General features: G+C 53.3%; 57 protein-coding genes, 1 tRNA gene and 1 pseudogene (1 of these 59 only partly in view). 20 read left to right on the forward strand and 39 right to left on the reverse strand.

The genetic code is table 11. The features are described 5' to 3' along the window. On the forward strand, window positions 1-1,329 hold a 1,329-nt coding region (gene pta, locus VH187_RS22385; RefSeq protein WP_329703639.1), incomplete at its 5' end, for a phosphate acetyltransferase. Between the two features lie 126 nt (window positions 1,330-1,455). Here pta and VH187_RS22390 read toward each other — a convergent pair. From VH187_RS22390 to VH187_RS22410, 5 genes are all read right to left on the reverse strand, one after another. Then, window positions 1,456-2,409 carry a transketolase family protein gene (locus VH187_RS22390; RefSeq protein ID WP_329703640.1) on the reverse strand — a complete coding sequence of 318 codons (954 nt, stop codon included), beginning with the start codon at window positions 2,407-2,409 and terminating at the stop codon, window positions 1,456-1,458. Further along, window positions 2,402-3,235, reverse strand: coding sequence for a transketolase (locus VH187_RS22395; protein WP_329703720.1), 834 nt, complete (start codon window positions 3,233-3,235; stop codon window positions 2,402-2,404). The genes VH187_RS22390 and VH187_RS22395 overlap by 8 nt, the downstream gene beginning before the upstream one ends. Beyond that, entirely contained in the window at window positions 3,235-4,623 is a 1,389-nt protein-coding gene (locus tag VH187_RS22400) for a PTS ascorbate transporter subunit IIC (protein WP_329703641.1), read from the reverse strand. Before VH187_RS22400 ends, VH187_RS22395 begins: the two co-directional genes overlap by 1 nt. Window positions 4,624-4,653: 30 nt before the next feature. Beyond that, a complete protein-coding gene (locus VH187_RS22405) occupies window positions 4,654-4,926 on the reverse strand; it encodes a PTS sugar transporter subunit IIB (RefSeq protein ID WP_329703642.1) in 273 nt (90 codons plus the stop codon). A gap of 83 nt (window positions 4,927-5,009) precedes the next feature. After that, entirely contained in the window at window positions 5,010-5,453 is a 444-nt protein-coding gene (locus VH187_RS22410) for a PTS sugar transporter subunit IIA (protein WP_329703643.1), read from the reverse strand. A gap of 216 nt (window positions 5,454-5,669) precedes the next feature. On the opposite strand from VH187_RS22410, the gene VH187_RS22415 reads away from it, so the two are divergent. Further along, on the forward strand, window positions 5,670-6,689 hold the full coding sequence (locus VH187_RS22415) for a LacI family DNA-binding transcriptional regulator (protein ID WP_329703644.1): 1,020 nt from the start codon (window positions 5,670-5,672) through the stop codon (window positions 6,687-6,689). Window positions 6,690-6,692: 3 nt separating this feature from the next. On the opposite strand, the gene yfcD is transcribed toward VH187_RS22415, so the two are convergent. From yfcD to yfcF, 3 genes are read right to left on the reverse strand one after another with little or no spacing between them, the layout of a single operon-like run. Further along, complete coding sequence (gene yfcD, locus VH187_RS22420; protein ID WP_329703645.1) at window positions 6,693-7,235, reverse strand: NUDIX hydrolase YfcD; 543 nt, start codon at window positions 7,233-7,235, stop codon at window positions 6,693-6,695. Window positions 7,236-7,290: 55 nt separating this feature from the next. Next, window positions 7,291-7,842: a phosphodiesterase gene (gene yfcE, locus VH187_RS22425; protein ID WP_329703646.1), complete on the reverse strand. Its 552-nt coding sequence runs from the start codon at window positions 7,840-7,842 to the stop codon at window positions 7,291-7,293. A 53-nt stretch (window positions 7,843-7,895) separates the two neighbouring features. Further along, window positions 7,896-8,540 carry a glutathione transferase gene (gene yfcF / locus VH187_RS22430; RefSeq protein WP_329703647.1) on the reverse strand — a complete coding sequence of 215 codons (645 nt, stop codon included), beginning with the start codon at window positions 8,538-8,540 and terminating at the stop codon, window positions 7,896-7,898. A 140-nt stretch (window positions 8,541-8,680) separates the two neighbouring features. Here yfcF and yfcG point away from each other — a divergent pair, with 140 nt between their 5' ends. The 6 genes from yfcG to VH187_RS22460 all read left to right on the forward strand — a co-directional run bounded on the left by yfcG (window position 8,681) and on the right by VH187_RS22460 (window position 12,207). After that, the gene (gene yfcG, locus VH187_RS22435) at window positions 8,681-9,310 is read left to right on the forward strand and encodes a GSH-dependent disulfide bond oxidoreductase (RefSeq protein WP_329703648.1); all 630 of its coding nucleotides are present in this window, start codon (window positions 8,681-8,683) and stop codon (window positions 9,308-9,310) included. 50 nt (window positions 9,311-9,360) lie between these two features. Continuing rightward, window positions 9,361-9,723, forward strand: coding sequence for a dihydroneopterin triphosphate 2'-epimerase (folX, locus tag VH187_RS22440; protein WP_329703649.1), 363 nt, complete (start codon window positions 9,361-9,363; stop codon window positions 9,721-9,723). 18 nt (window positions 9,724-9,741) lie between these two features. Then, a complete protein-coding gene (locus VH187_RS22445) occupies window positions 9,742-10,635 on the forward strand; it encodes a TIGR01777 family oxidoreductase (protein WP_329703650.1) in 894 nt (297 codons plus the stop codon). Window positions 10,636-10,867: 232 nt separating this feature from the next. After that, on the forward strand, window positions 10,868-11,119 hold the full coding sequence (locus tag VH187_RS22450; RefSeq protein ID WP_329703651.1) for a hypothetical protein: 252 nt from the start codon (window positions 10,868-10,870) through the stop codon (window positions 11,117-11,119). 20 nt (window positions 11,120-11,139) lie between these two features. Next, window positions 11,140-11,700, forward strand: a complete 561-nt coding sequence (locus tag VH187_RS22455) for a helix-turn-helix transcriptional regulator (RefSeq protein WP_329703652.1) — start codon at window positions 11,140-11,142, stop codon at window positions 11,698-11,700. Between the two features lie 12 nt (window positions 11,701-11,712). Further along, window positions 11,713-12,207: a GNAT family N-acetyltransferase gene (locus VH187_RS22460; protein WP_329703653.1), complete on the forward strand. Its 495-nt coding sequence runs from the start codon at window positions 11,713-11,715 to the stop codon at window positions 12,205-12,207. A 33-nt stretch (window positions 12,208-12,240) separates the two neighbouring features. Here VH187_RS22460 and hisP read toward each other — a convergent pair whose 3' ends face one another. From hisP to pdxB, 15 genes are all read right to left on the reverse strand, one after another. Next, window positions 12,241-13,014 carry a histidine ABC transporter ATP-binding protein HisP gene (gene hisP, locus VH187_RS22465; RefSeq protein WP_329703654.1) on the reverse strand — a complete coding sequence of 258 codons (774 nt, stop codon included), beginning with the start codon at window positions 13,012-13,014 and terminating at the stop codon, window positions 12,241-12,243. Window positions 13,015-13,021: 7 nt separating this feature from the next. After that, window positions 13,022-13,738 carry an ABC transporter permease gene (locus VH187_RS22470; protein ID WP_329703655.1) on the reverse strand — a complete coding sequence of 239 codons (717 nt, stop codon included), beginning with the start codon at window positions 13,736-13,738 and terminating at the stop codon, window positions 13,022-13,024. Further along, window positions 13,735-14,421, reverse strand: coding sequence for a histidine ABC transporter permease HisQ (locus VH187_RS22475; RefSeq protein WP_329703656.1), 687 nt, complete (start codon window positions 14,419-14,421; stop codon window positions 13,735-13,737). Before VH187_RS22475 ends, VH187_RS22470 begins: the two co-directional genes overlap by 4 nt. Before the next feature lie 68 nt (window positions 14,422-14,489). Further along, window positions 14,490-15,272, reverse strand: a complete 783-nt coding sequence (hisJ, locus tag VH187_RS22480) for a histidine ABC transporter substrate-binding protein HisJ (protein ID WP_329703657.1) — start codon at window positions 15,270-15,272, stop codon at window positions 14,490-14,492. A gap of 256 nt (window positions 15,273-15,528) precedes the next feature. After that, window positions 15,529-16,311, reverse strand: a complete 783-nt coding sequence (gene argT, locus VH187_RS22485; protein ID WP_329703658.1) for a lysine/arginine/ornithine ABC transporter substrate-binding protein ArgT — start codon at window positions 16,309-16,311, stop codon at window positions 15,529-15,531. A 293-nt stretch (window positions 16,312-16,604) separates the two neighbouring features. Beyond that, on the reverse strand, window positions 16,605-17,177 hold the full coding sequence (locus tag VH187_RS22490) for a UbiX family flavin prenyltransferase (RefSeq protein WP_329703659.1): 573 nt from the start codon (window positions 17,175-17,177) through the stop codon (window positions 16,605-16,607). A 97-nt stretch (window positions 17,178-17,274) separates the two neighbouring features. Continuing rightward, complete coding sequence (gene purF, locus VH187_RS22495; protein WP_329703660.1) at window positions 17,275-18,792, reverse strand: amidophosphoribosyltransferase; 1,518 nt, start codon at window positions 18,790-18,792, stop codon at window positions 17,275-17,277. Between the two features lie 33 nt (window positions 18,793-18,825). Beyond that, complete coding sequence (gene cvpA, locus VH187_RS22500; protein WP_097161729.1) at window positions 18,826-19,314, reverse strand: colicin V production protein; 489 nt, start codon at window positions 19,312-19,314, stop codon at window positions 18,826-18,828. Window positions 19,315-19,603: 289 nt separating this feature from the next. Further along, the gene (dedD, locus tag VH187_RS22505) at window positions 19,604-20,281 is read right to left on the reverse strand and encodes a cell division protein DedD (protein ID WP_329703661.1); all 678 of its coding nucleotides are present in this window, start codon (window positions 20,279-20,281) and stop codon (window positions 19,604-19,606) included. Further along, on the reverse strand, window positions 20,271-21,539 hold the full coding sequence (folC, locus tag VH187_RS22510) for a bifunctional tetrahydrofolate synthase/dihydrofolate synthase (protein WP_329703662.1): 1,269 nt from the start codon (window positions 21,537-21,539) through the stop codon (window positions 20,271-20,273). Before folC ends, dedD begins: the two co-directional genes overlap by 11 nt. A gap of 71 nt (window positions 21,540-21,610) precedes the next feature. After that, window positions 21,611-22,525: an acetyl-CoA carboxylase, carboxyltransferase subunit beta gene (accD, locus tag VH187_RS22515; protein WP_329703663.1), complete on the reverse strand. Its 915-nt coding sequence runs from the start codon at window positions 22,523-22,525 to the stop codon at window positions 21,611-21,613. 176 nt (window positions 22,526-22,701) lie between these two features. Then, the gene (locus VH187_RS22520) at window positions 22,702-23,361 is read right to left on the reverse strand and encodes a DedA family protein (protein WP_133460430.1); all 660 of its coding nucleotides are present in this window, start codon (window positions 23,359-23,361) and stop codon (window positions 22,702-22,704) included. 26 nt (window positions 23,362-23,387) lie between these two features. Further along, window positions 23,388-24,200, reverse strand: a complete 813-nt coding sequence (gene truA, locus VH187_RS22525) for a tRNA pseudouridine(38-40) synthase TruA (protein WP_329703664.1) — start codon at window positions 24,198-24,200, stop codon at window positions 23,388-23,390. Continuing rightward, window positions 24,200-25,213, reverse strand: a complete 1,014-nt coding sequence (locus tag VH187_RS22530) for an aspartate-semialdehyde dehydrogenase (RefSeq protein WP_329703665.1) — start codon at window positions 25,211-25,213, stop codon at window positions 24,200-24,202. Before VH187_RS22530 ends, truA begins: the two co-directional genes overlap by 1 nt. A 67-nt stretch (window positions 25,214-25,280) precedes the next feature. After that, window positions 25,281-26,417: a 4-phosphoerythronate dehydrogenase PdxB gene (pdxB, locus tag VH187_RS22535; RefSeq protein ID WP_329703666.1), complete on the reverse strand. Its 1,137-nt coding sequence runs from the start codon at window positions 26,415-26,417 to the stop codon at window positions 25,281-25,283. A 106-nt stretch (window positions 26,418-26,523) separates the two neighbouring features. Between pdxB and flk the strand changes: the two genes are divergently transcribed. The 3 genes and pseudogenes from flk to VH187_RS22550 all read left to right on the forward strand — a co-directional run bounded on the left by flk (window position 26,524) and on the right by VH187_RS22550 (window position 28,823). Beyond that, window positions 26,524-27,525 (forward strand): flagella biosynthesis regulator Flk, encoded by a 1,002-nt coding sequence (gene flk / locus VH187_RS22540; RefSeq protein ID WP_329703667.1) that lies wholly within the window; start codon window positions 26,524-26,526, stop codon window positions 27,523-27,525. A gap of 390 nt (window positions 27,526-27,915) precedes the next feature. Further along, window positions 27,916-28,284, forward strand: a pseudogene (locus tag VH187_RS22545) (CHAP domain-containing protein). Continuing rightward, a complete protein-coding gene (locus tag VH187_RS22550) occupies window positions 28,284-28,823 on the forward strand; it encodes a YqhG/Tai3 family protein (protein WP_329703668.1) in 540 nt (179 codons plus the stop codon). The pseudogene VH187_RS22545 and the gene VH187_RS22550 overlap by 1 nt, the downstream one beginning before the upstream one ends. A gap of 50 nt (window positions 28,824-28,873) precedes the next feature. Here the strand turns inward: VH187_RS22550 and VH187_RS22555 are convergent, their stop codons facing one another. Together VH187_RS22555 and VH187_RS22560 are read right to left on the reverse strand one after the other, a co-directional pair. Continuing rightward, on the reverse strand, window positions 28,874-30,337 hold the full coding sequence (locus VH187_RS22555) for a pyridoxal phosphate-dependent decarboxylase family protein (RefSeq protein ID WP_329703669.1): 1,464 nt from the start codon (window positions 30,335-30,337) through the stop codon (window positions 28,874-28,876). Window positions 30,338-30,354: 17 nt separating this feature from the next. Then, entirely contained in the window at window positions 30,355-31,737 is a 1,383-nt protein-coding gene (locus tag VH187_RS22560) for a diaminobutyrate--2-oxoglutarate transaminase (protein ID WP_329703721.1), read from the reverse strand. A gap of 612 nt (window positions 31,738-32,349) precedes the next feature. On the opposite strand from VH187_RS22560, the gene lysC reads away from it, so the two are divergent. After that, complete coding sequence (lysC, locus tag VH187_RS22565) at window positions 32,350-33,720, forward strand: lysine-sensitive aspartokinase 3 (RefSeq protein WP_329703670.1); 1,371 nt, start codon at window positions 32,350-32,352, stop codon at window positions 33,718-33,720. 55 nt (window positions 33,721-33,775) lie between these two features. Here the strand turns inward: lysC and fabB are convergent, their stop codons facing one another. Then, window positions 33,776-34,993 carry a beta-ketoacyl-ACP synthase I gene (fabB, locus tag VH187_RS22570; RefSeq protein WP_329703671.1) on the reverse strand — a complete coding sequence of 406 codons (1,218 nt, stop codon included), beginning with the start codon at window positions 34,991-34,993 and terminating at the stop codon, window positions 33,776-33,778. 158 nt (window positions 34,994-35,151) lie between these two features. On the opposite strand from fabB, the gene mnmC reads away from it, so the two are divergent. Beyond that, window positions 35,152-37,161, forward strand: a complete 2,010-nt coding sequence (gene mnmC, locus VH187_RS22575; RefSeq protein ID WP_329703672.1) for a bifunctional tRNA (5-methylaminomethyl-2-thiouridine)(34)-methyltransferase MnmC2/FAD-dependent 5-carboxymethylaminomethyl-2-thiouridine(34) oxidoreductase MnmC1 — start codon at window positions 35,152-35,154, stop codon at window positions 37,159-37,161. Here mnmC and VH187_RS22580 read toward each other — a convergent pair. Then, window positions 37,148-38,005: an AraC family transcriptional regulator gene (locus VH187_RS22580; protein WP_329703673.1), complete on the reverse strand. Its 858-nt coding sequence runs from the start codon at window positions 38,003-38,005 to the stop codon at window positions 37,148-37,150. The two genes, mnmC and VH187_RS22580, sit on opposite strands and share 14 nt — an antisense overlap. Before the next feature lie 227 nt (window positions 38,006-38,232). On the opposite strand from VH187_RS22580, the gene VH187_RS22585 reads away from it, so the two are divergent. From VH187_RS22585 to VH187_RS22595, 3 genes are read left to right on the forward strand one after another with little or no spacing between them, the layout of a single operon-like run. After that, the gene (locus VH187_RS22585) at window positions 38,233-40,065 is read left to right on the forward strand and encodes a DUF2264 domain-containing protein (RefSeq protein WP_329703674.1); all 1,833 of its coding nucleotides are present in this window, start codon (window positions 38,233-38,235) and stop codon (window positions 40,063-40,065) included. A gap of 16 nt (window positions 40,066-40,081) precedes the next feature. After that, window positions 40,082-41,362, forward strand: a complete 1,281-nt coding sequence (locus VH187_RS22590; RefSeq protein WP_414714050.1) for an oligosaccharide MFS transporter — start codon at window positions 40,082-40,084, stop codon at window positions 41,360-41,362. Between the two features lie 9 nt (window positions 41,363-41,371). Further along, window positions 41,372-42,562 carry a glycoside hydrolase family 88 protein gene (locus tag VH187_RS22595; protein WP_329703675.1) on the forward strand — a complete coding sequence of 397 codons (1,191 nt, stop codon included), beginning with the start codon at window positions 41,372-41,374 and terminating at the stop codon, window positions 42,560-42,562. A 78-nt stretch (window positions 42,563-42,640) separates the two neighbouring features. On the opposite strand, the gene VH187_RS22600 is transcribed toward VH187_RS22595, so the two are convergent. Genes VH187_RS22600 through prmB form a run of 6 tightly spaced genes read right to left on the reverse strand, consistent with a single transcriptional unit; the run spans window position 42,641 to window position 47,171 of the window. Continuing rightward, the gene (locus VH187_RS22600; RefSeq protein WP_329703676.1) at window positions 42,641-42,916 is read right to left on the reverse strand and encodes a YfcL family protein; all 276 of its coding nucleotides are present in this window, start codon (window positions 42,914-42,916) and stop codon (window positions 42,641-42,643) included. Window positions 42,917-42,925: 9 nt separating this feature from the next. After that, complete coding sequence (locus tag VH187_RS22605; protein ID WP_329703677.1) at window positions 42,926-43,474, reverse strand: elongation factor P hydroxylase; 549 nt, start codon at window positions 43,472-43,474, stop codon at window positions 42,926-42,928. Then, window positions 43,474-44,283 carry a sulfite exporter TauE/SafE family protein gene (locus VH187_RS22610; protein ID WP_329703678.1) on the reverse strand — a complete coding sequence of 270 codons (810 nt, stop codon included), beginning with the start codon at window positions 44,281-44,283 and terminating at the stop codon, window positions 43,474-43,476. The genes VH187_RS22605 and VH187_RS22610 overlap by 1 nt, the downstream gene beginning before the upstream one ends. Next, window positions 44,283-45,107, reverse strand: a complete 825-nt coding sequence (mepA, locus tag VH187_RS22615; RefSeq protein WP_329703679.1) for a penicillin-insensitive murein endopeptidase — start codon at window positions 45,105-45,107, stop codon at window positions 44,283-44,285. The genes VH187_RS22610 and mepA overlap by 1 nt, the downstream gene beginning before the upstream one ends. A 24-nt stretch (window positions 45,108-45,131) precedes the next feature. After that, the gene (aroC, locus tag VH187_RS22620; protein ID WP_329703680.1) at window positions 45,132-46,217 is read right to left on the reverse strand and encodes a chorismate synthase; all 1,086 of its coding nucleotides are present in this window, start codon (window positions 46,215-46,217) and stop codon (window positions 45,132-45,134) included. Between the two features lie 21 nt (window positions 46,218-46,238). After that, a complete protein-coding gene (prmB, locus tag VH187_RS22625; protein WP_329703681.1) occupies window positions 46,239-47,171 on the reverse strand; it encodes a 50S ribosomal protein L3 N(5)-glutamine methyltransferase in 933 nt (310 codons plus the stop codon). A gap of 164 nt (window positions 47,172-47,335) precedes the next feature. Here prmB and smrB point away from each other — a divergent pair, with 164 nt between their 5' ends. Then, the gene (gene smrB, locus VH187_RS22630; protein ID WP_329703682.1) at window positions 47,336-47,887 is read left to right on the forward strand and encodes an endonuclease SmrB; all 552 of its coding nucleotides are present in this window, start codon (window positions 47,336-47,338) and stop codon (window positions 47,885-47,887) included. A gap of 38 nt (window positions 47,888-47,925) precedes the next feature. On the opposite strand, the gene sixA is transcribed toward smrB, so the two are convergent. The 4 genes from sixA to VH187_RS22650 all read right to left on the reverse strand — a co-directional run bounded on the left by sixA (window position 47,926) and on the right by VH187_RS22650 (window position 52,518). Next, complete coding sequence (gene sixA / locus VH187_RS22635) at window positions 47,926-48,411, reverse strand: phosphohistidine phosphatase SixA (RefSeq protein ID WP_329703683.1); 486 nt, start codon at window positions 48,409-48,411, stop codon at window positions 47,926-47,928. Window positions 48,412-48,584: 173 nt separating this feature from the next. Next, window positions 48,585-50,765 carry a fatty acid oxidation complex subunit alpha FadJ gene (gene fadJ, locus VH187_RS22640; RefSeq protein WP_329703684.1) on the reverse strand — a complete coding sequence of 727 codons (2,181 nt, stop codon included), beginning with the start codon at window positions 50,763-50,765 and terminating at the stop codon, window positions 48,585-48,587. Continuing rightward, on the reverse strand, window positions 50,765-52,075 hold the full coding sequence (gene fadI, locus VH187_RS22645; protein WP_329703685.1) for an acetyl-CoA C-acyltransferase FadI: 1,311 nt from the start codon (window positions 52,073-52,075) through the stop codon (window positions 50,765-50,767). Before fadI ends, fadJ begins: the two co-directional genes overlap by 1 nt. A gap of 158 nt (window positions 52,076-52,233) precedes the next feature. Then, window positions 52,234-52,518 (reverse strand): YfcZ/YiiS family protein, encoded by a 285-nt coding sequence (locus VH187_RS22650; RefSeq protein WP_329703686.1) that lies wholly within the window; start codon window positions 52,516-52,518, stop codon window positions 52,234-52,236. A gap of 372 nt (window positions 52,519-52,890) precedes the next feature. Between VH187_RS22650 and fadL the strand changes: the two genes are divergently transcribed. Further along, a complete protein-coding gene (fadL, locus tag VH187_RS22655) occupies window positions 52,891-54,222 on the forward strand; it encodes a long-chain fatty acid transporter FadL (RefSeq protein WP_329703687.1) in 1,332 nt (443 codons plus the stop codon). Between the two features lie 66 nt (window positions 54,223-54,288). Here fadL and mlaA read toward each other — a convergent pair whose 3' ends face one another. Continuing rightward, a complete protein-coding gene (mlaA, locus tag VH187_RS22660; protein WP_329703688.1) occupies window positions 54,289-55,044 on the reverse strand; it encodes a phospholipid-binding lipoprotein MlaA in 756 nt (251 codons plus the stop codon). A gap of 168 nt (window positions 55,045-55,212) precedes the next feature. Between mlaA and VH187_RS22665 the strand changes: the two genes are divergently transcribed. Together VH187_RS22665 and VH187_RS22670 are read left to right on the forward strand one after the other, a co-directional pair. Beyond that, window positions 55,213-56,139 (forward strand): formate/nitrite transporter family protein, encoded by a 927-nt coding sequence (locus VH187_RS22665; RefSeq protein WP_329703689.1) that lies wholly within the window; start codon window positions 55,213-55,215, stop codon window positions 56,137-56,139. 79 nt (window positions 56,140-56,218) lie between these two features. Beyond that, window positions 56,219-56,290 (forward strand) — tRNA-Arg (locus VH187_RS22670). A gap of 35 nt (window positions 56,291-56,325) precedes the next feature. Here the strand turns inward: VH187_RS22670 and VH187_RS22675 are convergent. After that, on the reverse strand, window positions 56,326-56,598 hold the 3' portion of the coding sequence (locus tag VH187_RS22675; protein WP_329703690.1) for a hypothetical protein. The gene runs 228 nt beyond the window's last position; only the last 273 of its 501 coding nucleotides appear in the window; its start codon lies off the right edge, out of view; its stop codon occupies window positions 56,326-56,328.

Raw genomic sequence — 56,598 nt, forward strand, 5'->3', positions numbered from 1 at the left:
GCAGGTTCCCTGCTGGTGACCTCCGCTGAACGCCCTGACGTGCTGGTTGCAGCCTGCCTGGCGGCGATGAACGGCGTTGAAATCGGTGCGATCCTGCTGACCGGTGCTTACGAAATGGACCCACGCGTCAGCAAGCTGTGCGAACGTGCGTTCGCCACTGGTCTGCCGGTCTTTATGGTTAACACCAACACCTGGCAGACGTCACTGAGCCTGCAGAGTTTCAACCTGGAAGTGCCGGTTGATGACCATGAGCGTATTGAGAAAGTTCAGGAATACGTTGCGGGTTATATCAACGCAGACTGGATCGAATCCCTGACGGCAACCTCCGAGCGCAGCCGTCGTCTGTCACCGCCAGCCTTCCGCTATCAGCTGACCGAGCTGGCGCGTAAAGCAGGCAAACGCGTTGTTCTGCCAGAAGGCGACGAACCACGTACCGTTAAAGCAGCCGCTATCTGTGCAGAGCGCGGCATCGCGACCTGTGTGCTGCTGGGTAACCCGGATGAGATCACCCGCGTTGCGGCGTCTCAGGGCGTTGAGCTTGGCGCTGGCATCGAGATCGTTGACCCTGAAGTGGTTCGCGAAAGCTATGTTGCCCGTCTGGTTGAGCTGCGTAAGAGCAAAGGCATGACCGAAGCCGTTGCCCGTGAACAGCTGGAAGACAACGTGGTTCTGGGTACCCTGATGCTGGAGCAGGACGAAGTTGACGGTCTGGTTTCTGGTGCTGTTCACACCACCGCGAACACCATCCGCCCACCGCTGCAGCTGATCAAAACGGCACCAGGTAGCTCGCTGGTCTCCTCTGTGTTCTTCATGCTGCTGCCTGAACAGGTTTATGTTTACGGCGACTGCGCGATCAACCCGGATCCAACCGCTGAACAGCTGGCTGAGATTGCTATCCAGTCTGCAGATTCTGCGATTGCGTTTGGTATCGAACCACGCGTAGCAATGCTCTCTTACTCCACCGGCACTTCTGGTGCAGGTAGCGACGTTGAGAAAGTTCGCGAAGCCACCCGTCTGGCGCAGGAAAAACGTCCTGACCTGATGATCGATGGCCCGCTGCAGTACGATGCCGCCGTTATGGCAGACGTGGCGAAGTCCAAAGCGCCGAACTCTCCGGTTGCGGGTCGCGCTACCGTGTTCATCTTCCCAGATCTGAACACCGGTAACACCACTTACAAAGCGGTACAGCGTTCAGCCGATCTGATCTCCATCGGGCCGATGCTGCAAGGTATGCGCAAGCCGGTGAACGATCTGTCTCGTGGCGCGCTGGTAGACGATATCGTCTACACCATCGCTCTGACCGCGATCCAGTCTTCTCAGCAGGACTGATTGTTGCCGGATGGCGCTCCGCCTATCCGGTCTACAAAAGCGTAGGTCTGACAGGCAATAGCGCCGCCGGGCAATGTAAAAAGGCGACCTTTCAACAGGTCGCCTTTTTTTATTACCAGAATCAGATTACAGCAGTTCTTTCGCGGCCTTCACAATCGCCTCTGCGGTTAAACCGTACTCCTGTTGCAGGAAATCCTGAGTTCCCACCTGACCGTAACGCTCTTTCACCCCGACTCGACGCATCGGCACCGGGCAGGTTTCCACCAACACTTCCGCCACCGCCGACCCTAACCCATTATGGATGCTGTGATTTTCACAGGTGACGATACGCCCGGTTTTCTCGGCGTAATTCTTCACCAACATCCGGTCGAGAGGTTTCAGGGTAAACATGTCAATGACCGCCGCGCTGAACCCGTCCCGTTCCAGCCTTCGAGCCGCTTCCAGCGCTTCCGCCACCATAATCCCGTTGGCGATAAGCGTGATGTCGTCACCTTCACGCAGCACGTTGCCTTTACCGATAGTGAACGTGGAACCCTCCTGATAAACCGAAGGCGCTTGCTTACGGATAGTCCGGACCCAATAGAATCCTTCCAGATCGATCAGTTGGTTAAGAATGTCTTTAAACATGGTGGCATCGGTCACTTCCATGACCACCGAATTCGCCAGCCCGCGCACGATGCCCATATCTTCGAAAGACATGTGTGTGCCGCCGTTGTGACAGGCCGTTACCCCCGCGTCAGAAGCAATCACTTTGACGTTATTACGCTGGTAATCGAGTGACATAAACAGCTGGTCAAAACAGCGACGGCTGGCGAAAGCAGTAAACGTATGCACAAACGGTTTGCGGCCGGTAAGCGACAGCCCTGCCGCTGTACCAATCACGTTAGCTTCCATAATTCCGCAGTTGATCACCTGCTGCGGGTATTTTTTGTGAACGCCATCCATCGCCATTGAACTCATCAAATCAGCCTCGAGTGCGATAATGTCGCTACCCGACTCAATCTGATCCGCCACGAAACCGGCGTAAACCTTACGCATCTCGACTGCGTCTTTCGCGCCTTCAGCTGCAACCTTAATCATGGGTAGCCTCCAGTTGGGCAATGGTCTCGTTCAGGGTTTGCTTCATGTCGTCCGTCAGGCGCAGGTGGTGTGAGTTGCCTAAATTCTCCAGATACGGCACGCCCTGCCCTTTGATGCTGTCGAGGATCACCAGCCGTGGCCGGGCATCTACAGCGGGAACAGGTTTCACAGCTTCCAGTAAACCGGGAATATCATCCCCTTTCACCGTCACCACGTCATAACCAAACGCGGTGAATTTTTCGTGCAGGTCAAAGGCGCAGATGATTTCGTCCAGCTCACCGTCGAGTTGCTGTTTATTCCAGTCGACGAACACTGTCAGGTTGTTGAGCTTGTGGTGCGCAATAAACTGGAATGCTTCCCAGCACTGCCCTTCGTTCAGTTCACCGTCGCCGACGATGCAGAATACGCGATTGCTGCGCCCTGCCAGCTTGTGTGAGAGCGCCATGCCGCCTGCAATAGAAATCCCCTGGCCTAATGAGCCGGTGGTGGCATCTACGCCACGGGTTTTTAACCTGTCCGGATGGCTCGGCAGTTTAGTCCCGTTCTGGTTTAGCGTGCTCAGCTCTTCCTGCGGGAAATAGCCTTTAATCGCCAGCGTACTGTACAGCGCCGGGCCCGCATGGCCTTTGGATAACACAAAGTAATCTCGCCCTTTCCAGTCCGGATCGCCCGGGTCGATACGCATGACATCGCCGTACAGAACCGCCAGAGTTTCTACCACCGACATGCTGCCGCCATAGTGTCCAAATCCCAAATCGGTCAGCGCTTTCAGGGTGGCGACGCGAATATCGCGCGCCAGTTGGGTAACCTCTGCAACCGTACTCATCATTTGGCTCCTGTGTTTTGCGGGGAATCGTTACGGGCAACTTTGCTTCTGGCCAGATAGTTGAACATCACCAGCAGGGCAAAAATCACTACCACCAACCCGGTTATCGCCATTGGCGACAGATAGCGAGCGAGATTACCGAGCACGATACCGACCGCGCCGAAATCCGCATCGGAGAAGGTGGTGTTGGCAAAGCCCAGCGCGCCAAGTACCGGCAGCAGTAAAACAGGCAGGAAGGTAATCAGCAGACCGTTGGCAAATGCACCTACCATCGCGCCGCGACGCCCGCCAGTAGCGTTACCAAACACGCCTGCGGTGGCACCAGTGAAGAAGTGAGGCACAACGCCCGGCAGGATCAGTACCCATTTGAATTGCCCACAGAGGAACAACCCCACCAGACCGCCGAGAAAACTGAACAGGAAACCAATCAGCACCGCATTCGGGGCGTAGGGATACACCACCGGGCAGTCCAGCGCCGGGCGCGCATTCGGCACCAGTTTTTCCGAAAAACCGGTAAATGCTGGGACGATTTCCGCCAGAATCAGGCGTACGCCTTGCAGGATGATGAACACCCCTGCGGCGAATGTGATTGCCATGATGATGGCGTATACCAGATAGTTCTGTCCGCCGCTGAACGTGGCTTCGACGTACTCACGTCCGGCACAGACTGCCATAATCAGGTAAATAATCATCATGGTCAGCGAGATAGAGATCGAGCTGTCGCGCAGGAAACTAAGGTTCTTCGGCAAGTTCATCTCTTCGGTTGAGCGTGAGCCTTTGCCAACCTTGCTGCCAATCCAGCCAGATAGCACGTAGCCAAGCGTACCAAAGTGACCAAATGCAATGTCATCATTCCCGGTAATACGCTTCATATAACGCTGCGCAATCGCCGGGAAGAACGCCATAATCAGACCCAAAATCAGCGATCCGGTGAACACCAACGCGATACCTTCAAAACCGGCCACGGTCAGGATCACGCCAATCATGCACGCCATGTAGAACGTGTGGTGCCCGGTCAGAAAGATGTATTTCAGACGTGTAAAGCGGGCCACGACGATGTTCGCCACCATGCCAAACGCCATGATAAGCGCAGTCGCTGCGCCGTATTTCTCCAGCGCGATAGACACAATTGCTTCGTTATTCGGGATAATTCCCTGAATACTGAATGCGTGTTCAAACATACCGCCTAATGGGTTTAATGAGCCAACTAAAACGCCAGCGCCGCCGCCCAAAACGATAAAGCCCAGAATCGTTTTTACCGTGCCTTTTACAACATCAGAAAAAGATTTTTTCTGTGCCCCCAGACCGATCAGCGCAATTAACCCCACCAGCACCGAAGGTACTTTTAAAATATCGACCACAAAGTTAAGCGTTTCGAGGATAAACATATTTGCCCCTCACTCAATGCGGATTAATGGTTAACGGTTGGCGAAATAAGCGCTAAGCTTATTTTCCAGTTCGTTGATATCGATAATATTGCTGATCACTATTAACTGATGCTCCGGCACGCTGGCGCTTTCAGCAATATCTTTCGCCATCACAAAGAGATCGGCTGCGCCTGGGGTAGCGGAGGAGAGGTCCGAATGTTCAACCTCAGCATCAATATTCAACTTCTTGAGGACTTTTTTAATATTCATTTCGACCATAAAACTGCTGCCAAGGCCAGATCCGCAAATCGCCATAATTTTCATTATTGCCACCTTTTTTATGTAGAGTCTCACCGCACTTTATCCACGGATAAAATGTCAGAGGTCAGGGGTAAAAAATAAAATATTCAGAAGCGAGAAATTATCGTTTTTATCTCCTCAAGCGTTTTTGCCTGGTGCAATAACACCATATCCTCATCACTGGAGAATAATTCTGCGAGCGATGAAATCATTTCTATATGGCTATGTTTATCCGGTGCTGCCAGCATAATAATCAGATCGACCGGATCGTGTTCATCAGAACCGAAATTGACGCCGTGCTGCAGCTTCAGCAATGAAAGCCCTAATCCCTGCGCGCCCTCTTCCGGACGAGCATGTGGCATCGCCAGACCGGGGGCCAGCACATAATACGGCCCGAGCACATGATGCTGTTCAATAATGGCGGTGATGTACTCCGGGGTGATTGTTTTAGCATCAAGCAGCGGCTGAGCACATATTTCCAGCGCCTGCGGCCAGCTTTCGACCTTTTCCTGAAGCCGGATGGTGCCGTCGTGGATCCATTGACTCAGCATGATGTTCTCCTGCAGTGGTTAGGTGGACAAACTTTATGCAAGGTCTGGAAAGCTGACTGTGATGATAGTCACAAAGATAGCGCTACCAAATTATCATCACCTGATTTTGTGATAGCGCTATCAAAATAGGAACATCCTGTAATATCTCATCAAAAAGAGGGATTTCAGGCGTATACTGCAAACACTTTTAAAACGAGATTTCAATCAGGAAGAAGCATGTCTCTGACCCGAAAACGTCGCAGTACCGGCAAAGTCACGCTCGCTGATGTAGCACTCCTTGCCGGTGTGGGAACGATGACCGTTTCCCGGGCACTGCGTACGCCGGAGCAAGTCTCCGACAAACTCAGGGAAAAGATTGAAGCAGCGGTACAATCATTAGGGTATATGCCCAATCTGGCGGCGAGTGCGCTTGCCTCCGCGTCGTCGTGGACCATTGGGATGGTGGTGCCAAGCCTGGCAGAAGCTGGGTGTTCAGAGATGTTCGCCGGATTGCAGCAGGTTTTACAGCCTGCGGGCTATCAAATCATGCTGGCTGAATCTCGCCATCACCTCGATCAGGAAGAAAAACTGCTGGAAACGTTGCTGGCGTCAAATATTGCCGCCGCCATTCTGCTCAGTGTTGAGCACAGCGATACCGCCCGCCAGTGGCTGGAAAACGGTTCGATTCCGGTGATGGAGATGGGTGCCAAGCGCACCGATCCGCTGGACATGAACATCGGTATAGATAATGTCTCAGCGATGTTTGAACTGACTGAAATGCTTATCCAGCGCGGCTATCAAAATATCGGCCTGCTGTGCGCCAACCAGGAACAGTGGATTTTCCAGCAACATTTACAGGGCTGGTACAAAGCGATGCTGCGCCATCATATGTCGCCGAATCGGGTGATCAACGCCGCAGAACCACCGACTTTTACTACGGGAGCGTCGCAACTGCCTGAGTTTTTATTGGCGTGGCCTGAACTGGATGCGCTGGTGTGCGTGTCGGATGAAATGGCGTGTGGCGCGCTGTATGAGTGTCAGCGCAGGCGAATAAAAGTGCCAGATGACCTGGCCATCGTCGGGTTCGGCGACAGCGACGTGAGTCGTGTATGTCAGCCGCCATTGACCACCATCTCAGTGCCGCATCGGCAGATAGGCATTGAAGCTGGACGCGCACTGCTGGCGCGCCTGAATGATGAAGAGTGGGATGAAAACCCCACCATCGCCGCAAAACTCTGTTTGCGGGATAGCTGCTGAGGATTACTCGGTTTCTTCTTCCTTTGCCATTTCGTTATTGGCATTGCGGCTCATCCACAACGCCAGTGCTTTCAGGGAATCCGCGGTAAACTCATCGCAGCGCGCGGTGATCTCTTCCGGCGTCAACCAGCAGACTTCACTCACTTCTTCTTCCTGTAATGCAAACGGGCCGTGGGATACGCAGCTAAAAAGACTGCCCCAGACGCGGCAATGTTTGTCTTCGAAATAGAACTGCCCGTGGTCGGCAAAGGGCACACCTGCGATCCCCAGTTCTTCTTCGGCTTCACGGCGCGCAGAATCCAGCAGCTGTTCGTCGGACTGCACGACTCCACCTGCAGTGGCATCTAACATACCGGGCATAAAGTCTTTGGTTTCAGTGCGGCGCTGCACCAGGATCTTCCCCATACCGTCATGAACCACAATGTAGGTCGCGCGATGACGCAGACACTGGGCGCGCATTTGCTCGCGGCTGGCCTGTGCGATGACCTCATTATCTTCGTTGACGATATCCACCCATTCAGTACTTGCCAAATTCTGCTCCACCATCAGAAAACCTTCTCTCTATAGCGCTCTTGCGGCGCGTTTACTGTTGTCGGGTAAATTACGGATTAATTGCTACCTCTGCAATAACCCGTTGATCATTGAGTGCTAAAACCCGCAATTTATTGTCTTCCATCATGCCGTAGCTGGCGCTAAACCCACCTTTCGGAATGCTGACGGAACCCGGGTTGAAGTGGAAGAGTTCGCCGTTTTGGGCGGCTACAGGAATATGAGTATGACCATAAACCAGCACATCGCCAACCGAGAGCCGGGGCAGATTGTCCGGGCCAAACAGATGTCCATGCGTCAAAAAAAGGCGCTGCTTTGCCGTCAGCACCTGTTGCCAGGGTGCCGTAATGGGAAAATGCAGCAGCATCTGGTCGACTTCACTGTCGCAATTGCCACGCACGGCAATAATCCGGTCGGCAACCGTGTTGAGCCGCTCCGCCACTTCTGCGGGAGCATACCCTTCCGGCAACGCATTACGCGGACCATGATTCAAAATGTCGCCCAGGATGACCAGATAATCGGCCTCATTCTGAGCGAACAAAGACAGTACGCGCTCTGCGGCGGGTAAAGACCCGTGAATATCTGACGCAAACATCAGTTTCATCAATCATTCCTCCACGAAAAACCGCACTATCATAACGGATTATGGCAGCCTGTTCAGCCAGAGTGTTTCGCGGAAAGCGCAATGTAGCGTTGGACTGAAGCTCGCTGCCACTGGAAGGTGGCGTAAACCGCGAGAGCCTCTGGCACATCATCACCATTGAGCACAAGACGATTCAGCATCAGAGCCAAATCGGTATCGGCAATCGACCACTCTCCGAATAGGTTCGGTTTGCCATGAGCCAGTAGCGCGCTGGCGGTATCGAAGAGTTTCGCCGCCGCTTTTTGTCCATTGCTTGTTAGAGGAGGTTTCTTGATGCCCCCAAAAACGACATCCGTAGATCGCTCCTCGCGGATCGGCATTAAATCACTACGCAGCCAGGCCTGTATCTGGCGAGCGCGGGCACGCTTTTCAATATCATGCGGATACAAACGTTCCCACTGCGGCGGGGAAAAACGCTCGTCCAGATATTCGGTTATCGCGGATGACTCCGTCAGCTCAAAAGCATCGACCTCAAGGAGAGGCACCCGGCGGGTTGAGGCATATCCTTTCCAGCCGGACTGTAAATGCTCCCCCTTGTTTAAATCCACCGTTTTCAGGCTGAACGCCAGCCCCTTTTCCTGCAAAGCAACATACACGGACATCACGTAAGGCGAGAAATAATTGGCATCGGACCACAGCGTAATCACAGGACGAGTCATAATTTCCTCAACGGTTTCTTAGGGTGAAAGCGTCAACATATCGCGTCTGCGTCAGACTGTCACTTGATGAAAACTCACACAATTGTCTTAACCACCTATACTGCAAAAGTCATGAAAATAGCCCAGGTCCAGGAGTTAAAATGATTGACCTCTATTACGCCCCTACCCCAAACGGTCATAAAGTCACATTGTTTCTGGAAGAAGCGCAGCTGGCTTATCGCCTGATCCGCGTGGATATCAGCAAAGGCGACCAGTTTCGCCCTGAATTTCTTAGCGTTTCGCCTAACAATAAAATCCCTGCAATTGTCGATCATGTGCCAGCCGACGGCGGTGCCCCACTCAGTCTTTTCGAGTCCGGCGAAATCTTGCTTTACCTGGCAGAAAAATCAGGAAAATTACTGAGCGGTGAACTGCGGGAGCGTCATAAAACGCTGCAATGGCTATTCTGGCAAATCGGTGGCCTCGGTCCTATGCTTGGGCAAAATCATCATTTCAACCATTTCGCACCACAGCCAGTGCCGTATGCCATTGAACGCTATCAGGTTGAAACTCAGCGCTTATACAACGTATTGAATAAACGACTGGAAATCAGCCCATGGCTTGGCGGCGATCATTACAGTATTGCTGATATCGCCTGCTGGCCGTGGATTAACTCGCATCAGCGACAGCGCATCGACCTGCACAATTTCCCGGCGGTGAATAACTGGTTCGAGCGCATTCGCCAACGTCCGGCGACAGAAAGAGCGATGCAGAAGTCCCACGCGAACTAATCAGACTTTGTTGTATCATGCTTGCAATAATAACAAGGAGGAAGCCTGCAATGCCCCAGCCAGACGCCATTATTCGAATCAAGAACCTGCGCCTGCGTACCTTTATCGGTATCAAAGAAGAAGAGATCGCCAATCGTCAGGATATCGTCATTAACGTGGCTATCCACTATCCGGCAGAAAACTCGCGCAACAGCGAAGATATCAATGACGCCCTGAACTACCGCACTATCACTAAGCAAATCATTCAACATGTGGAGAGTAACCGCTTCTCTTTGCTGGAAAAATTAACTCAGGATGTGCTCAATATCGCATGCGAACATCGCTGGGTCACATATGCTGAAGTGGAAATCGACAAACTTCACGCGCTGCGGTACGCCGATTCCGTCTCAATGACGATGAGTTGGCGACGTTAAGCGCAATTCGGAGGTCGCATGAAAATCCTGATTACCGGCGGTACAGGCCTGATTGGCAGGCATTTGATCCCACGCCTGTTCGAGCTGGGCCACAGCGTTGCAGTGGTCACACGTAGCCCGGATAAAGCGCGCCAGCTTCTGGATGCACGAGTTGAACTGTGGAAAGGGCTCAATGAACGCAGCAATCTTGATGGTATCGATGCGGTAATCAACCTGGCGGGCGAACCCATCGCCGACAAACGCTGGACGGAAGCGCAAAAACAGCGGTTGTGTAACAGCCGGTGGCAGATAACCCAGAAACTGGCTGAGCTGTTCGCCTCGAGTCAACAGCCCCCCGGCGTGCTGATATCCGGTTCAGCCGCAGGCTATTACGGCGACCTCGGTGAAGTGGTTGTCACTGAGGAAGAACCACCGCATAACGAATTCACTCATAAACTTTGCGCCCGCTGGGAACAAATCGCCTGTGGCGCTCAAAGTGAGTCCACGCGTGTTTGTCTGCTGCGTACTGGTGTCGTGCTGGCCCCCAAAGGCGGGATCCTGGGGAAAATGGTGCCACCGTTCAAACTCGGGCTTGGTGGTCCGATCGGCAATGGTCGTCAATATCTGGCGTGGATCCATATCGACGACATGGTTAACGGCATTCTTTGGCTACTGGATAACAATCTGCGTGGCCCGTTCAACATGGTCTCCCCCTATCCTGTTCGTAATGAGCAATTTGCTCATGCGTTGGGCCACGCTTTGCATCGCCCAGCGGTTCTGCGCGCCCCCGCAATGGCCATCAGGTTGCTGATGGGGGAATCCTCAGTGCTTGTGCTTGGCGGTCAACGCGCGCTTCCTAAACGTCTGGAAGATGCCGGGTTTGCTTTCCGTTGGTACGATCTCGAAGAAGCTCTCGGTGACGTGCTGGCATAACCTATTCTTTCATCCCGCTAAAGCCTGATTTCCGCGCATTCCAGTGCAACGCTTTCACCCACGCTGGAATGCTGCTCGCAACGTTGTAATTTTCCCCTCTTTTGTCCTGCCAATCCGACCCACTTTGCGCTCGCGAAGCGTATTCTCTGCGCCAATGCCATGGGTAATTATCACTCAAATTACGCGTTGACATCGGTCAACACTCTATTCATACTGCACAGGACAAGTAACGATGAAGGAACATCCTGACAAACATATACGTGCGGCTATCGCCTACGCAGAATCGAAAGGCTGGATTTTTATCTCCAGCGGTAACAGTTCGCATTGCTATGGTCGATTGAAATGTGGAATACCGGAACATCGGCTGCATATGATGAGCGTATGGTCCACTCCCGGTAGCCCGCAAAATCATGCCCGGCAAATCATCAGGAAGGTCGAGAGCTGTTGTCCGCTGCAGATCAGGCCAAAGGGATTACCCGTTTAACCGGTAAGAAGGAGTCACCGATGTCGCTTTTTAATTTCACTCTGACGCTGTCTGGCGTCACCTCAGATACCACAGGTCTTGAAGATGCCCTGTTTTCCGCAGGCTGTGATGATGCCTTAATTTGCTTCTACGGCACGGCGGTTTATCTTGAATTCGATCGCTATGAAGAAAACCTGACGCAAGCCGTTATTTCAGCCATCAGCGATATCGAATCCTCAGGCATCGGCGCACGTGTTGAGTCCGTGGATTCTACGCTGCTTGGGCTGAGCGACATTGCTGAACTGACGGGTCTCACCCGCCAGGCTATTGCATTACTCAAAGACGGCGCGAGAGGATCACGCCAATTTCCCGGTCCGGTCCAACGCGTGAAAGGCAATTCTCCCCTCTGGCGCTGGCGTACAGTGGTCGACTGGCTGGCGAGTGAGGGACGCATTCCCGCTGATTCTCCTCTCATCAGCAATGCACGGGTTCTGGATAATCTGAACCTCGCATTGCAGCTTCGTGCTTCACCCGAACAAAGCAACGTGATGCATTATCTGCATCAAATGGAAGGTAAAGCAGTTCCACGTCTTCACTCATAACCAGGAGCCCTTATGCCCACCTTAAGGACATCACGCCTGATTCTGCCTCCGCTTAGTGACGCCAACTGGCCCGGTTTTCTGGCATTACGTAACAACCCCAACGTCATGCGCTTTATGGGGGAGCAAGCCTGCGAAAACGAACTTCGGTTGAAATTTGAATCACGCCTCGGCGGCAATGTATTCGCGATCTACGAAGCTCAGGGAGAATTTGTGGGAGATATCGGGCTACAGATAAGCTCGCAGAACGCTCAAGAGGCCGATGTCGGCTACGCGCTGTTACCTCAGGCACAAGGAAAAGGATTGGCTCAGGAAGCACTGGCGGCTATCTGTGACTATGGCTTCACATCGCTTCGCCTGACAGCAATTAATGCCTGGGTGCTTGCCGAGAATTTGGGGTCAGTGCGATTACTGGAAAAACTTGGATTTAAACGTACGCAAGTGCTGGAAAAAGCGTTCCAAATGGATGGAGAGTATTACGACGATTGGGTCTATCGACTGGAGCGGTAGAATTCCCTCACCCGAAAGACGAGGGAATAACATTTATTTCAGCGAACCTTTCAGGAACTGCTGCAGGCGCGCGCTTTTCGGGTTACCAAATACCTCATCCGGGTGGCCTTCTTCTTCAATCAGCCCCTGGTGCAGGAAAATGACGTGGGAAGAGACATCACGGGCAAAGCCCATCTCATGCGTTACCACCACCATGGTTTTTCCTTCTTCCGCCAGTTTCTGCATGATGCGCAGCACTTCGCCCACCAGTTCCGGATCAAGCGCAGAAGTCGGTTCATCAAACAGCAGCACTTCCGGCTCCATCGCCAACGCACGGGCAATAGAAACACGCTGTTGCTGACCGCCAGACAAATGCACCGGATATTTTATCTGCTGGCGCTCGTCGATACCCACTTTTGCCAGGTACTTTACCGCACGTTCACGCGCTTCCTGCTTGCTGAGGCCCAGTACCTGAATCGGCGCTTCCATGACGTTCTCCAGCACCGTCATGTGGCTCCACAGGTTGAAATGCTGGAACACCATGGTTAAACGCGTGCGCAACAGGCGCAGCTGATTTTTATCAGCCACTTTGAGCTGACCGTCTTTATCACGGACCAGGCCAATGTTCTGCCCGCTTACCACTATCTTCCCTTCACTCGGTTTTTCGAGGAAGTTAATGCAGCGCAGGAAGGTACTTTTTCCGGAACCCGATGAACCGATGATACTGATAACATCACCGGCATTCGCTTTCAGTGACACCCCTTTCAGCACTTCATGTTCGCCGTAGCGTTTGTGCAAGTCGATTACGTCTAATTTATTATCAGGCATGATGTTCTCAGTGTGTCGAAGAGGGTTTCACATGTTGCAGCCAGCGTTTTTCCGCTTTGCGGAACAGGCTAATCAGCACATAAGAGATAATCAGATACAGCACCGCCGCAATCCCAAACGCGGTAAACGGCTGGTAAGTGGCAGAGTTAATATCACGGGCGATTTTCAGCAGATCCGGCACCGTAGCGGTAAACGCGAGCGCCGTGGAGTGCAGCATCAAAATGACTTCGTTGCTGTACGCCGGGAGCGCGATACGCAGTGCGGAGGGCAAAATAATGCAGCGGTAAAGTTTCACGCCGGAAAAGCCATAAGCGCGCGCAGCTTCAATTTCACCCGCAGGAACAGAACGAATCGCACCCGCAAAAATTTCCGTGGTATACGCACAGGTATTCAGCGTCAATGCCAGCACCGTACAGTTCAAGCCGCTGCGGAAAAACGCATTCAGCAGTTCGGTGCCTTTGACGATTTCCAGCGTATACATTCCGGAATAAAACACCAGCAGCTGCACATACAGCGGCGTGCCGCGGAAAATATAGGTGAATAACCAGATGGGGAACTGAACGTATTTATTACTCGAAACGCGGCCAATGGCTAAAAACACAGCAAGAATGCCGCCCATCACTACGGAGGAAATCAGTAACCACAGCGTGATCGCCACACCGGTTAAACGGTAGCCGTCGGTCCATAGCAGGGATTTCCAGTACTCCTGAACGATCTCAATCACAGGTCAGCCCTCTTCACACCCACAGAATAACGACGCTCGAGCAGAAGCAGCACACCATTAGAGACGGTCGTAAACACCAGGTAAATAACGCCGCAGACGATGGCGAAGTAGAACGGCTCCCAGGTACTTTTCCCGGCAAGCTGCGTAGCCTTAACCACATCTTCCAGTCCAAGCAGCGAGACTAGCGCCGTCGCTTTGAGGATTACCTGCCAGTTATTTCCGATCCCCGGCAGCGCAAAACGCATCATCGCTGGAAACAAAATTCGCACGAAGGTCTGGCGAGCGGTAAACCCGAAGGCGGTAGCCGCTTCGATATGCCCTTTCGGCACAGCCATAAATGCGCCACGAAAAGTTTCGGTGAAGTAAGCTCCGTAGATAAAACCGAGTGTAATGATACCGGCAATCATCGGATCGATATCAAACTGCGCCAGCCCCAGGGCATCAGTGATGCTGTTAAGCGCAATTTGCAGACCGTAGAAAATCAGTAACATCAGCACCAGGTCCGGCACGCCACGAATTAACGTGGTATAGCCTTCGAAAATCAGCGCCAGTGCTCGATTGCCGGAAAGTTTGCCCGCCGCACCGGCCAGGCCAATGAGCAAAGCTAGCACGACGGAGCTGAGGGCCAGCTCAAGAGTAACCAGGGCGCCCTGTAATATGACTTGTGAAAACCCGTACAGCATTGAGCCTGTCCTGTCAGTCCTGCCCCGTCAGGCCCCGGGAACGTCGGAGCCTGCGGCGCAAACAGCGATTACTCGCCGTATACGTTAAAGTCGAAATACTTCTTCGCCAGCTTGTCGTAAGTGCCATCGGCACGCATCTCAGCAAAGGCTTTATTCAGGGCAACACGCAGTTCGTTATCCTCTTTACGCAGGCCCATACCGGTGCCTACGCCGAACAGTTTTTCATCCTTAATGGACGGGCCGCCAAACTGATAATCTTTACCGACAGGTTGCTTAAGGAAACCTTCGCTTGCCGCTACTTCGTCCTGGAACGCCGCGTCGATGCGTCCAGCCGTCAGGTCAGAATAGATATTGTCCTGGCCCTGATAGGAGACGATTTCGATCCCTTTCGGCGCCCAATGCTCGTTGCCGTAAGTTTCCTGAGTGGTTCCTTGCAGCACGCCGACGCGCTTGCCTTTGAGGGCGCTGAGGTCAGGCGTTACCGGGCTGCCTTTTTTCACCACCAGGCGGGAATCTGCGGCATAGAGTTTGTCCGTGAAGGCAATCTGCTGCTGGCGTTTTTCCGTAATGGAGAGTGAGGACATAATGGCGTCGATTTTCTTCGCTTGCAGAGAGGGGATCAGCGCATCCAGCGGGTTTTCGACAAAGGTACATTGCGTTTTAATGCGCTTACAGAGTTCTTTTGCCAGATCGATGTCAAAACCGACTAATTCCCCCTGCGCATTCTTGGATTCGAAGGGAGCATAAGTCGGATCGGTGCCAATGCGAACTTTATGCGGAATGGCTGCGAAAACCGTAGAAACGCTGGAAAGTGCCAACGCAAGAGAAAGAGACAACGCCAGTTTTTTCATAACTATCCTCAACAGACTGTCATTTAACGGGAATTCAGAAGTATCAGAACAGTTATCGTGCCACCTTTTATGCGGGTAAGGCAAAAGGTAATCGGGACAAATACGCACTTTTTTGCATTAATGATGCTTAACTATTCACTAACGCACCATAACGGTGCGCTAATTGCACCAGAAAAAAGCATTATCGCGTAATGCCACACATGTATAGATAACTGCTCAGCCCGAAAATGGCCCGGTTCCCCGGGCCTGTACAGTCTTAGTCACCGTAGACGTTGAAGTCGAAATACTTCTTCGCCATCTTGTCGTAGGTGCCGTCTTTGCGCAGCGAATCAAACGCTTTATCGAATGCGGCTTTCAGTTCGGTATCGTCTTTGCGCAAACCAACCCCGGTGCCGTCGCCGAAGTATTTCTTATCTTTAACAGACGGGCCAGCAAACGCATAGTCTTTACCGGCTGGCTGCTTCAGGAAGCCTTCGCTCGCAGCGACTTCATCCTGGAATGCAGCGTCAAGACGGCCTGCCGCGAGGTCGGAATAGATAAGATCCTGGTTCTGATAGGCCACTACGTCCACGCCCTGACTGCGCCATTTGTCGTTGCCGTAGGTTTCCTGAATTGACCCTTGCAGCACACCGACATGCTTGCCTTTCAGCGACTCAATGGTTGGCACAATCGGAGAGCCTTTCGCGGCGATCAGACGAGAGTCAGCGGCGTAAAGTTTCTCGGAGAAATTAATCTCCTGCTGGCGTTTTTCGGTAATCGACAGAGAAGAGATGATCGCGTCAATTTTCTTCGCCTTCAGGGACGGGATCAGGGAGTCGAAATCGCTTCCTACCCAGGTACATTTCACGTGCATGCGTTTGCACATTTCATTACCCAGATCGATATCAAAACCAACGAAATCCCCTTTCGCATCCTTGGATGAGAACGGCGCGTAAGTGGCATCAGTACCGATACGAACAGTCTGCGGCAGCGCGGCAAATACGCTGGAGGCACTGCTGATCCCCAGCAATAAAGAGAGAGCCAAAACCGTCTTCTTCATACATTACCCTTAAGTGTCGTGATGCAGTTGCGTGTTATGTAATCAATGGTGTTGTGTGTTACAGACCTGCTCTGCACGTTTTATGCCACCTCAACGATCTGTTCAAAAAAACAGCGTTAAATGTGTTAATGAATAGTTACAGAGTTGTCTTAAGAATGAAAGATAACAGCTATAGCGAATAAACCGCAGCGCTAAACGGTGAAAAAGGGGATTAAATGTTGAGGATTTGATCGGGATTGCAAAATCGCCTGCTGACCACGCATGCACTAAAAAGATGCACTATCTTAGTGCGATTATTCTGCGCCTTGCCAACGGGTGAAGAGCTCTTTCGGCAGGGTAATATCAAACTGATCGAGCACACGATTAACCGTTTGATTAATCACGTCATCTATCGTTTGGGGGCGATGATAAAACGCCGGAACGGGTGGCATAATAACCGCCCCGATTTCCGCCGCTTGTGTCATCAACCGCAAATGCCCAAGGTGCAATGGCGTTTCACGCACGCATAAAACCAACGGTCGACGTTCTTTCAACACCACATCTGCGGCGCGGGTCAGCAGTCCATCGGTATAACTATGCACAATGCCAGAAAGGGTTTTGATCGAACACGGTAGAATAACCATGCCATCTGTTTTGAACGAACCGGAAGAGATACTGGCGGCGATATCACGTGCGTCGTGAACGACATTGGCCAACGCCTGAACGTCACGTAAAGAGAGGTCAGTTTCCAAAGCCAGTGTCTGACGCGCGGCCTGACTCATAACCAAATGGGTTTCCACTTCTGCGACGTCGCGCAGCACTTGCAGCAGCCGAACGCCATAAATAGCGCCGCTGGCACCGGAAATTCCAACAATGAGTCGTTTCATGATTGCGCCCTGTCTTCGTACTGGGGCTGACTTTGCCGTATTTAGGCGGGAGTTGCAAGGAAAGACGCCCTCTCGTGCAGAGAGGGCGTAAAGGCCGTTAACCCTCGTTGTGCATCTCGAGGTTTTCAACTTCGTTCTGACGCTGTAGGGCTTTCGAATCGTCGTTACGCAGCGAGTCGAGGTAATCAAGATACTGCTGGTTAACGTCTTTGGTGACGTACACCCCGTTGAATACCGAACATTCGAACTGCTGGATATCCGGATTCTCGGCGCGAACCGCCTCAATCAGATCGTTCAGGTCCTGGAAAATCAGGCCATCTGCACCGATTATCTGGCGAATCTCATCCACTTCACGACCGTGAGCAATCAGCTCTGTTGCGCTCGGCATGTCGATTCCGTAAACGTTCGGGAAGCGGATTTCCGGTGCGGCAGAAGCCAGGTAGACTTTCTTCGCACCCGCTTCACGCGCCATCTCGATAATCTGCTCGGAGGTGGTGCCACGCACGATAGAATCGTCGACGAGAAGCACGTTTTTATCACGGAACTCAGCACGGTTGGCGTTCAGCTTACGGCGCACGGATTTACGGCGCAGCTGCTGGCCTGGCATGATAAAGGTGCGGCCCACATAACGGTTTTTCACAAAGCCCTGACGGTATGGCTTGTCAAGAATGCGGGCAATTTCCAGCGCGATATCGCAGGAGGTTTCTGGGATTGGGATCACAACGTCAATATCCAGATCTTCCCACTCGCGGGCGATCTTCTCACCGAGCTTAGTGCCCATATTCACGCGTGCGCTGTAGACCGAAATTTTATCGATAAATGAATCCGGGCGCGCGAAGTACACATACTCGAACAGGCACGGGTTGCTCACTGGATTATCAGCGCACTGACGGGTGAACAGTTGGCCTTTTTCGGTGATGTAAATCGCTTCACCGGGCGCGACGTCACGCAGGAATTCGAAGCCCAGCGTATCAAGCGCCACACTTTCGGATGCCACCATGTATTCGGTGCGACCGTCGCCGATATCACGTTTGCCGAGGACCAGCGGGCGAATCCCGTTAGGATCGCGGAAGGCAACCATGCCGTGGCCGATGATCATTGCCACACACGCATACGCGCCACGAATCTGACGGTTGGTGGCAGCAATGGCTGCGAAGATGTTGTCTGCTTCCAGCGGATAGTGGCGGAAATTATCCAGCTCGCTGGCAAAGATATTCAGCAGGATTTCGGAATCAGAGGTGGTGTTGATATGGCGGCGCTTCTCTTCAAACAGCTTCTTGCGCAGCTCATGAGCATTGGTCAAATTGCCGTTGTGCGCAAGCGTGATGCCGTAAGGTGAGTTAACGTAGAAAGGCTGCGCCTCAGAAGCGCTGGAGCTGCCTGCAGTGGGGTAGCGAACGTGACCGATACCCATATTGCCCTGCAGGCGCTGCATATGCACGGCGCCAAACACATCGCTCACCAGGCCGTTGGCCTTACGCAAACGGAAGCAGTTGTTGGCATCAATGGTGATGATGCCCGCGGCATCCTGCCCACGGTGCTGAAGCACCGTTAACGCGTCATAAATCGACTGGTTTACCGGCATAACACCGGCGATACCGACAATACCGCACATACGTCATTTTCCTCGTTCAGAACTCCCCAAAGCTTATGCTTTGGGCAAGAAACTTGACGAGCTTTGCAGATAGTCAAAGAACATTCTGATGACGACGCTGAACTGCGGGATCAGCTGTGACTTTTGCCAGTCATCGCTTTTCGAAAAGCCGGTGAACGTGTCGAGGAAGAACAGAATGGCGGCAACGATAAGTACTCCACGCAGCGCACCAAAACAGATCCCAAGCACCCTGTCGGTTCCCGACAGGCCCGTCTTTTCAACCAGCGTACCGATAACATAGTTAACGATAGCACCGACGATAAGCGTCGCGACAAAGAGCAGCGCGATAGCAATCCCGTTTCGAACCAGTTCGTCTTCAAAGCCCGTAAACCAGACAGACAGGTAAGTGTAGTAATGACTGGCAACAAAGAAAGCACAACCCCAGGTTACCAGTGACAAAGCTTCACGAACAAAGCCGCGGATGAGGCTTACCAAACAAGAAAAACCAATCACCGCAATAATGGCGTAATCAATCCAGACCATAGTTGTCCCACGATTTTACGCCCTGTCGTCCAGTTCGGGGCGAATTCTAACAGAAAAAGAAAACGTTTGCGTAGGGATTTCCTTTCCCCGCCCAAATAAAAATGGCGCTGAAAAAACACTCAACGCCACCTGAGCTTTTAGCCCTTTTGAGGACTATTTAGCTCTCATCAACTGCTGTTGATGATGTTTGCTGCACTCTCTTTTTGCCAGGCGGTACTGCGTTTACCCGGCTGAGGATCCAGCACAATTTATAAGCCGGATAAGCGTAACGTCATCCGGTCATTCACAATCAGTTAGGGCTATAGCCCATTACCACGCCGTTCAAGCCTGATAACTGTTTCAGTTCGCCAAGCGAACCTTTCATTTTGTCTTTTGAGGCATCCGGTCCAACCAGAATACGGGTAATTTTTCCCGCCGCTGGCGTCGAAGGAATGGTAAACACCCGATACCCTGCCCCGCGCAGTTTGCCGACAATTTCATTTACTTTGTCGGCATTCTTCAACGCGCCAAGCTGCACGACATAGGCTTTGCCCGTTGGCACCGGTTTATCATCAGCGACGGGTTTTTGCTGTGCTGGCTGTTCGCTGGTGGTATCACGCTGAGGTTTAGGCGGTGTCTGGACTTGTGGTTTCGGCGCGACAGGTTTCGGCTCCGGCTGCTCAGCATAGGCAATCTCATTGCTGCTACTGTTGGCTGCATCACGCGACGCATCCAGCGAAGGTGCAGCCGCGTTACCGGCTCTGACTTCTTCTGCCGCGCCTTCAGGCGGCTGAGAAGGCAGCGCCTGCGTCACAGCAGGAAGCATATCCGGCTCATCCTTATCACCCGGTTTTGGCACCAGTGGGATGGCAGCAAACTCGTCCTGATAATGTTTTTTCTGACCATCCAGTAGCCCTGGCAGCACGATAACCCCCAGTGCCACCAGCGCAATGGTTCCGACTAAACGATTCTGAAACTTACTCGCCACCGGTTTTCCCCGCGTCCATCTCTTCCATTACATGGGCTACCGTGTGGAACGAACCACACACCAGCACCGTATCTTGCGGACGTGCCTCTGCCATCGCGGCATGCCACGCCTGCGCTACAGTGGCATAGACTACGCCATCGCGCAAATGTTCCACCAACTGTTCCGCTGTCGCCCCTCGCGGGCCTTCGAGCGGGGCGCAATACCAGCTATCTACAACCTCAGACAGGCAAGCCAGCGTGCCGGCAATATCTTTGTCATGAAGCATACCAATCACTGCGAGCGTGCGCCCGGCAGTCGGTTGCATTTTCAGACGTTCCGCGAGATAGGCCGCCGCATGAGGATTATGCGCCACATCGAGAATAAGGCGCGGCGATTCACTCACAATCTGAAAGCGCCCTGGAAGCATCGCATTCTGAATACCCTCACGAAGGGCCTGTTCGCTAATAGCCAGCCCGCTTGCACGCAATGCCGCCAACGCGGTTGCCGCATTGGGCTGCGGCACTTGCGGTAACGGCAGGTTGTTTAACTCACCTTGCGCATCACGGAAGTTCCAGCCGTTTTCGTTAACGACATACTGCCAGTCAATGCCTCGACGCAGCAGGGTTGCGCCTTTCTCGGCGGCAACATCGGCAATGGTTTGCGGCATATCAGGTTCACCCACAACAGCGGGCTTTCCACTGCGAAACACGCCCGCTTTCTCGCGCCCAATGCTTTCGCGATCCGGGCCGAGCCAGTCGGTATGGTCAAGCGCAATGCTGGTGACCACTGCGACATCCGCGTCCACGATATTGGTTGCATCCAGACGTCCACCCAGCCCGACTTCAAGAATAACAACATCCAGCTGCGCCTGCTTAAACAGCCACAGCGCCGACAGCGTGCCGAATTCAAAATAGGTCAGGGAGATGTCACCGCGCGCCTTTTCGATTTCGGCAAATGACAGCGTGTGTGCTGATTCAGGCAGTTCGCCGCCCTGCACGCGAACACGCTCGGTGTAACGAACCAGATGCGGAGAGCTGTACACGCCGACCTTAAAACCTGCGGCCATCAGCACCGATTCGAGCGTGCGGCAGGTGGTGCCTTTGCCGTTGGTGCCCGCGACGGTAAACACAAATGGGGCAGGTTTCAGCACATCCATCCGCCCGGCAACGTCGCTCACGCGCGCAAGCCCAAGATCGATGGTTTTGCTGTGCAGATGTTCCAGATAAGAAAGCCACGTGACCAGGGGTGACGTGGCGAGTGGAGTGAGTTCTTTTTCCATGATACCCGCGATAGTTAACGGTTAGCACAAGCAAAAAGGGCAGCGCCGTTTGGCCCTGCCCTCATGCATTATCAGGCCTCTGGTTCCTGATCCGGTACCGGCGGTACCACCACAGCTTCGCGTGGTGCTTCCGGGTTTGGTGCCGGGAGATTCATCAGCTTCGCCAGTACGCTGGCAAGCTTAAAGCGCATTTCAGGACGACGAACGATCATATCGATCGCGCCTTTTTCGATCAGGAATTCGCTGCGCTGGAAGCCAGGCGGCAGTTTTTCACGCACGGTCTGCTCGATAACACGCGGACCCGCAAAACCGATCAACGCTTTCGGTTCAGCGATGTTCAGGTCACCCAGCATCGCAAAACTTGCAGAAACGCCCCCCATAGTTGGGTCGGTCAGCACGGAAATATACGGCAGACCCTGCTCCTGCATTTTTGCCAGCGCCGCAGAGGTTTTCGCCATCTGCATCAGTGACATCAGCGCTTCTTGCATACGTGCGCCGCCGGAGGCTGAGAAGCACACCATCGGGCAATTGTTTTCCAGTGCATACTCAACAGCACGCACAAAGCGAGCGCCAACTACGGAACCCATTGAGCCGCCCATAAAGGAGAACTCAAACGCCGCTGCGACAATAGGTGCACCAAACAGGGTGCCTTTCATGACCACCAGCGCGTCTTTCTCGCCCGTTTCTTTCTGAGCAGAGGCCAGTCTGTCTTTGTATTTCTTAGAGTCACGGAACTTCAGCAGATCTTTCGGCTCAAGCTCGCTACCCAATTCCACTAAAGTGCCTTCATCCATCAGGCTATGCAGGCGGTTACGCGCTGACATACGCATGTGGTGATCGCACTTCGGGCAAACCTCCAGGTTACGCTCCAGCTCGGCGCGGTACAGGACCTGTCCGCAGCTGTCACATTTGGTCCATACCCCTTCCGGGATACTCGCCTTGCGGGTGGGGGCGATATTGCTTTTAATTCGTTCAATCCAGCTCATTGATAACCTTTCTGCCTGAACCTGGTCGATGCCAGTTTTTGCTGTAAGCGGCGAATAATGCCATTTTTAGGGCTCACAGACCATGAATGTTGCACATTAAAACATAAGAGCCCTGAACATGGGATAAAAAAGTGGTCGAACCGCTGTCACTTTCCGCCCCATTCCGGGCTCTTTCATTATTTTGCTTGTTTCGCAGCCGCGCGCTTATGTCGGATAATCTCGATAACACCAGGCAGGACAGACAGCACGATGATCGCCACGATCAGCAGCTTCAGGTTTTCCTGCACAATAGGTAAATCACCGAACAAATACCCCGCATAGGTAAACAGCAGAACCCACAGCAGAGCGCCAATCACGTTATAAGCAGCAAAATGACGATAGGACATGTGCCCCATTCCCGCCACAAATGGCGCGAAGGTACGGACAATCGGCACAAAGCGAGCGAGGATAATGGTCTTGCCGCCGTGTTTTTCATAAAACTGGTGGGTTTTATCGAGATAACTGCGACGGAAAATTTTCGAGTTCGGATTACTGAACAACCGTTCGCCAAACACTCGTCCGATGGTGTAATTCAGCGCATCGCCGACAATCGCCGCAATGACCATCAACACCACCATCAAATGCACGTTCAGATCGTTAGTTGGCAGTGCAGAGAGTGCACCAGCAACAAACAGCAGTGAATCGCCAGGCAGGAACGGCGTTACCACAAGCCCCGTTTCGCAAAACAGGATCAGGAACAGAATGGCATACACCCAGACGCCGTACTGCGCGACCAGTTCAGCCAGGTGCACATCAATATGCAAAATAAAATCAATCAGAAAGCGAATCAGATCCATAGTGACTTAACCTTAAGTGACTGCATTCAGTCCGCTAAAAATAGCGGGCCCATTGGCGGCTTAGGCAGGTCAAAACGCTCCGGATAATCGACCGAAACGAGATACAACCCTTCTGCCTTCGCCGTCGCTGCCGCAAGCGTTCTGTCCTTCGCCGCCAGCAACTCTGCAATCCAGCTCTCTGGCTGGTTTCCGGCACCCACTTCCATCAGGCTGCCTACAATATTCCGCACCATATGATGTACAAAGGCGTTCGCTTTGATATCCACCACCACATACGCACCGTAACGTTCAACGTTAATGTGCTTCACGTTTCGCCACGGTGTGCGTGACTGGCACTGCACCGCACGAAATGAGGTAAAGTCATTCTCACCCAGCAAACTCTGCGCCGCACGCTGCATGCGTTCGGCATCAAGATCCTGATGACAATGCGTCACGCCCTGGCTTAATACCGCCGGGCGCAGACGATGATTGTAGATAATGTAACGATAACGACGCGCGGTGGCGCTGAAACGGGCGTGGAAATCGTCCGGCACAGCTTTCACCCAACGCACCGCAATGTCTCCAGGCAAATTCGCATTTACGCCCAGCGTCCATGCCGCATCTTTGCGCTGCGCGCGTGTCTCGAAATGCACAACCTGCCCGGTGCCATGAACGCCGGAATCGGTTCGACCGGCGCAATACACGCTAATCGGCTCATTCGCTACTTGCGACAGCGCCTTTTCCAGCTTTTCCTGCACGCTGCGCACGTCATTTTGCCGCTGCCAGCCGTAGTATTTGCTGCCGTCGTACTCAATGCCGAGCGCGATTTTAAAGAGTGGCAGCGATTCCACTTCAGACATCAGTACATATACTCCTGAACCAGTTTTTCAGCGATTTTCACTGCCATCAGCGCGCCGCCAAAACGGACGTTATCGGCAACGGACCAGAACTGTACCTGCTCCGGCATTCCGTAATCGTTACGCACGCAGCCAATGGAAAGGTGCGCGCTGCCAGAAGCATCAGCCACCTGAGTCGGGAATTCGTGTTCATCAGATAGCGCGATATCGTCCACGCGAGCAAACGCGTCGCGCGCTTCTTCCGCCGCCAACGGACGCAGCGCTTCAAAACTCACCATTTGCGCATGACCGTAAAATACCGGGGCACGCACGCAGTGAGCGGAGATCATCAGGCCGTCGTCCTGCATAATCTTACGAACCTGATCGACGATACGACGCTCTTCCGCGACGTTACCTTCACGATCCGGCAGCAGCGGCAACATGTTGAACGCAAGCTGGCGCCCGAAGAAATCATCTTCATCAATCGGAATGCCGTTCAGCAGTTTCGCACTCTGCCCTGCGAGGGCATCTACCGCGATTTTGCCCTGCGCGGAAGCTGACATCAGACTGGTTACAGCGATACGTGACAGGCCGCCGTCGTCAATCAACGGTTTCAGCGCCGTCAGCAATTGGCTGGTGAGACTGTCCGGCACCGCCACAATGTTACGGTTACGGTAATCTGCCAGCACAGACGGATTCACTTCCGGCACTACCAGCGGCACATCTGGCTCAAGGGCGAATAAACCGCTTAAATCGATAACCAGACAACCCGCGTTGGCCGCTTCTTCCGCCCATGCCGCAGAGGCTTCTACGCCCGCAGCAAAAAAAGCCAGCTGGACCTGAGTCCAGTCAAACTCTGCGACATCCTGTACGCGAACCGTTTTGCCTTCATAGCGAAGGGACTCGCCTGCGCTTTCGTTGCGCGCCAGGCCATAAACTTCTCCCACCGGGAACTGGCGCTCTGCAAGAGTTTCAAGCAGGGCTTGACCTACAGCGCCCGTTGCGCCCAGTACGGCAATATTCCAGCCTTCAGACATGGTGGTTTACTCCAGAAATAAAATAGCCGCCCCGCCAGAGTATCTGGCAGGGCGTATTAAGAAGACATTAATGTGTTGCGTGATGAACGGCGTTGAATCCCAAATTTTTCAGCAGTTCGGCGGTCTGTGCATCGTCACACAGGACATGCAGCGAAGACCATTCACGGCGCTCAAGATAGTTTTTACGCAGCTTGTCGAACTCGCCAAGTATACCCGCCACTTTTCGCAGCGGCGCATCATCGCGGCGCACATCATACACCAAATGCACCAGCCTTTTTAGCGTCGGCTGATCGAGTGCGCCGTGCAGCGTAATGCGGCCAAACTCAGGCGCTGGCAGTAGCATATCCAATGAGATTTTCTGCGGATTGCCGATGAATTCGCTGTACGTTTCAAACACCTGGGTGGTGCCTCGCGCTTTACCTTCCAGCGTATACCCTGCGATATGCGCAGTGCCAATATCGACCAGCGAAAGTAATTCAGTATTGAGTTCCGGCTCCGGTTCCCAGACGTCCAGCACCACGCTTAAATTCTGCCCGGCCTTTAAGCATTTCAGCAATGCGGCGTTATCCACCACCGGGCCACGGCAAGCATTAATCAGAATAGTGCCGGGCTTGAGGCGCGAGATCAGTGCTTCATCGGCAAGATGAAGTGATTTATACGGGCCGTCTTTGAACAGCGGCGTATGGAATGTCAGCACATCCACTTCCTGCACCAGTTCATCCAGGCTTCGGAAATCGCCTTCGTCACCGTTAGCGGCACGCAACGGATCACAAAGCAGCGTGCGAATGCCCAGCGCTTCCAATCGTTTCTGCAAACGCCCACCGACGTTACCCACCCCGACGATCCCGACGGTACGGTCTGCCAGCGCAAATCCATCACGCTCCGCAAGCATCAATAAAGAGGAGAAAACGTATTCGACCACTGCAATAGCGTTGCAACCCGGAGCGGCGGAAAAGCCGATCCCGGCCTGCGCCAGCCACTTATCATCGACATGATCAGTACCCGCCGTGGCGGTGCCAACAAATTTAATCCCTTTCCCGGCCAGCAGCGCTTCATTCACTTTGGTGACTGAACGCACCATCAGCGCATCAGCATCATCGAGTTCATGTTGCGGAATGGGACGGCCGGGAACTGCTTTAACATCACCCAAACGGCTGAACAGCTCGCGGGCATAGGGCATATTTTCATCAACAAGGATTTTCACGGTAAGAGTACCTGTCTGAAACGAGAGTTAACCGGGGAAGTGTGCCATAATCTCGCGGCCAGGAACACTGAGCCTTGAGAACACCGACGGACATTCAGGATTTATCATGACGCAACCTATTTCAGGTATGCCCGCCCGCCCTCCGGGGGAAGCAGCAGCCACGAACAACATCGGCGAGCAACCACTCTCCACTCAGCAACGAACGGTACTCGAACGCCTGATCACACGCCTTGTGGCCTTAACGTCACAACAGAGTGCCGGTGTGTGGGCCGGAATGAAACATGATTTGGGCCTGAAAAACGATGCACAGTTGCTCTCAAGGCATTTCCCTGCGGCAGAACAGAACCTGAATCAGCGACTGCAAAATGCAGAGCAAACTCATGTGGTGCGCCAGATTGTTGCCCAATTAACTGAACTGCTAAGCCAGGGCAATAACCGCCAGGCGGTGAGTGACTATATCCGTCAGCAATACGGCCAGACGACATTGAGTCATCTGACGCCCGATCAGCTCAAAAACGTACTGCAACTGCTGCAAAACAATCAACTGACCATTCCGCAGCCGCAGCAGCGCCCGGCAACAGACCGACCACTCCAGCCTGCCGAGCACAACACGCTTAACCAGATGGTGACCAAAGTGGCGGCTGCGACAGGCGAATCCAGCAAATTGATCTGGCAGTCGATGCTGGAACTTTCTGGCGTGAAAAGCGGTGAACTGATCCCGGCCAAACACTTTAACCAACTGATGACCTGGCTACAGGCGCGTCAAACGCTAAGCGATCAAAAAGCCCCGACGCTCAATATGTTGCAGGCCGCGCTGAAGCAACCCATGGAACCACACGAGTTTAACGCTCTGCGCGATTATGCCCAGCAAACCTGGCTGGCCACGCCACAGACAGTGTTAACACTTGCGCAGGTACAAGACTTGCTCAATCAGGTGTTCCTTCGCCGTGTGGAACGCTCACAGGACACGCTGGACACCCGTTATGTTCAGCCGATCTATAACCCATTCACGCCGTTCATTGAGAACATGAAAGCAATGTCGACGCGACCGGGCCTGATGCTGGTCGCACTGATCGTGGTGATGGTTCTGCTGTGGCTGGTGATTTAACTACTACTGGCCGACCGGCGGCAGTTTCCCGGCCGGCGGCAATGACAAACGGCATATTAATCATTTTGGGATACCTGAGTCAGGGTAGAGATTAGATCGTTCAATCCATTGAGTGAAATTTGGGTCAGCCGTTAATCAGTGATTTAAATTACCCGATTGCAGAAATAAAAGAAGAGTTCGCATTTAGCGAACGCTTTCTCCATCAACTCACGCTAACATCGCCCGGTCACCGGGGTGACAGTCAAAATCATTCCCAATAATTATTCAATGCTTATCAAACATTAGCACTTTCAATTTTATCTGTTTTTCGTATAGCACTGAGTGCCTATTTCCGCGCCATCAAAAATGGTAATTCTGTTTATTTATACTACACATGTAAAGAGCGAAACCATGACATGGGATATCAGGACAGCGACCAATTATGCTAAGCATCATGCGCATGCACACTCAACAGGTAGGTGCGCATAATACGTCAGAAAAGCAATTCAGGCCGGTGGTATTATCGTCGGTAACACCACACATGCCAAAGACTATGGCCCACTCTTAATGCATGCAGGGTTCAGAACGATATCTACATACGAATCCCCACAGGCGGGAGATGTCATCATATTGCAACCATATGAGGGTGGAAGCGTCAGCGGCCATATAGCTATCTTTGATGGACAAGAGTGGTACTCAGATTTCAGGCAACGTGATATGTGGGCAGGGCCAGGTTTTCGTGCAAGTAAACCAGAATACAAAATTTACAGGAAAAAATAATGAAGTGGACTCTTTCAATTTTAATAACCCTGATATTAACGGCCTGTCAAAATACTGCATCAAATCAAAGTAGCGAAGCAGTAAGTCGGTTTTATCAGGATTATATGCACCTATATCTCCAGGAAGATATTTCTGATCTGATTGATTACACAAATCCTGTTTTTAACCAATACGTCTCATCCGACTTAACCGCCAGACTAAAAACAATTAATGAGTATTACGAGCAGGAAATTATCGATTCTGATTATTTCATGTACGTCCAGGATTACTCAGTTGATTGGATCCCGGCGTTCCGCCTAGGCTCAACGAAACCCTTCCTGGGTGGGGAGGTTGTCGAAATCTGGCTTGGCGTTGAAGACAAAAAACAGATTCATTTGTTGGTGTACACGCGCCAGGAAAAAGGTCAGTGGAAAATTTACCGCGTCAAAGATCTCACCGATCATTTTGAACACGCCGTTTATGATGCGGGCTCACTGTCAGCAGCGAAGGCCTGGTCTGCAAAAATAGAACCCGAGTACAAAGCAGAGGTTAGAAAATAAAAACGCCAGCCCCGGTGAGTCACCGAAGGCTGGCGTTGGAACAGGCAGGATCAGGCGGTGAGCAGCTTTTGCGCGGTTTCTTTCACGCTGCCGAGCAGCTTTTTAACATCTTCCAGGCAAACGGTCGGGTTCAGTAACGTCATCTTCAGGCAGGTTACGCCCTCGGCTTCCGTCACCCCAACGTTCGCACTGCCGGATGCCAGCAACACATCGCCAATACGCTGATTCAGCAGCGCCACAAAAGCGGGGTCCGTCTGCTCAGGACGGAAACGGAACAGCACGCTCGCCAGCTGTGGCGTCATCACCAGTTCCAGTTCAGGCTGTTCGTGTACGTACTCTGCAACCTGCTGCGCCAGCGTCACACCGTTATCAATGATCTCAGCGTACTGCTTTTTACCCAGCGCTTCGAGGCCCATCCACAGCTTCAGTGCATCGAAGCGCCGCGTGGTTTGCAGAGATTTGGACACCAAATTCGGCACGCCATGCTCTTCGTCAAAGTCAGAGTTCAGGTAAGCCGCCTGATAGCGCATCAACTCATAGTGACGCGCCTCTTTCAAAAGAAACGCGCCGCAACTGATGGTCTGGAAGAACTGCTTATGGAAATCGAGCGTCACTGAGTCAGCGCGTTCTAGTCCGTCAAGATAATGACGATATTTCTCTGAAAGCAGGAGTGCCCCGCCCCAGGCCGCATCGACATGCACCCAGATATTTTCTTCCGCCGCCAGAGCGGTAATCTCGGTCAACGGATCGATGGCACCGGCATCGGTGGTTCCGGCCGTGGCCACGATCGCCATCACCTGTTCGCCGTTGGCTTTGGCCTGCGCCAGTTTGGCTTTCAGGTCAGCAAGACACATTCGTGAGAAGGCATCGGTTTCAACCTGGGTCACAGACTGATAGCCCAGCCCCATCAGCGCCATGTTCTTTTGCACTGAGAAGTGCGCTTCCTTCGAGCAGAACACTTTAATTTTGCTGAGATTGCCCGTCAGGCCATGCTGCTGAACAGAATGACCTTGACGTGCGAAGAAGGCATCACGCGCCAGCATCAGCCCCATCAGGTTGCTCTGCGTGCCGCCGCTGGTAAACACACCGGCATCACCCGCGCTGTAACCAATCTGCTCACGCAGCCACTCGATGAGTTTAATCTCAATCAGGGTGGCCGAGGGGCTCTGGTCCCAGGAGTCCATGCTTTGGTTGGTGGCGTTAATCAGCACTTCCGCGGCCTGGCTTATTACCAGGCTCGGACAATGCAGATGCGCCACGCACTGCGCGTGGTGGACCGACAAGCTGTCTTTAAGGAAATATTCCACGGCGCGCTCGATGGCGGCCTGGTTGCCCAGGCCCTCCTGCGTAAAGCTAAGCTGAATACGCTCGCGCAGTTGCTCGACGGTTTTGCCCTGGTACATCTCAGGCTGTTTTAACCACTCAACTACCGCCCGGCTACTCTGCTCAATGGCCTGCTGATAAGCAGCAATGCTTTGCGCTGAGCCGGACAGGATAGGATTGTTATCTGACATTTCTCTGTCTACTCCAGTTAAACCGGCTGAACACCTGCTTCAAGCATCGCACTTTCAAACTTATCGAGGAAAATGCCCAGCTCTTCGCGGGTGATAAGCAATGAAGGCAGCAGACGCAGCACACAGCCGTTACGGCCGCCGCGCTCGAGAATCAGCCCTGCTTCGAAGCATTTTTTCTGCAGCAGTGCAGAAAGTTCGCCGTCAGCCGGGTAGCAACCCATGTGATCCTGTGCTTCGTTTGGTTTCACCATTTCGATGCCGATCATCAGGCCCAGACCGCGCACCTGGCCGATAACCGGGTAGCGTTTTTGCAGATCTTTCAGCTTGCCCTTCAGCCACTCGCCTTTGGCGGTAACCTGGTCGGCAATGTTTTCTTCTTTGAGGATTTTCAGGGTCGTCAGACCGGTCGCCATCGCCAGCTGGTTGCCGCGGAACGTCCCGGTATGGTGACCAGGCGACCACGCATCAAACTGCTTTTTAATGCCCAGCACCGCCAGCGGCAAACCACCGCCGACAGCTTTAGACATCACGATGATGTCCGGCTCAATACCGGCGTGTTCGAAGGCGAACAGTTTGCCGGTACGGGCAAAACCGGCCTGAACTTCGTCGATAATCAGCAAAATGCCGTGTTCCTGGGTAACTTTGCGAATACGCTGCAACCACTCAGCGGGTGCCGGATTCACACCGCCTTCACCCTGCACGGCTTCGAGGATCACCGCCGCAGGTTTGCGCACGCCGCTCTCTACGTCGTTGATCAGATTCTCAAAGTAATACGTCAGCGCTTTCACACCCGCTTCGCCACCAATGCCCAGCGGGCAGCGGTATTCGTGCGGATAAGGCAGGAACTGGACTTCCGGCATCATGTTGCTGACGGCTTCTTTCGGCGACAGGTTTCCGGTGACGGAAAGCGCGCCATGGGTCATGCCGTGGTAGCCGCCGGAGAAGCTGATAATACCGGAACGCCCGGTCACTTTTTTCGCCAGTTTCAGCGCGGCTTCTACCGCATCAGCACCGGAAGGTCCGGTGAACTGCAGGCAATATTCACGGCCCTGACCCGGCAGAAGGGAGAGCAGATAAGCGGAAAACTCATCTTTTAATGGGGTAGTCAAATCGAGTGTATGTAACGGTAAGCCACTGCTGATGACACGTTGAATGCTTTGAAGCACATCGGGATGATTATGACCCAGCGCCAGGGTTCCGGCACCGGCAAGACAGTCAAGGTATTGATTATTTTCTACATCGGTTATCCAGACGCCCTGCGCTTTGGCAATCGCCAGCGGCAGTTTACGAGGATAGCTCCTGACATTAGATTCAAACTCAGCTTGTCTTGCTAAATAGGTATCATTGCTTTGCGGTAATGAATAAGCACTTAAAGTATCAATACGGACTTTATCCGTCATCATATCACTCCTACAACCACGGCTGACTTAACACCGGATTGAATAATGGTTTGAGGGTTTACCTAAAAAAGGCGCGGCTAATATAAGGCGTTTTGTTTATGGGCTCAATATTTATTTTTCTGCATCACGACTAACGGATTTTCCCTTTAAAATCAAAACCAAACACACACTAAATTAAAGAACACTTTCAAAATCCTGTTTTTTAAGCGTTCTTAAAAATAAGTAAACACCAGACTAGCTCAATAAAACCACAACAACATTACGGATGAATTGATTTTTTACAAAAACTTACTCTCCCCCTTAAAGTAAATCGGCGATCCAGAAGGTTGTTTTTAAAGAATTAAATACAACAACGCATAAATTTATCGCATCCAGGTGAGAATTAACTTACTATCTCGCGGCTTTAATACCGCCCTCGTGGCTGTAATAAAAAATTAATGCGCATACACCGGTAACGTGTGACGGGCGAAACACATTATCGACAACAGGAAGACTTCCTGGGTTGTCATCAGAGATATCCGCGGGCGGAGATCTCGTAAGGCGAAGCTGCTTCCCTTATGCCAAGAATGAAATTTTCTGCCATCAGTGATGGCGCCCTGATATGAGATTGTTATGACACGCATTTATTCCCCCCTGGTCGTGGCCAAATTCGGCGGCACCAGCGTTGCCGATGCTGAGGCAATGAATCGCAGTGCCCAGATTGTCCTCGCTGATAATCAAGTCCGAGTTGTGGTGTTATCTGCCTCTTCGGGCGTCACCAACCTGTTGGTTGCCCTCTCTGAAGGCCTTGAAGCCCCTGTTCGTCAGGACAACATCGAGACCTTGCGGGCGCTGCAATACCGCATTATTGCCTCTCTGAAACAGCCTGATGACGTTCGCCAGAAAATCGACGCGCTGCTCGATAGGGTTGCTTCGCTTGCTGAATCGGCAACGATAACCCCTTCCCCGGCGCTGAGCGATGAACTCGTCAGCCACGGCGAGCTGATGTCTTCCCTGCTGTTTACCGAGATCCTGCGCGAACGCGGCACGCACGCGCTCTGGCTGGATGCCCGGAAAGTTATCCGTACCGATGCCAGTTTTGGCTGTGCCGAACCCAATCTGGCGGCCATTGCTCACCAGGCGCAAACCCTTTTTCTGCCGCACGTTGAACACGCGGTAATTGTCACGCAAGGGTTTATCGGTAGCGATGACGCCGGACACACGACCACGTTAGGTCGTGGCGGCAGCGATTACACCGCCTCTCTACTGGGTGAAGCCTTACAGGCCAGTCGGGTTGATATCTGGACTGATGTCGCGGGGATCTACACCACCGACCCGAGAGTCGTGCCACAGGCCCAGCGCATTGAGGATATTTCCTTTACCGAAGCCAGTGACATGGCGACTTACGGCGCGAAAGTGCTGCATCCGGCGACGCTCCTGCCCGCGATGCGCAAAAATATTCCGGTGTTTGTTGGCTCAAGCAAAAATCCGCAGGCGGGTGGAACACTGGTTCGGCGTGAAACAGAAAATCCACCGCGCTACCGGGCCATCGCCTTGCGCCGTGGACAGACGTTGATCAGATGCTGTCGACCAGATGCTCACTCCGCTGTGGATTTCAACGCAAGGATCTTCACCCTGCTGGCAGAACATCAGGTTGCGGCAGAACTGCTGACTACCTCAGAAACGGGTGTTGCGCTGGTGCTGGATGCGACGCATGCCACATCAGGTGATGATGGCGAGATTATTACCACCTTGCGTGACACACTTTCTGCGCATTGTGACGTTGAAATCGAGTCCGGACTGGCGTTAATGACGTTGGTCGGCCACCAGTTGGCACAATCAGAAGGCGTGCATCGGGAAGTGTTTTATGGACTGGAAACCTGCGCGGTGCGGATGATTTGCCATGGCCCGTCGGAAGGACATCTCAGTTTCCTGCTCCCGGGCGAGTCAGCGGAGGACGCACTTAAAGCGTTGCACCGACAGTTGTTCGAACGGGCCGCCTGAATCACAGAAACAAGAAAGGAGCCTTTCGGCTCCTTTCTTACATCCAGCGTAATGATTACGCTTTCAGCTTACGCATAACCAGCGTGGCGTTGGTGCCACCGAAGCCGAAGCTGTTGGACATCACGGTGTTCAGCGCTTGTTCAGTTGGCTTAGTCACGATGTTCAGGCCAACGGCTTTCTCGTCCATCTCGTCGATGTTGATGCTTGGGGCAACGAAGCCGTGTTCCAGCATCAGCAGAGAGTAGATAGCCTCCTGCACACCAGCGGCACCCAGAGAGTGACCGGTCATGGCTTTAGTTGCAGAAATCGCCGGGGTGTTGTCACCGAAGACTTCACGAATCGCGCCCAGTTCTTTCACATCGCCAACCGGCGTAGAAGTACCGTGAGAGTTCAGGTAGTCGATTGGAGTATCAAGACCTTCCATCGCCAGCTTCATGCAGCGCACTGCGCCTTCGCCAGATGGAGCAACCATATCAGCGCCATCAGAGGTTGCGCCGTAGCCAACCACTTCTGCGTAGATGTGTGCGCCACGTGCCAGCGCGTGTTCCAGTTCTTCAACCACGACCATACCGCCGCCGCCTGCGATAACGAAACCGTCACGGCTCGCATCATAGGTACGGGACGCTTTGTCCGGGCTTTCGTTATATTTGGTAGACAGTGCGCCCATTGCGTCGAACTCACAGGCCATTTCCCAGCACAGCTCTTCGCCGCCGCCTGCAAAAACGATGTCCTGTTTGCCGAGCTGAATCTGCTCAACCGCGCTGCCGATACAGTGTGCGGAAGTCGCACATGCGGAGCTGATAGAGTAATTCACACCGTGAATTTTGAACGGGGTGGCGAGGCATGCGGAAACCGCAGACGCCATCGCTTTGGTCACAACGTAAGGACCGACCGCTTTCAGGCCACGCGGGCTACGCATTGCGTCTGCACCGAATACCTGAGATTTAGAAGAACCACCGGAACCTGCAATCAGGCCCACGCGTGGGTTGTTCTGATAAACGTCTTCTTTCAGGCCAGCATCTTCAACAGCCTGCTGCATGGAAAGGAACGCGTAGATAGAGGCATCGTTCATGAAACGGACAACTTTACGATCAATCAGACCGGTGGTGTCCAGTTTGACGTTACCCCATACGTGGCTACGCATACCAGAATCTTTGAATTCTTGAGAGAAAGTGATCCCCGAGCGTCCTTCACGCAGAGATTCCAGGACTTCCTGCTGGTTGTTACCGATGCTGGAAACGATGCCCAGGCCAGTAATCACTGCACGTTTCATTCAATACCTCTGTAAGTCATACTATTTTAAGTTTCGATTGGCACAATAGCGTACACTTGTACGCTGAACAAGTCCGATCAGACAATTTAAGCATAAATTTGCACCACCTGGCACACATCGCTAAGATCGCCAGACGCCTTGCATTGCGAGTAACTTACGTGAAACAAAACGCTATACAGCCTGCCAACCTCGAATTTAACAGTGAGGGTACACCTGTTTCCCGAGATTTTGATGATGTCTACTTTTCCAACGATAACGGTCTGGAAGAGACAAGATTCGTTTTTCTTGGCGGAAACCGCTTACCGGAACGTTTTCATACCCACGATCGTGCTCACCTGGTTGTTGCTGAGAGTGGTTTCGGCACCGGGCTGAATTTTCTCACGTTGTGGCAGGCATTCACTGCATTTCGCGATTCACACCCTGAGGCTATGCTTCAAAGATTACATTTCATCAGTTTCGAAAAATTCCCGCTGCGTCTGGACGATCTGAAACTTGCGCATCAGCACTGGCCGGAGTTGGCGGAATTCGCCACGCAATTGCAGGCACAATGGCCCCTTCCCTTCTCCGGTTGCCACCGTTTGCTGCTGGATGACGGACGCGTCACGCTCGACCTGTGGTTTGGCGACATTAATGAGTTGGTTGATACGCTCGATGACTCACTCAATCAGCAGGTAGATGCCTGGTTCCTCGACGGTTTTGCCCCGTCTAAAAACCCGGATATGTGGACACCGACGCTGTTCAACGCCATGGCTAAACTGGCACGTCCCGGCGGCACGCTGGCGACTTTTACCTCGGCTGGATTTGTGCGTCGAGGGTTAACAGAAGCCGGTTTTTGTATGCAAAAAAGTAAAGGCTTTGGCCGTAAACGGGAAATGTTGACCGGGTATCGGGATAATTATCAACCTGCTCTGCATACCACGCCGTGGTTTGCCCGCACAGGAAGCGACAAGCGAGAAACCGCAATTATTGGCGGGGGCGTTGCCAGCGCACTGCTGTCAATGGCGCTGTTGCGTCGCGGCTGGCAGGTGACGCTTTATTGCGAGGACGCGATGCCCGCGCAGGGCGCATCCGGTAATCGTCAGGGCGCGTTGTATCCTTTGTTAAGCACCCACGATCCTGCGCTGACGCAGTTTTTCTCATCGGCCTTTACCTTTGCCCGTCGAGTATACGACTCGCTTCCGGTCACGTTTGACCATGACTGGTGCGGCGTCACGCAGCTCGGTTGGGATGAAAAAAGCAGCCATAAAATAGCCCAAATGCTCACCCTCGAACTGCCTGCCGAAATTGCCGCCGAGGTCGATGCGGCAGAAGTTCTGAGCACAACCGGCGTCAAAACCGACTGCGCGGGCGTTCAGTACCGGCTCGGCGGCTGGCTGTGTCCGGCAGCGTTAACGGCGGCTGTCATTGAATTGGCCTGTCAGCACGGCCTGAACGTAAGCTGGGATCATCGCTGTGAAAAGCTAGATGCAAAAGACAACGGTTGGTCGCTGCACTTTGCTAACGGCGAGAGTAAACAGCACGCCAGCGTCGTGCTGGCAAATGGTCATCAGATAAACCAGTTCGAGCAAACGACAGCACTTCCCGTGTCAGCGGTTGGCGGCCAGGTGAGCCATATTCCTACCACACCTGAACTGGCTAAGTTACGCCAGGTGTTATGCTACGACGGCTATCTGACGCCGCAAAACCCGCATAATCAGCAGCACTGCATCGGGGCCAGCTATCATCGCGGGCAAACGGAAACCGGCTACAGCGAAGCGGATCAGCAACACAACCGCCAGCGGTTGATTGATTGCTTCCCACAGGCGCAGTGGGCGAAGGAAGTGGACGTGAGTGACGGTGAAGCGCGCTGTGGCGTGCGCTGCGCCACCCGCGATCATTTACCGATGATAGGAAACGTGCCTGACTATCAGCAAACGCTGGAAACCTATGCCTCACTTTCCGAAAACAGTGAAAATGCACCAGATGCCCCACGCTACAACAATCTGTTTATGCTTGGCGCGCTCGGTTCACGTGGCTTGTGTTCTGCCCCACTGGCCGCTGAAATTCTGGCATCGCAAATGAGTTATGAACCGCTGCCACTGGACGCCACTACACTTGCAGCCCTCAACCCAAATCGGTTTTGGGTACGCAAGCTGTTGAAAGGTAAAGCGGTAATCAAAGCACATTAAAACGCTGCTGCGCCTGTTTCCGGTACTGCAAGGGCGTTTGGCGCATCATGCGTTTGAAACAGGTGATGAAGTAAGTCGACTCCTGAAAACCGACTTTCGCCGCAATCGCATCAACGCTCATTTCACTGGTGCGCAGTAAATCACAGCTGCGCTTCAATCTTCGCGTCAGTAAATATTCATGAATGCTCCCGCCAGTTTGCTGGCGAAAAATACGCGACGTGTAACTGCGTGAAAGCCCGATATCTCGCGCCAACTCTTCCAGTGAAAACTTCTCGCCATAATGCTCTTCCAGCCACTGCATAATCTGCGCCGACGCCGTTTGCTGCTGTGGCGCGCTCGCGGGAGGCAACTCTGGCAAGAGCGACATTATCTGCATCGTCAAAAATGCGACTTCGTCTGCCGGGTAATGCTCTCTCGATTCCAGCGCAGCAAAACGCGCCAGAACGGTTTCCATATACTCAGCGTGTTCATGGAGATCATAAGCCTGAGCGGGCGCATGGCTGGCGGCAAGTCGCGAGAATTGCGCCTGAAAGCGCGGAAATTGCTGCAAATTGCTCTCCACCGCCGACTGTTCGATGTGCATCGTCGAGCGGTGATAATGGTTCCGCTCACTGTCATCAACATGCACTTTATGCAGGCGAAACGGCGGGAAGATAAATAGCCGTCCGGGCCGCGCCGTGTAGTGCTGATTGTCCACCACCACGATGCCATAACCTTGAGAAATATAGAGAAACTCCACGCACTGATGCCAGTGGTAATAGAGCGCGCTGGATCCCCACATCCGATTAAAAGAGATGGCCTGGTGTTCAAGGGTAATTCTTTCCAGCAACTGCGAATCGCTCATTCGATCACCATGACAACAGAATTAAATTTTTAGCCTACGGTTTGCAATTTATTGCCCTGGCAATGCGCAAAATCCAGCGAAATTAAAATAGCGGTTCATTTTTGTGAAGCGGCTCACTCAGCGGCGAAGAGAAAAGCGGCTACGCTTGGTTTCGCCGCCTGATTAAGGCGATAAAAAATTCCAATAACTCTTACTTTATTTGATCTCGTGTCTGACGGGAGGGCCTCGTGCAACCTGAACACATTACCTTTGAAAATCCCTTACAAAGCCGTAGCGACGTCACCCAATGGGTGAAGGAAATGCTGAATGCGGTCACACCCTTTTTTAAAAATAATGCCAGCGGTGTAGACCTCGCCAATTTCACCACCCATTACGGCCAGCGCATTGCCAACATGGAAGCGTTCTCCCGTTTATTATGGGGCGTCACGCCGCTGCTGGCTGGCGGCCAGGAGCCGGAACAACTGTCGCTCTATATTCAGACCATCAAAAACGGCACCAACCCAATGCACCCGGAATACTGGGGCGAGATTGGTCACAGCGATCAGCGCGTGGTGGAAATGGCAGCGTACGGAATGCTACTGGCGTTGGCCCATGAACCGTTGTTGGCGCACTTCGATGAGCTGGAAAAACAACACCTGTGGCAATGGCTGCAACAGAGCGAAACCGCCACTATTCCTGACAACAACTGGCACTTCTTTCCGATTCTGGTGCAGGTCGGCTTTCATCACGCCGGGCTGCCCGTCAACCGCGAGGCCATTGAGCGCCACTTTGCGGCGATGGAAAACTATTGGTTAGGCGACGGCTGGTACAGCGACGGTCCGGACAGACCACGTGATTACTATATTTCGATGGGCTTTCATTTCTACGGACTCATTTATGCCACGCTGATGAAAGATGTTGATGCGGATCGCTGTGCCACGTTGCGCGAACGCGCCACCGTGTTTGCTGCCGATTTCATTCACTTCTTTGACGACAACGGGGCCGCCATTCCGTTTGGTCGCAGTCTGACCTACCGTTTCGCGCAAGCTGCATTCTGGAGCGCCGCCGCCTTTGCCGGACTGGAGGTTTATTCGCCGGGCATCGTTAAAGGCCTGGTTCTGCGCCATTTGCGTTGGTGGATGCAGCAACAACCGTTCGATCGCGACGGTGTCCTGAGCGTAGGTTACAGCTACCCTAATTTGATTATGGCGGAAGATTATAACGCGCCGGGTTCACCGTATTGGGCGCTCAAAACCGTACTGGTGTTAGCGTTAGGCGAGAACAACGCTTTCTGGCAGGCCAAGGAAGAAACGCTGCCCCCGCGCCAGTCACCGCACAGCATTCCCAAAGCAGCGCAAATTCTGGTTCATCAGCCCAACCACCTATGGATGCTGACCTCCGGGCAACTGGAGCGGAACAACTTCGTCAATACCGAAGCGAAATACTGCAAATTTGCCTACTCAACACGCTACGCCTTTAACGTCGAGCGCGGGCGTTTTGGTCTCGCCCATGCCTCGCCGGACTCGATGCTGCTGCTCAGCGAAAAAGACAATTACTGGCGCGGTCGCCGCGACTGTCAGGCCGTCAGCGTGCATGAAAATTACATTTATAGCCGCTGGCAGCCATGGAACGACGTCACTGTCGACAGCTGGTTAATCGCCCACGGCAACTGGCAAATTCGCGTGCATCAGATTCAAACCGCACGTGAGCTGGACAGCGCCGAAGGCGGGTTCAGCCTGTGTTTCCGTCCGCAGCCGGAACAGCACGTGGCGGACGGCATCAGCCACCTGAGCGGCACCAAAGACATTAGCGTGATTCAGTGTCTGAGCGAGCATCAACGCCAGGGCGACGTGGTGTTGACTCCACCGAACAGCAATTTGCTGTTTGCTGACAGGGCTGCCGTTCCGGTGCTGCGTGGTGAATTAGCGTGTGGCAAACACCTGCTAATAAGCGCCGTTTGGGCCGGTGATCCACAAGATTTCAACGCAATTAACCATCCCGTAGCGAGCGTTGATCAGGGCGTGATTCGCCTGACGTCAGCCATGCATGAAACGCAATTTTCCCTGACCGAAATGCTGTGAGACTGAGGAGAGCATCATGACCGCGACAACCCCCCGCAGTGCGCAAATTAAGATGAGCAGCTTTATCTTCCTCTACTTTTTCACCTGGTCCTCAAGCTTCGGGCTGTATGCCCTGTGGTTAAGCCAGAAAGTCGGTCTGGACAGCATCACTATCGGCAGCGTATTCGCCATCAACGGCGTGTTTGCGGTGATCATGAAGCCGGTTTACGGCTACATCATGGACAAAATCGGTATGAGCAAATGGCTACTCTATTTTGTCTGTGCCGTCTCAGCGTTGATGGCACCCTTCTTTATCTTTATTTATCAGCCGTTATTACTCAGCCACACCACGCTTGGCATCATCATCGGCGCGCTCTATCTGAGCCTTGGCTGGTACGCAGGTGTTGCTGCATCTGAATCCTACGCCGATCGTTTCAGTCGTCTGTATGGCGTGGAATTCGGGCGGGTCAGAATGTGGGGATCGCTCGGCTGGGCGCTGGCGGCATCGATTTCCGGCGTGCTGTTTAACCTCACACCACTGGCGAATTTCCTCGTCAGTAGCGCCACTTCCGTGCTGATGTTATTGGTGTTAATCAGCCTGAAAATCGGTGACGAACAGCTGCGCAGCAACAACGTGATTTCCGCCAATAAAATCATGTTCAGCGACGTGGTGGTGCTGCTGAAAAACCGCAAATTCTGGATGTTCAGCCTGTATGTGGCGGGTGTGGCGTGGATGATGTTTGTCGCCGAACAGCAGTTCCCGCGCTATTTCGTTTCTTTCTTCGCCACCAAAGAACAGGGCAACGCGTGGTACGGCTACCTGAGCATGATCCAGTCTGGCACCGAGTTCGTAATGATGATGTTTATCCCGATGCTGGTAAACCATTACGGCGCGAAAAAGGGGTTATTGCTCTGCGGCATGGTAGTTGGCGCACGCCTGATTGCCTCCGGCCTGACCACCGATCCGCTGATGATTTCGATTATTAAACCGCTGTATGGCATGGAAATCGCGCTGCTGCTGATTTCGGTCTTCAAATACATCGCCGAGCATTTCCATAAAAAAGTGAATGCCACCATGTACCTGCTCGGTTATCAGGCGATGATTTACGTCGGCTCCGTGGTCGTCGCACCGCCAGCGGGCTACCTGTACGCCAAAATTGGCTTCGAGCAGACCTACCTGATGATGGGCTGCTGCGCCCTGTTCTTTACCCTGATTTCCAGTCTCACCCTTTCACGCTGCCGCTCTGCTCGCGATCCTCACCCCGAAGACGCGCAGACCCTGGACGCGGTTGCCATTGCCCCTGCTAAAAGTCATTAAGGAGAAGTCATGACCCCTTCCGTTGTTACCGAGCCGCTGCGCCCTGTTGAGTTGTACGCTATCGACCGTCAGGCGCTGCGTCAAAGTCTGGATGCGGCACTCGCCCGAGTCACGCAGAAATTAGATCGCAATATCGCCGCCTTTGGCGACAGCTTCCCCGGTGAAGCCTGTGAAAATGGCATTTGGCCGCGCACCAAAAATGTGGAATGGACCACCAGTTTCTGGACCGGACAATTGTGGCTCGCCTGGGAAATGACCGGCGAAGCGCGTTTTCGTGAAGCGGCAGAGCGCACCCTGCCCTCTTTTTACGAACGCATTGAGAAACGCATTGATACCGCCACTCACGATTTGGGTTTTCTGTATTCGCTTTCCTGCGTGAGCGCCTGGCGATTGACCGGTGACAAAGCTGCGCGCCAGGCCGCATTACAGGCCGCCGACACGCTGATGGAACGCTTTAACCCAACGGCGAAAATCATTCAGGCGTGGGGCGATCTCAACGATCCGGAGCAAAAAGGCCGGATGATTATCGACTGCAACATGAATCTACCGCTGCTGTACTGGGCCAGCGAACAGACGGGTGACTCGCGCTATGCCGAAGCCGCCACGGCACACGTGGAACAGGCCGCGCGTTATATCGTGCGCCCGGACGCCTCCACCTGGCACACGTACTACATGGATGTGGTGACCGGCGAACCGCGATTCGGTAATACCCATCAGGGCTACAGCGACACCTCGTGCTGGTCACGCGGGCAGGCATGGGGGATTTACGGTTTCCTGTTGAGCTATCTGCATACCGGTGATGAGAAAATGGTCGAACTGTCGCGCAGCCTGTCACACTACTTCCTCAATCGTCTGCCAGAAGATGAAGTGTGCCACTGGGATTTGGCCCTGCTCGGCACCGATGCGGTGCGCGACAGCTCTGCCGCCGCCATTGCTGCTTGTGGATTGCTGGAACTGGTCAAAGCGCTGCCAGCGTTAGATCCACACCGTGCGCATTATGAAGAGATGGCGCTACGCATTGTGAAATCGCTGACCGAAAACTATCTCGCACGCGACGACGACCCGACCGAGGGCTTGCTTAAACATTCGGTGTATCACATGGCGAGCGGGAAAGGCGTTGATCAGTGCTGTAGCTGGGGGGATTATTTCTATCTCGAAGCGTTAGCGCGCCTGCGTCAGATTTGGCCGCTGTATTGGTAAATAGCCGTCACAAAAAAGCCCTCGATTTCACAACCGAGGGCTTTTCTTTGCCCGGTGGTGGCTAACGCCTTACCAGGCCTACAAATTCGCTTTCTGGAACAATGTGTCCCACATGCCGAGCACCAGTGCCTGGTCGCGCGGGTTGAGCTCACCGGCCAGAATCGCTTTCTCCAGACTCTGTGACACCTGGCCGTAGACCGCTTGCGGAGAGTGATCGTCTCCGGCTTCCAGGTCCGCGACGGCGAGCGTCAGGTGGCCGCGCAGATAACCGCTGGCAAACAGTTCGTCGTCACTGGCGTGCTCAACCATGTCATCAATTAACGCCAGAATGCGCGATTCAAATTCTGCGATCATCTTCTTTCCTCAATTTAGATCTTCCGGCCAGGGGAAGTGTTCCGCCGTTAATGTCGGCGTTTGATAATAATCTTGTAATGCCGCGATGAAACGCGCCGGCCGTGCCGGGATACCTTCTGCGAGATAGGTCATCACCTGCGCATGTACCCGACGCTGAAACACGATGCGGTCCGGCTCAACATCACCTTCGAGATTGTCGCAGCTCACATTGAACGGGAAGCCTGCGGCGGCGCAAAATAGCCAGTCAAATGCCTGGGGTTTGACTTCCACATCTTCGAACTGACCCTGCGTTTTCGCATCGCGCCCGTCCGGGCAGTACCAGTAACCAAAATCCACGAGCTTGCGACGCTCAGCACCGGCAATGCACCAGTGCGAAATTTCGTGCAGCGCGCTGGCGTAAAAGCCATGCGCAAAGACGATCCGGTTGTACGGCGCGTCGGCATCAGCAGGAAGATAGATCGGTTCGTCTTCGCCTGAAATCAGACGGGTATTAAAATCATCAGCAAAACAGCCGTCGAAAATGTCGATCAGCTGCTGAAAATGGTGTTGTTGTTGCATCAATGAATTCCCAACCACTGGAGGATCTCCGCCCCGTGACTGTCATAGAGAAGTTTCGCGCTCATTACCGCCGAAACGATAACGATCATCGGCCGGATCAGCGTTTGTCCTTTGCTGAGCACCAGTCGCGATCCCATTCGCGCCCCTAAAAATTGTCCTGCCATCATCACAAAACCGGTCCCCCAAATCACCTTGCCGCCGATAATAAACAGCAGCAAACCGCCAACGTTTGACGTGGCGTTCAGCACTTTGGCGTGCGCGGTGGATTTGGCGAGATTAAAACCGGCTAGCGTCACAAACGCCAGCGCATAAAACGAACCGGCTCCTGGGCCGAAAAATCCGTCGTAGAATCCGACGCAACCACCCGCCACTAACGCGAACGGCAATCCGTGCAAACGGCGCTGGCGGTCTTCTTCGCCGAGCTTTGGCATCAACAAAAAATAGAGACCAATGCCAATCACCAGCAGCGGCAGAATTTGACGCAGAATGTCTGACTGTACGTGCTGAACCAGCAGCGCGCCGGTCATGGAGCCGATAAACGTCATCAGAATATTGAGTTTTTGGTCAGCCAAATTGACCACTTTTCGACGGACAAAATAAATAGACGACGACAGCGAACCGCCACAGGCCTGCAATTTGTTGGTTGCCAGCGCGTTAGCGGGCGACATGCCCACCGCTAACAGCGCCGGAATAGTCAACAGGCCACCGCCACCGGCAAGGGAATCAATAAACCCGGCCAACAGCGCGATAAAAAACAGGGCCACCAGCAAAAGCGGTGACACCATAAAAATCTCGGTGAAATGTTCCATCAGAGAACGTGCTCATCCAGTAGCGCCTGGCAGGAAGGCGGCAACGGCGGCGGCGTCTTCTTCACAGGTTTGCTTGACCCGGGTTTCGGTGGTTCGAACCAGCTTTGCAGTTCTGCGCCACAACCATCACCCGCAGGGGGAGCGGCCTGATCTTCGCATTCCAGGCTGCCAGCCGGGCAGCGCAAACGCACGTGCATGTGCGCGCGATGCTGGAACCACGGACGCACTTTACGCAGCCAGTCGCGGTCGGTGCCCGCATCAAGGCAAAGCTGCTGTTTGATAGCCGGATTGACGAAAATACGCGTCACGTCGTTGTCTTTAGCAGCCAGTTTAATCAGCGCGCTGATTTGCGGCGACCACAGCGAAGGCACCACGTGTTTGCCATCGGCGGCGACCAAATCCAGTGCTTGTGGCTTTAACAGTTGCGCAGACGTCCAGCGGATCTGAGGAAGTTGCAGGAAAACGTCGACGTCCAGCCCTGACTGATGGCTGGCGTGACCGCCGTTAAAACGCCCGCCCGCAGGCATCCCCATATCGCCAATCAACATCGTGCCAAGCCCCAGGTTGTGCACCTGATTGCTGAGACGCTGAATGAACAGGATCAAATCGGGATGACCAAAGTAGCGACGCTGATCGGTACGCATCACCTGATAGTTATCAGAGCGCAGCGGCAGCCCTTCCGATCCGACGATGCAACCATTGGCAAATGCGCCAATCGACTGCGCCGTTCCCGGGATCGGCTGGGTAATTTTTTGCCACGGCGTGGCGGCGAATCCTGCGCTGCTGGCAAGTATTGCCAGCAGCGCCATAACGGTTTTTTTCATTTTCCCGCGTTTCCCTGGAGATAATTACCAGCGAGGAAGTGTGGTGGTCACATCCGCATTCTGCGCGCGTTGGCGCAGCAGATGATCCATCAGTACGATCGCCAGCATCGCTTCTGCGATCGGCACTGCACGGATCCCTACGCAAGGATCGTGGCGGCCTTTGGTGATCATTTCTACTTCTTCGCCAAAACGATTGATAGTGCGACCCGGCACGGTGATGCTTGAGGTCGGTTTCAGCGCCATGTGGGCAATGATTTGCTGCCCGCTGCTGATCCCGCCGAGCACGCCACCGGCATGGTTGCTCTGAAAACCTTCTTTGGTGATTTCGTCGCGATTTTGACTACCACGTAGGCTCACCACTTCAAAGCCATCGCCAATCTCGACACCTTTTACCGCATTGATGCTCATCAACGCATGCGCGATGTCCGCATCCAGACGGTCAAATACCGGCTCGCCGAGGCCCGGCGGTACGCCATCAGCCACAACGGTGACTTTCGCGCCGATAGAGTCGCCTTCTTTTTTCAGGCCACGCATCAGTTCATCGAGCGCGTCGATTTTCGCCGGATCCGGGCAGAAGAATGGGTTCTGTTCAACTTGCTCCCAGTCTTTGATTTCCAGTGGAATATCACCCATTTGTGTCAGGCAGCCACGGATCACAATGCCAAATTTCTGCGCCAGATATTTCTTGGCGATAGCACCTGCCGCCACGCGCATCGCTGTTTCGCGGGCAGACGAACGACCACCACCGCGATAATCACGCAGGCCGTATTTCTGCTCATACGTATAGTCTGCATGGCCCGGACGAAACACGTCCTTGATCGCACTGTAATCCTGCGAACGCTGATCGGTGTTCTCAATCAACAAGCCGATGCTGGTCCCGGTGGTGACGCCTTCGAATACGCCGGAGAGGATTTTCACCTGATCCGGTTCGCGACGTTGCGTGGTGTAACGCGAGGTGCCAGGGCGGCGACGGTCAAGATCGTGTTGCAGATCCGCTTCCGTCAATGGAATACCCGGAGGCACGCCGTCCACGATGCAACCGAGTGCCACACCATGGGATTCGCCGAAGGTGGTTACGCGAAAGAGTTGTCCAATTGTGTTACCTGCCATCACGACTCCATCGAATTTTAATTAGTCTTTATAGATGCTGAAATGTTCGCGGGCAGCCAGAAGCTGCGCTTTGGTGAGCATAAAGACGCCGTCGCCGCCGTTATCAAACTCAAGCCAGGTGAACGGAACGTCAGGATACTGCTCTATGAGATGTACCATGCTGTTACCGACTTCACAAATCAGAATGCCGTCGTCAGTGAGGTAATCCGGTGCGTTGCCAAGAATGCGGCGCGTCAGTTTCAGACCATCTGAACCCGATGCCAGACCCAATTCGGGTTCATGGCGATATTCGTTCGGCAGGTCTGCCATGTCTTCTGCATCTACGTACGGTGGATTGGTCACAATCAGATCGTATTGCACTTTCGGCAAGTCGCGGAACAAGTCGGAACGGATTGGCGTCACGTGATGAAGCAGACCGTGATCTTCGATGTTTTGCTCAGCCACCGCCAGCGCGTCCGGGGAAATATCCACGCCGTCGACTTCCGCTTCCGGGAAGGCATAAGCACAGGCGATAGCGATGCAGCCGCTGCCGGTACACATATCCAGAATATGCTCAGGCTGATGGGAAATCAGGCCAGAGAAACGGTTATTGATGAGTTCGCCAATCGGCGAGCGCGGCACCAGCACACGTTCATCAACGTAAAATTCGTGGCCGCAGAACCAGGCTTTGTTGGTCAGATAGGAAACCGGGATACGCTCATTCACACGGCGGATCACACGTTCAACGATGCGGTGTTTCTCACTGGAGGTCAGACGCGCGGTATGCATGTCTTCAGGGATATCCAGCGGTAAATAGAGTGACGGCAGCACCAGCTGGACGGCCTCATCCCACGGGTTATCCGTGCCGTGACCGTACCAGATGCCCGCCGCACTAAAACGGCTGACAGACCAGCGCAACATATCCTGAATGGTATGCAGCTCATTGACTGCTTCATCGACAAAAATTTTATCCATTTTCCCCTCCAGGGCCCATCGCTGAAATTCGGCGGCTAGTTTGCCACGAAGACGCCGATAAATCAGCATCCTTGCGTCGCAGGACAGGGGAAAAAATGCGTTTTCCCTGCCCGGAAGCGAAGAGAGTCGGGTAAACTGTCGCAAAGTGAAAATGAGAAGAGTCGATGAAGAAGAAAACCGTACTCAGCGAGGAGGATCACGCGCTGTTCCAGCAGCTGATGACCGGCACCCGCAAGATTAAGCAGGACACCATTGTCCATCGCCCGGCACGCAAGAAAGTGAGCGAAGTGCCGGTGAAGCGCTTGCTTCAGGAACAGGCCGATAACAGCCACTATTTTTCCGATGAATTTCAGCCGCTGCTGAACACCGAAGGCGCGATGAAATACGTGCGTGCTGACGTCAGTCATTTCGAAGCGAAGAAATTGCGCCGTGGCGATTACTCCCCGGAGCTGTTTCTGGATTTGCACGGGCTGACACAGATGCAGGCAAAACAGGAATTAGGCGCGCTGATTGCCGCCTGTCGTCGTGAACATGTGTTTTGCACCTGTGTGATGCACGGACACGGTAAGCACATTCTGAAACAGCAAACACCACTGTGGCTGGCACAGCATCCACACGTGATGGCGTTTCATCAGGCACCCAAAGAGTACGGCGGAGATGCCGCATTGCTGGTGTTGATTGAGATAGAAGAGTGGCAACCACCTGAGCTGCCTTGAGAAAGTGGCGGGAAGCGCACGGCTCACCCGCCTTTTACTCAGATGGCTTTGGCCATCTTCAGATTGCAGGGGCTCATCTGCCAGTTGAACTGGCCTTGCCCGTTGGCGTCCAGGGTGACGTTTGCAATCGCGGAGGTCGAGAACATCGGCGGCGCTTCACTCGGACAGAGTTCGGACACCAGATAGCCCACCAGCGGCAGATGAGAAACCACCAACGCCGAGGCAACGCCTTCGTTTGCCAGCGCCTGCAGATAGGCACTTACCAGTCCCACATCGCCGCAAGGCGTGAGTTCCGGCAGGACATCGATCTCCTTTGGCAGGTTCATGCACTCCCCTACCACATCCAGCGTTTGTTCGGCTCGTAAGAACGGGCTGACCAGAACGCGCTCAATATCCACTTTTTGGCCTTTCAGCCAGGTCGCCATCTGACGGGATTCATCGCAACCACACGTGGTGAGAGGACGAACCGAGTCACTGGCTGCATCGAGGGCCGCATCGCCATGACGCATAATAAAAACTTGCATATTGCACCGCTTTTGTTAACCAGAAGCACCAAAGTAAAACACACGCAAGAATCACGCTGCTCACCTGGTGGTCGGGCATTGTGCCTGATCCATTCGATGAATGAAACGCTGTTTTTTACCTCAATGGCGTAAGTATAGTCAATATCTGTTTACAAAATAGCCATTCATCAGCGTTAACCATTTTCTGGATTTACCTTTATTTGACCTCGACTCAGCGTCTCAGTTTCATTTGTGGGCCAAAAGGCCAGGCCCTGTTCTGCCATCCTTACTAATGCGTCGCACGGCGCAAACCGTGGCCCATATTGGGTCGTCAGGCGTTGCAGAATGGCCACGACTTCCCCCGCGCCGAGGGTATCCATATACCGGAACGGACCGCCCAAAAACGGCGGAAAACCAATGCCAAACACCGCACCGATGTCACCATCACGCGCACTGCGAACAACTTGCTCATCAAAACAACGTGCCGCTTCGTTGAGCATCATCATCACGCAACGCTCGGCGATCTGTTGCCCGGAGAGCGTTCCCTTCTTCCCGGCACCAATAAGCGTATAAATTGCAGGGTCAGGTTGTTTTTTGCTTTTACGCCCTTTCGCGCCGTAAAGATAGAAACCACGACCATTTTTTCTGCCTTTGCGATCGTCATTCAAAATTGCGCTAATGATATTTGCAGGCGCGCTAAAACGATCTCCGTAAGCGCTTTCCAGCACTGGAATAATTTTAGTCCCGGTATCAATTCCAACCTCATCCAAAAGTTGGATTGGCCCTACGGGGAAACCAAATTTCGTTAATGCACCATCGATGTGTTCAATGGATTCACCCTCAGTCAGCAGCCGCATCGCTTCATTAATATAAGGGGCGAGAATCCGGTTAACGTAAAACCCTGCTTTATCAGCCACGACTACCGGCGTCTTTCCGAGCTGTTTCGCCAGCTTCACAGTGGTGGCAATCGTGGTTTCCGATGTGCCTGCATGCGGGATCACTTCGACCAGCGGCATTTTCTCGACCGGGCTAAAGAAATGCAGGCCAATCACCTGTTCCGGACGTTGCGCCAGTGCGGCGATATCACCAATCGGCAGCGATGAAGTGTTAGAGGCAAAAATGGTGTGCGCGGCGAAGTGCGATTCAACTTCCGCAACCATTTGTTGTTTCAGCGATAAATCCTCAAACACGGCTTCAATGACCACGTCCCTATGGGCGAAACCTCGGTAATCTGTGGTGCCTGAAATCAGGGCCAGTTGGCTGTCGCGCTCACTGGTTCGTATATGGCGGCGACGCACCTTCTTATCAAGCAACTCCCAACTGTACTTCAACGCATGGTTGATACCTTTGGCATTGATATCCTTTATACGTACCGGCAATTTCGCTTTGCTGGCGGTGACAAAAGCAATCCCGCCGCCCATCAAACCGCCGCCTAACACAGCCACGGAATGCAGATCTTTCGGTTCCGCGTTCGCCGCCGGATCTTTTTTCACTTCGGTGCTGGCGAAGAATATGGAACGCAGCGCTTTTGACTGCGGCGTCATCGCCAGCTCGCCAAACGCCCGGGCTTCGGCTTCGTAACCGCTGCTACTGCCCTGCGCCAGGCCCGTTTCTATTACCTTTAATATGCGTCCGGTCGCCGGGTAATTGCCCTGCGTTTTCTGCTCGGTCTTCTTCGCTGCCATACTGAACACAAGGCTTCGCCCCAACGGCCCAGCAAGAATGCGCTCCCGTACAGGCAGACGACGGCTACCGGGGCGCTCTTGTTTCGCCAACTCAATTGCTGCTTCCAGCAGAATGGAGTGAGGCACGACATCGTCGACCAGACCGACTTTCAAAGCCTGACGTGCGCGAAGCTGTTTGCCAGTCAAAATCATCTCTATCGCCTTGCTGATCCCCACCAAACGCGGCAACCGCTGCGTGCCACCTGAACCCGGCAACAAACCCAGTTGCACTTCCGGCAGGCCCAGCACCGTTTTCGCATCGTCGGAACAAATTCGGCGGTGACAGGCTAATGCCAGTTCCAGACCGCCACCGAGACAGGCTCCATGAATTGCCGCCACCACAGGGATCGCCAGCGCATGGATTTCCGCCATGATTTGCTGCCCCTGCTTCGCCAGCGCTTCGGCTTCCTGCGCCGTCTGGCAATTGCCAATCATGTTGATGTCGGCCCCGGCAATAAAGTTGTCCGGCTTGCCCGAGATAAACACCACCCCACGCAATGCTTTGTTGTCCCGGATTTGCTTGAGGATGGCCCTAACCTGAACGCCAAATTCCGCTTTCAGGGTATTCATTTTCTCGTCTGGCACGTCGATGGTAATGACGGCGACATTGTCGAGGCGCTCGGTCAGGGTAAATGCGGATGTCGTTTCCATTATTCGGCCTCCAGAACCATAGCCGCACCTAAACCGCCGGCAGCACAAGCGGTCACAAGGCCAAAACCACCGCCGCGGCGGCGTAGCTCATTGAGTGTTTGGGTGATCATTCGTGCGCCCGTGGCGGCAAAAGGATGTCCGTAGGCGATTGAACCGCCCAGAACGTTGAATTTACTGTCGTCAACTTCGCCCGTTGCGTGGCTGCGTCCGAGGACGTCGCGAGCAAAACGTTCGCTCGCCATGAGCTGGAGATTTGCCAGCGTTTGCGCGGCAAAGGCTTCGTGCATATCAAAGAGCGTCAAATCAGCCATTGTCAGACCGGCACGTTCCAGCGCCAGTGGTGTCGACCACGCTGGCCCCAGCAGCATGTCCTGCCAGACATCAATCGCGGTGAACGCATAACTGCGCAGATAGCCGAGCGGTTTCAGGCCCAACTCTTTCGCACGGGATTCGGTCATCAGGATAACCGCGGCGGCACCGTCGGTCAGTGGCGTACTGTTGGCGGCAGTCACCGTGCCGTGTTTGCGGTCAAACGCCGGACGCAGTTTTGCATAATCGGCTAGCGAAGAATTCATCCGCACGTTGTTGTCCTGCTCCAGCGGGTCGCGGAACGGTGGTGCGTAGGCGGTCATCACTTCATCGGTCAGTTTGCCGTCGGCCCAGGCTTTCGCGGCATGCAGATGAGAACGATGGGCCAGCGCATCCTGCTGCTCACGCGTGATGCCCCAGGTTTTCGCCATTTGCTCGGCAGTATCCCCCATCCGTAAGCCAGTGGAATATTCCGCAACGGCTGGCGGCACGGGCGCCAAATCACGCAGGCGAAGACGAGAGAAGAGTTTCAGTTTTTGCCCCATCGTCCGGGCTTTATTGGCGTCCACCAGCGTGCGCGCCAATGTTTTGCTGACCCCAATCGGCAATACGGATGATGAATCCGCTCCACCCGCAATCCCGGCGCGGATGGTTCCTGCCATCAGGCTTTCGGCGACGTTCGCCACCGCCTGAAAGCTCGTGGCGCAGGCACGACTGACGCTGTAAGCATCGGTGTGCACACTCATACCTGTCCCGAGTACGATTTCGCGGGCGATATTGGGCGCTTCGGGCATTTGTACTACCTGACCGAAGACCAGTTGTTCGATAATTTCGGGGGGAATTTCGCTGCGAGCCAGCAGTTCACCGACGACCATTTTCCCCAAATCGACAGCGGGGATGCCGTGAAATGCCGTCGCCTGACGAGCAAATGGGGTTCGCAACCCGCTGACAATGGCAATGCGATCGCCCTGACGGGTGATAAGCGGTAATGCCTGACTCATAACCTTCCCCTGATAAACGTAAAAAGTGGTCTGACCTGATAACAGTCTTAACTAATTTTTTACATTCAGCCAATCAGGGAAGCCCAAAAATGGGAGCCAAAACACACTGAGATAAAAAAGAAAACGCCCCTGCGTGGCAGAGGCGTTTAGAGAGGGGATTAACGCAGGCCGAGCTGGAAAATCAGGGTCTCAGCTTCGCAGCAGAATACGAAATCAATATCCAGTTGTACGCCGCCTTCTACTTCTTTAAAGGTCGGGATGATGTTGCATGGATCGGACTCCACACCACGCGCTCTTTCGCTTAATGCTGCCAGTGTTTCTTCGGCTTCTGCACGGTTCGCAAAAACGCGGCTGTAAGACGCGGTGCAATCGGTGTTGTCCATAATGGTGCCAACATCCATACAGCAGCAAACCGGGGTTTCATCAGCACTGCATTTACTCATCGTAGATTTCCTCTGTATTCGCACTCAGGGTGCCAGATAAACAATGCCTTTATTTTACGCCCCTGCCGTAAGGCTCACCAGTTGATATTAATTTGAACGGGGAGAAGTGAGCTAAATCACAATTAAAAATGATCTAAAACAAAAATCACCCTGTCAGGTGAACCTCGACGGCGCGAATTTTGCCAGCTGGATCAAATTTCTTAGATCACATTTGAAAAAACTTATAAACATACTTGCAACATCTCAGCTGGTCAGACCTATACTCTCGGCACTGGTCTGATTTCTCTGACGTAACACAGACCCTACACTTCGCACTTCTGTTACGGCATGTAACAAATTTTGAATAAAAATAACTCTATTGAGGTTATGGTCATGAGCCAAAAAACCCGTTTTACAAAATCTGCTTTAGCAGTTGCAGTGGCGCTTGTCTCTTCACAGGCCTGGTCAGCAGGCTTTCAATTAAACGAATTTTCTGCCTCTGGTTTAGGGCGTGCTTATTCTGGTGAAGGCGCTATTGCCGACGATCCAGGTAACGCCAGCCGTAACCCAGCACTGATTATGATGTATGACCGCCCACAGATGTCTATCGGCGGCGTATTCATCGATCCAGACGTGAATATCTCCGGTAAATCTCCAACCGGTAAGAGCACCGATGCCGATAACATCGCGCCAACCGCCTGGGTTCCAAACTTACACTTTGTCATGCCTATTAACGATCAATTTGGTTTCGGCGCGTCCGTCACCTCTAATTATGGCCTGGCGACTGAGTACAACAATGACTACACAGCAGGTAGCGTAGGCGGTAAAACCGACCTGACAACCGCTAACCTGAATCTGAGTGCAGCCTACCGCTTAAACAGCGCGTGGAGCTTCGGCCTCGGCTTTGATGCGGTCTACGCTAAAGCGAAAATCGAACGCTATGCCGGTGATTTAGGTCAGATTGTTGCCGGTTCCGGCGCATTGAATTCCAACCCGCCGCTGGCTGGTGCTGTCTCGCAGATCCCTGCCGACACGCAGATTGCTCGCCTGAAGGGTGATGATTGGGGCTTTGGCTGGAACGCCGGGATCCTGTATGAACTGGATAAAAACAACCGTTACGGCTTCACCTACCGCTCTGAAGTGAAAGTTGACTTCGACAAAGGTGAATACAAGAGCGATCTGCCGTCTGCCTATAACCAAATCCTCGGCAGCTTCGGCCTGCCAATGGGCACCGATGGCCACACCGTCGATGGTTCTCTGACCCTGAACCTGCCTGAAATGTGGGAACTTTCTGGTTATAACAAGGTGGCACCGCAGTGGGCTATCCACTATAGCGCGACCTATACCAGCTGGAGTCAGTTCCAGGAGCTGAAAGCTAATGGCTCAAACGGCGAGACGCTGTTCTATAAAGATGAGAGCTTCAAAGACGCATGGCGTCTGGCGCTGGGTACTACTTACTACTACGACGACAACTGGACCTTCCGTACCGGTATCGCGTTTGATGATAGCCCGGTTCCAGCCGACCATCGTTCTATCTCCATTCCGGATCAGGACCGTCTGTGGCTGAGCGCAGGTGCAACCTACGCGTTTAACCAGGATGCTTCTATCGATGTGGGTGCGTCCTACATGCACGGTCAGAACGTGACTATAGAAGAAGGCCCGTATAAGTTCCGCTCTGACGGTAAAGCGTGGCTGTTCGGTTCTAACTTCAACTACCGTTTCTGATAACGCGTTATCAGGCACAAAAAAAGGTGAGCGCTGTGCTCACCTTTTTTATTTCTCGCGTTTCGCTTACTGCGAGTCGATATCTTTCAGCTCATCCTGAATAGCCTGCGCATTCGGATTTTCTTCAGTACTGAGCTTCCCTCCATTCGCGATAAAATCGTGCTGCTGGAAGTAGGCTTCACGCACGGTAATGTACGGATCGGTTGACTGGCGCAGCAGGCCGTCGGAATCCAGCAGTTGCGCGCGCGTTTCAATCCCTTCTACCGCCCACTTGCCGATAGACATCGGCCACGTCAGCCAGGACAGCACCGGATATAACGTATCCGCCGCGTCACCGCCCTCATCACGCAAGGTAAAGCTGCCATAGAACGGCAGTTGCAAATAAGGGCCGTACCCCACGCCATAATGCCCCATGGTGCTGCCAAAGCGGTGCGGCTGAACGCGTTGCAGTTTCGGATTCGCCATGCCAGCGACATCAATGAAACCCCCCATCCCTAACAAGGAGTTCAGGAAGAAGCGCGTGAAGTGCACCATGCCCTGATACGGGTCACCCTGCAGGAACATGTTGACCATAATGGCCGGTTCTTCAAGGTTACTGGTGAAGTTGCCGATGCCGTTACGTGCAGGCTGCGGCACATAGTCTCGCCATGCCACGGCCACCGGACGCAACACATACGGGTCCAGCATATTGAAGTTGAAATCATACATGGTGCGGTTGAATCCTTCGAAAGGATCCGAACGACCCTGTTGCTGGTCACCCGAGCTGGCGCATCCCACCAGCAGCGTCGCGCTCAGCGCAAGCGCAGACAGGCGAAAATTCATAAGTATCTCCCTGTAAAGAAATCACTGCTCTTACTGATTTTATACATATTTTGAAACAGACGTATCGCTATTCATGTCATAACGCCAAATTTAAGCGTTTAGCGCGAGGAGCCTGTCGCTAAAACCCGCTACGCTTTATCGAGGGTTAACTGACGAGAAAAGAGCCGCATGGACACTACAACAAAAGAGAAAATTGACCACCATACGGAAGAACTGGAAGTCGAAAGTGACGAAAAAAACAGGGGTGAGAAAATTGAAGTCGATGAAGACCGACTGCCTTCGCGCGCAATGGCTATTCATGAGCATATTCGCCAGGACGGTGAAAAAGAGCTGGAACGCGATGCCATGGCACTGCTGTGGTCGGCGATTGCTGCCGGACTTTCAATGGGTGCCTCGTTGCTGGCGAAAGGTATTTTTCACGTTCAGCTTGAAGGTGTTCCTGGCGGGTTTCTGCTGGAGAGTCTCGGCTATACCTTTGGCTTTGTGATAGTCATCATGGCCCGTCAGCAACTATTTACTGAGAACACGGTCACCGCCGTTTTACCCGTCATGCAAAGCCCAACGTTCGGCAACTTTGGCCTGTTGATGCGTCTGTGGGGCGTGGTCTTACTCGGTAATCTTATTGGTACTGGCGTTGCCGCCTGGGCATTCGAATACATGCCCATTTTTGATGAACCTACCCGCGATGCCTTCACCAAAATCGGCATGGACGTGATGAAAAACACCCCCGGAGAAATGTTTGCCAACGCGATCATTTCCGGCTGGATAATTGCCACGATGGTCTGGATGTTCCCCTCCGCAGGTGCGGCAAAAATTGTGGTGATTATCCTGATGACCTGGCTGATTGCGCTGGGCGACACCACGCATATTGTGGTCGGCTCCGTCGAAATATTGTATCTGGTCTTCAGCGGTACGCTGCACTGGCATGACTTCTTCTGGCCATTCGCCCTGCCAACGCTCGCCGGAAATATCTGCGGCGGAACCTTCATTTTTGCGCTCATGAGCCACGCACAAATCCGCAATGACATGAGCAACAAGCGTAAAGCCGAGCTGAAAGCTCAGGCCGAGGCACAAGAGAAGCAGCAGGATAAATAAGGAAATGGCGACACTTTGAGCAGTCAGACGGCTATGTGCTTAACCTGACAGCCAAAAAACGCTATACTCTCGCCGCTTCGTCCCCTTAGTTAAATGGATATAACGAGCCCCTCCTAAGGGCTAGTTGCAGGTTCGATTCCTGCAGGGGACACTTCCCTCCTCTCTCACTTAACATCACACACATAGCTAATAACAGTACGTGGTCGGATACGAGTTGTAATCCAGTCGGTAACCGTTGCCTAACTTCACCAGACCAATAATTTGCGTACTGCCCGGCAGGTAATAAGCCTTAGGAATGACCTTGGCAATCACCTCGTCGGAGATTTCGTTTTCTATTTGCTTGTAGCTCTTCAGCGACGTGACGTGGATAAGCTCTTCATTTGAAATGTATTTAAATAAAGTTTGCAAGCCGAGCACGCCGAGATATTCATCTTTCCTGAACACTTTACCGCTGATGGT

The sequence above is a fragment of the Scandinavium sp. genome (assembly GCF_036271055.1).
GTDB lineage: Bacteria > Pseudomonadota > Gammaproteobacteria > Enterobacterales > Enterobacteriaceae > Scandinavium.

Excerpts from the sequence above, each read along its gene's own strand:
- aroC (WP_329703680.1), bottom strand. The coding sequence starts at position 46,217 with ATGGCAGGTAACACAATTGGACAACTCTTTCGCGTAACCACCTTCGGC.
- fadL (WP_329703687.1), top strand. The coding sequence starts at position 52,891 with ATGAGCCAAAAAACCCGTTTTACAAAATCTGCTTTAGCAGTTGCAGTG.
- mlaA (WP_329703688.1), bottom strand. The coding sequence starts at position 55,044 with ATGAATTTTCGCCTGTCTGCGCTTGCGCTGAGCGCGACGCTGCTGGTG.
- VH187_RS22455 (WP_329703652.1), top strand. The coding sequence starts at position 11,140 with ATGTCGCTTTTTAATTTCACTCTGACGCTGTCTGGCGTCACCTCAGAT.
- VH187_RS22580 (WP_329703673.1), bottom strand. The coding sequence starts at position 38,005 with ATGAGCGATTCGCAGTTGCTGGAAAGAATTACCCTTGAACACCAGGCC.
- VH187_RS22415 (WP_329703644.1), top strand. The coding sequence starts at position 5,670 with ATGTCTCTGACCCGAAAACGTCGCAGTACCGGCAAAGTCACGCTCGCT.
- VH187_RS22665 (WP_329703689.1), top strand. The coding sequence starts at position 55,213 with ATGGACACTACAACAAAAGAGAAAATTGACCACCATACGGAAGAACTG.
- VH187_RS22400 (WP_329703641.1), bottom strand. The coding sequence starts at position 4,623 with ATGTTTATCCTCGAAACGCTTAACTTTGTGGTCGATATTTTAAAAGTA.
- yfcE (WP_329703646.1), bottom strand. The coding sequence starts at position 7,842 with ATGAAACTGATGTTTGCGTCAGATATTCACGGGTCTTTACCCGCCGCA.
- VH187_RS22610 (WP_329703678.1), bottom strand. The coding sequence starts at position 44,283 with ATGGAACATTTCACCGAGATTTTTATGGTGTCACCGCTTTTGCTGGTG.
- VH187_RS22605 (WP_329703677.1), bottom strand. The coding sequence starts at position 43,474 with ATGCAACAACAACACCATTTTCAGCAGCTGATCGACATTTTCGACGGC.
- prmB (WP_329703681.1), bottom strand. The coding sequence starts at position 47,171 with ATGGATAAAATTTTTGTCGATGAAGCAGTCAATGAGCTGCATACCATT.
- VH187_RS22595 (WP_329703675.1), top strand. The coding sequence starts at position 41,372 with ATGACCCCTTCCGTTGTTACCGAGCCGCTGCGCCCTGTTGAGTTGTAC.
- sixA (WP_329703683.1), bottom strand. The coding sequence starts at position 48,411 with ATGCAAGTTTTTATTATGCGTCATGGCGATGCGGCCCTCGATGCAGCC.
- VH187_RS22600 (WP_329703676.1), bottom strand. The coding sequence starts at position 42,916 with ATGATCGCAGAATTTGAATCGCGCATTCTGGCGTTAATTGATGACATG.
- folX (WP_329703649.1), top strand. The coding sequence starts at position 9,361 with ATGCCCCAGCCAGACGCCATTATTCGAATCAAGAACCTGCGCCTGCGT.
- VH187_RS22460 (WP_329703653.1), top strand. The coding sequence starts at position 11,713 with ATGCCCACCTTAAGGACATCACGCCTGATTCTGCCTCCGCTTAGTGAC.
- VH187_RS22475 (WP_329703656.1), bottom strand. The coding sequence starts at position 14,421 with ATGCTGTACGGGTTTTCACAAGTCATATTACAGGGCGCCCTGGTTACT.
- VH187_RS22560 (WP_329703721.1), bottom strand. The coding sequence starts at position 31,737 with ATGACGGATAAAGTCCGTATTGATACTTTAAGTGCTTATTCATTACCG.
- VH187_RS22450 (WP_329703651.1), top strand. The coding sequence starts at position 10,868 with ATGAAGGAACATCCTGACAAACATATACGTGCGGCTATCGCCTACGCA.
- folC (WP_329703662.1), bottom strand. The coding sequence starts at position 21,539 with ATGGAAAAAGAACTCACTCCACTCGCCACGTCACCCCTGGTCACGTGG.
- VH187_RS22390 (WP_329703640.1), bottom strand. The coding sequence starts at position 2,409 with ATGATTAAGGTTGCAGCTGAAGGCGCGAAAGACGCAGTCGAGATGCGT.
- VH187_RS22410 (WP_329703643.1), bottom strand. The coding sequence starts at position 5,453 with ATGCTGAGTCAATGGATCCACGACGGCACCATCCGGCTTCAGGAAAAG.
- VH187_RS22590 (WP_414714050.1), top strand. The coding sequence starts at position 40,082 with ATGACCGCGACAACCCCCCGCAGTGCGCAAATTAAGATGAGCAGCTTT.
- VH187_RS22445 (WP_329703650.1), top strand. The coding sequence starts at position 9,742 with ATGAAAATCCTGATTACCGGCGGTACAGGCCTGATTGGCAGGCATTTG.
- VH187_RS22395 (WP_329703720.1), bottom strand. The coding sequence starts at position 3,235 with ATGAGTACGGTTGCAGAGGTTACCCAACTGGCGCGCGATATTCGCGTC.
- lysC (WP_329703670.1), top strand. The coding sequence starts at position 32,350 with ATGACACGCATTTATTCCCCCCTGGTCGTGGCCAAATTCGGCGGCACC.
- VH187_RS22405 (WP_329703642.1), bottom strand. The coding sequence starts at position 4,926 with ATGAAAATTATGGCGATTTGCGGATCTGGCCTTGGCAGCAGTTTTATG.
- fadI (WP_329703685.1), bottom strand. The coding sequence starts at position 52,075 with ATGAGTCAGGCATTACCGCTTATCACCCGTCAGGGCGATCGCATTGCC.
- cvpA (WP_097161729.1), bottom strand. The coding sequence starts at position 19,314 with ATGGTCTGGATTGATTACGCCATTATTGCGGTGATTGGTTTTTCTTGT.
- truA (WP_329703664.1), bottom strand. The coding sequence starts at position 24,200 with ATGTCTGAAGTGGAATCGCTGCCACTCTTTAAAATCGCGCTCGGCATT.
- VH187_RS22555 (WP_329703669.1), bottom strand. The coding sequence starts at position 30,337 with ATGTCAGATAACAATCCTATCCTGTCCGGCTCAGCGCAAAGCATTGCT.
- VH187_RS22490 (WP_329703659.1), bottom strand. The coding sequence starts at position 17,177 with ATGAAACGACTCATTGTTGGAATTTCCGGTGCCAGCGGCGCTATTTAT.
- VH187_RS22520 (WP_133460430.1), bottom strand. The coding sequence starts at position 23,361 with ATGGATCTGATTCGCTTTCTGATTGATTTTATTTTGCATATTGATGTG.
- purF (WP_329703660.1), bottom strand. The coding sequence starts at position 18,792 with ATGTGCGGTATTGTCGGTATCGCCGGTGTTATGCCGGTAAACCAGTCG.
- yfcF (WP_329703647.1), bottom strand. The coding sequence starts at position 8,540 with ATGACTCGTCCTGTGATTACGCTGTGGTCCGATGCCAATTATTTCTCG.
- mepA (WP_329703679.1), bottom strand. The coding sequence starts at position 45,107 with ATGAAAAAAACCGTTATGGCGCTGCTGGCAATACTTGCCAGCAGCGCA.
- yfcG (WP_329703648.1), top strand. The coding sequence starts at position 8,681 with ATGATTGACCTCTATTACGCCCCTACCCCAAACGGTCATAAAGTCACA.
- smrB (WP_329703682.1), top strand. The coding sequence starts at position 47,336 with ATGAAGAAGAAAACCGTACTCAGCGAGGAGGATCACGCGCTGTTCCAG.
- fabB (WP_329703671.1), bottom strand. The coding sequence starts at position 34,993 with ATGAAACGTGCAGTGATTACTGGCCTGGGCATCGTTTCCAGCATCGGT.
- VH187_RS22650 (WP_329703686.1), bottom strand. The coding sequence starts at position 52,518 with ATGAGTAAATGCAGTGCTGATGAAACCCCGGTTTGCTGCTGTATGGAT.
- flk (WP_329703667.1), top strand. The coding sequence starts at position 26,524 with ATGACGCAACCTATTTCAGGTATGCCCGCCCGCCCTCCGGGGGAAGCA.
- accD (WP_329703663.1), bottom strand. The coding sequence starts at position 22,525 with ATGAGCTGGATTGAACGAATTAAAAGCAATATCGCCCCCACCCGCAAG.
- hisJ (WP_329703657.1), bottom strand. The coding sequence starts at position 15,272 with ATGAAAAAACTGGCGTTGTCTCTTTCTCTTGCGTTGGCACTTTCCAGC.
- VH187_RS22530 (WP_329703665.1), bottom strand. The coding sequence starts at position 25,213 with ATGTCTGAAGGCTGGAATATTGCCGTACTGGGCGCAACGGGCGCTGTA.
- fadJ (WP_329703684.1), bottom strand. The coding sequence starts at position 50,765 with ATGGAAACGACATCCGCATTTACCCTGACCGAGCGCCTCGACAATGTC.
- VH187_RS22550 (WP_329703668.1), top strand. The coding sequence starts at position 28,284 with ATGAAGTGGACTCTTTCAATTTTAATAACCCTGATATTAACGGCCTGT.
- yfcD (WP_329703645.1), bottom strand. The coding sequence starts at position 7,235 with ATGGTGGAGCAGAATTTGGCAAGTACTGAATGGGTGGATATCGTCAAC.
- hisP (WP_329703654.1), bottom strand. The coding sequence starts at position 13,014 with ATGCCTGATAATAAATTAGACGTAATCGACTTGCACAAACGCTACGGC.
- argT (WP_329703658.1), bottom strand. The coding sequence starts at position 16,311 with ATGAAGAAGACGGTTTTGGCTCTCTCTTTATTGCTGGGGATCAGCAGT.